The organism is Streptomyces fructofermentans (genome assembly GCF_014651055.1).
GTDB classification, from domain to species: domain Bacteria; phylum Actinomycetota; class Actinomycetes; order Streptomycetales; family Streptomycetaceae; genus Streptomyces; species Streptomyces fructofermentans.
This window is the reverse complement of sequence record NZ_BMWD01000003.1, coordinates 114,552-171,289: the sequence shown is the minus strand read 5'-3', so window position 1 is coordinate 171,289 and position 56,738 is coordinate 114,552. Positions and strand designations below refer to the sequence as shown.

Annotated in this window: 47 protein-coding genes and 1 pseudogene (2 of these 48 cut by a window edge); 26 read left to right on the top strand and 22 right to left on the bottom strand. The window is 74.3% G+C overall.

Features of this window, described 5'->3' with window-relative positions:
* Window positions 1-640, top strand: the final stretch of a protein-coding gene (locus IE265_RS05695) for an MFS transporter (protein ID WP_190034241.1). It extends 659 nt beyond the left edge of the window; only the last 640 of its 1,299 coding nucleotides appear in the window; the start codon falls outside the window, past its left edge; its stop codon occupies window positions 638-640.
* Here the strand turns inward: IE265_RS05695 and IE265_RS05690 are convergent.
* Window positions 623-1,678 carry a GlxA family transcriptional regulator gene (locus IE265_RS05690; RefSeq protein WP_190034240.1) on the bottom strand — a complete coding sequence of 352 codons (1,056 nt, stop codon included), beginning with the start codon at window positions 1,676-1,678 and terminating at the stop codon, window positions 623-625. The two genes, IE265_RS05695 and IE265_RS05690, sit on opposite strands and share 18 nt — an antisense overlap.
* A 272-nt stretch (window positions 1,679-1,950) precedes the next feature.
* Here IE265_RS05690 and IE265_RS05685 point away from each other — a divergent pair, with 272 nt between their 5' ends.
* Window positions 1,951-3,198 carry an MFS transporter gene (locus tag IE265_RS05685; RefSeq protein ID WP_190034457.1) on the top strand — a complete coding sequence of 416 codons (1,248 nt, stop codon included), beginning with the start codon at window positions 1,951-1,953 and terminating at the stop codon, window positions 3,196-3,198.
* Window positions 3,199-3,377: 179 nt separating this feature from the next.
* On the opposite strand, the gene IE265_RS05680 is transcribed toward IE265_RS05685, so the two are convergent.
* The gene (locus IE265_RS05680; RefSeq protein ID WP_190034456.1) at window positions 3,378-4,022 is read right to left on the bottom strand and encodes a flavin reductase family protein; all 645 of its coding nucleotides are present in this window, start codon (window positions 4,020-4,022) and stop codon (window positions 3,378-3,380) included.
* Between the two features lie 94 nt (window positions 4,023-4,116).
* Between IE265_RS05680 and IE265_RS05675 the strand changes: the two genes are divergently transcribed.
* Window positions 4,117-5,097 carry a hypothetical protein gene (locus tag IE265_RS05675; protein WP_190034239.1) on the top strand — a complete coding sequence of 327 codons (981 nt, stop codon included), beginning with the start codon at window positions 4,117-4,119 and terminating at the stop codon, window positions 5,095-5,097.
* Between the two features lie 27 nt (window positions 5,098-5,124).
* Here IE265_RS05675 and IE265_RS05670 read toward each other — a convergent pair whose 3' ends face one another.
* From IE265_RS05670 to IE265_RS05660, 3 genes are all read right to left on the bottom strand, one after another.
* On the bottom strand, window positions 5,125-5,844 hold the full coding sequence (locus tag IE265_RS05670; protein ID WP_229916067.1) for an enoyl-CoA hydratase/isomerase family protein: 720 nt from the start codon (window positions 5,842-5,844) through the stop codon (window positions 5,125-5,127).
* A 209-nt stretch (window positions 5,845-6,053) separates the two neighbouring features.
* Window positions 6,054-8,279, bottom strand: coding sequence for an acetate--CoA ligase family protein (locus tag IE265_RS05665; RefSeq protein ID WP_190034237.1), 2,226 nt, complete (start codon window positions 8,277-8,279; stop codon window positions 6,054-6,056).
* Window positions 8,280-8,605: 326 nt separating this feature from the next.
* Complete coding sequence (locus IE265_RS05660; protein ID WP_190034236.1) at window positions 8,606-9,820, bottom strand: flavin-containing monooxygenase; 1,215 nt, start codon at window positions 9,818-9,820, stop codon at window positions 8,606-8,608.
* A 279-nt stretch (window positions 9,821-10,099) separates the two neighbouring features.
* Here IE265_RS05660 and IE265_RS05655 point away from each other — a divergent pair, with 279 nt between their 5' ends.
* The 3 genes from IE265_RS05655 to IE265_RS05645 all read left to right on the top strand — a co-directional run bounded on the left by IE265_RS05655 (window position 10,100) and on the right by IE265_RS05645 (window position 11,839).
* Entirely contained in the window at window positions 10,100-10,549 is a 450-nt protein-coding gene (locus IE265_RS05655; protein WP_190034235.1) for a DoxX family membrane protein, read from the top strand.
* Window positions 10,549-11,091, top strand: a complete 543-nt coding sequence (locus IE265_RS05650; protein ID WP_190034234.1) for a Zn-ribbon domain-containing OB-fold protein — start codon at window positions 10,549-10,551, stop codon at window positions 11,089-11,091. Before IE265_RS05655 ends, IE265_RS05650 begins: the two co-directional genes overlap by 1 nt.
* A 139-nt stretch (window positions 11,092-11,230) precedes the next feature.
* Window positions 11,231-11,839: a GNAT family N-acetyltransferase gene (locus IE265_RS05645; RefSeq protein ID WP_229916051.1), complete on the top strand. Its 609-nt coding sequence runs from the start codon at window positions 11,231-11,233 to the stop codon at window positions 11,837-11,839.
* Between the two features lie 38 nt (window positions 11,840-11,877).
* Here the strand turns inward: IE265_RS05645 and IE265_RS05640 are convergent, their stop codons facing one another.
* Together IE265_RS05640 and IE265_RS05635 are read right to left on the bottom strand one after the other, a co-directional pair.
* Complete coding sequence (locus tag IE265_RS05640) at window positions 11,878-12,546, bottom strand: pyridoxine/pyridoxamine 5'-phosphate oxidase (RefSeq protein WP_190034232.1); 669 nt, start codon at window positions 12,544-12,546, stop codon at window positions 11,878-11,880.
* Window positions 12,547-12,600: 54 nt separating this feature from the next.
* The gene (locus tag IE265_RS05635) at window positions 12,601-13,026 is read right to left on the bottom strand and encodes a pyridoxamine 5'-phosphate oxidase family protein (protein WP_190034231.1); all 426 of its coding nucleotides are present in this window, start codon (window positions 13,024-13,026) and stop codon (window positions 12,601-12,603) included.
* Between the two features lie 314 nt (window positions 13,027-13,340).
* On the opposite strand from IE265_RS05635, the pseudogene IE265_RS05630 reads away from it, so the two are divergent.
* Together IE265_RS05630 and IE265_RS05625 are read left to right on the top strand one after the other, a co-directional pair.
* A pseudogene (locus tag IE265_RS05630) lies at window positions 13,341-13,794 on the top strand (GtrA domain-containing protein); the annotation flags it as partial.
* A 733-nt stretch (window positions 13,795-14,527) separates the two neighbouring features.
* Window positions 14,528-15,142 carry a dihydrofolate reductase family protein gene (locus IE265_RS05625; RefSeq protein WP_190034230.1) on the top strand — a complete coding sequence of 205 codons (615 nt, stop codon included), beginning with the start codon at window positions 14,528-14,530 and terminating at the stop codon, window positions 15,140-15,142.
* Window positions 15,143-15,353: 211 nt separating this feature from the next.
* On the opposite strand, the gene IE265_RS05620 is transcribed toward IE265_RS05625, so the two are convergent.
* Window positions 15,354-16,535 carry a thiolase C-terminal domain-containing protein gene (locus IE265_RS05620; RefSeq protein ID WP_190034229.1) on the bottom strand — a complete coding sequence of 394 codons (1,182 nt, stop codon included), beginning with the start codon at window positions 16,533-16,535 and terminating at the stop codon, window positions 15,354-15,356.
* Between the two features lie 133 nt (window positions 16,536-16,668).
* On the opposite strand from IE265_RS05620, the gene IE265_RS05615 reads away from it, so the two are divergent.
* Window positions 16,669-17,850: an acyl-CoA dehydrogenase family protein gene (locus IE265_RS05615; protein ID WP_190034228.1), complete on the top strand. Its 1,182-nt coding sequence runs from the start codon at window positions 16,669-16,671 to the stop codon at window positions 17,848-17,850.
* A gap of 47 nt (window positions 17,851-17,897) precedes the next feature.
* The gene (locus IE265_RS05610; protein WP_190034455.1) at window positions 17,898-18,395 is read left to right on the top strand and encodes a nitroreductase family deazaflavin-dependent oxidoreductase; all 498 of its coding nucleotides are present in this window, start codon (window positions 17,898-17,900) and stop codon (window positions 18,393-18,395) included.
* 165 nt (window positions 18,396-18,560) lie between these two features.
* On the opposite strand, the gene IE265_RS05605 is transcribed toward IE265_RS05610, so the two are convergent.
* Window positions 18,561-19,208, bottom strand: a complete 648-nt coding sequence (locus tag IE265_RS05605) for a TetR family transcriptional regulator (protein ID WP_190034227.1) — start codon at window positions 19,206-19,208, stop codon at window positions 18,561-18,563.
* A gap of 124 nt (window positions 19,209-19,332) precedes the next feature.
* Here IE265_RS05605 and kbpA point away from each other — a divergent pair, with 124 nt between their 5' ends.
* Window positions 19,333-20,085: an AfsK-binding protein KbpA gene (gene kbpA / locus IE265_RS05600; protein WP_190034226.1), complete on the top strand. Its 753-nt coding sequence runs from the start codon at window positions 19,333-19,335 to the stop codon at window positions 20,083-20,085.
* A 267-nt stretch (window positions 20,086-20,352) separates the two neighbouring features.
* The gene (gene afsK / locus IE265_RS05595; protein WP_190034225.1) at window positions 20,353-22,707 is read left to right on the top strand and encodes a protein serine/threonine kinase AfsK; all 2,355 of its coding nucleotides are present in this window, start codon (window positions 20,353-20,355) and stop codon (window positions 22,705-22,707) included.
* Window positions 22,708-23,296: 589 nt separating this feature from the next.
* On the opposite strand, the gene IE265_RS05590 is transcribed toward afsK, so the two are convergent.
* The 3 genes from IE265_RS05590 to IE265_RS05580 are packed head-to-tail and all read right to left on the bottom strand — an operon-like array spanning window position 23,297 to window position 25,692.
* The gene (locus IE265_RS05590) at window positions 23,297-24,067 is read right to left on the bottom strand and encodes an enoyl-CoA hydratase/isomerase family protein (RefSeq protein WP_190034224.1); all 771 of its coding nucleotides are present in this window, start codon (window positions 24,065-24,067) and stop codon (window positions 23,297-23,299) included.
* Complete coding sequence (locus IE265_RS05585; protein WP_190034223.1) at window positions 24,064-24,486, bottom strand: Zn-ribbon domain-containing OB-fold protein; 423 nt, start codon at window positions 24,484-24,486, stop codon at window positions 24,064-24,066. The genes IE265_RS05590 and IE265_RS05585 overlap by 4 nt, the downstream gene beginning before the upstream one ends.
* A gap of 6 nt (window positions 24,487-24,492) precedes the next feature.
* Complete coding sequence (locus tag IE265_RS05580) at window positions 24,493-25,692, bottom strand: lipid-transfer protein (protein WP_190034222.1); 1,200 nt, start codon at window positions 25,690-25,692, stop codon at window positions 24,493-24,495.
* 111 nt (window positions 25,693-25,803) lie between these two features.
* Between IE265_RS05580 and IE265_RS05575 the strand changes: the two genes are divergently transcribed.
* The gene (locus IE265_RS05575; RefSeq protein ID WP_190034221.1) at window positions 25,804-27,402 is read left to right on the top strand and encodes a FadD3 family acyl-CoA ligase; all 1,599 of its coding nucleotides are present in this window, start codon (window positions 25,804-25,806) and stop codon (window positions 27,400-27,402) included.
* 121 nt (window positions 27,403-27,523) lie between these two features.
* Here IE265_RS05575 and IE265_RS05570 read toward each other — a convergent pair whose 3' ends face one another.
* Both IE265_RS05570 and afsR read right to left on the bottom strand, forming a co-directional pair.
* A complete protein-coding gene (locus IE265_RS05570) occupies window positions 27,524-27,799 on the bottom strand; it encodes a hypothetical protein (RefSeq protein WP_229916050.1) in 276 nt (91 codons plus the stop codon).
* A gap of 324 nt (window positions 27,800-28,123) precedes the next feature.
* Window positions 28,124-31,063: an SARP-family global regulator AfsR gene (gene afsR / locus IE265_RS05565; RefSeq protein ID WP_190034220.1), complete on the bottom strand. Its 2,940-nt coding sequence runs from the start codon at window positions 31,061-31,063 to the stop codon at window positions 28,124-28,126.
* Window positions 31,064-31,288: 225 nt separating this feature from the next.
* Between afsR and IE265_RS05560 the strand changes: the two genes are divergently transcribed.
* From IE265_RS05560 to IE265_RS05535, 6 genes are all read left to right on the top strand, one after another.
* Complete coding sequence (locus tag IE265_RS05560; protein WP_190034219.1) at window positions 31,289-32,506, top strand: amidohydrolase family protein; 1,218 nt, start codon at window positions 31,289-31,291, stop codon at window positions 32,504-32,506.
* A gap of 145 nt (window positions 32,507-32,651) precedes the next feature.
* Entirely contained in the window at window positions 32,652-33,590 is a 939-nt protein-coding gene (locus IE265_RS05555; RefSeq protein WP_190034218.1) for an LLM class F420-dependent oxidoreductase, read from the top strand.
* 10 nt (window positions 33,591-33,600) lie between these two features.
* Complete coding sequence (locus IE265_RS05550; protein ID WP_190034217.1) at window positions 33,601-34,383, top strand: SDR family NAD(P)-dependent oxidoreductase; 783 nt, start codon at window positions 33,601-33,603, stop codon at window positions 34,381-34,383.
* A gap of 119 nt (window positions 34,384-34,502) precedes the next feature.
* Window positions 34,503-35,621 (top strand): LLM class flavin-dependent oxidoreductase, encoded by a 1,119-nt coding sequence (locus IE265_RS05545; RefSeq protein ID WP_190034216.1) that lies wholly within the window; start codon window positions 34,503-34,505, stop codon window positions 35,619-35,621.
* A 283-nt stretch (window positions 35,622-35,904) separates the two neighbouring features.
* The gene (locus IE265_RS05540) at window positions 35,905-37,635 is read left to right on the top strand and encodes an N-acyl-D-amino-acid deacylase family protein (RefSeq protein ID WP_308434772.1); all 1,731 of its coding nucleotides are present in this window, start codon (window positions 35,905-35,907) and stop codon (window positions 37,633-37,635) included.
* The gene (locus tag IE265_RS05535; RefSeq protein WP_190034214.1) at window positions 37,632-39,083 is read left to right on the top strand and encodes an aldehyde dehydrogenase family protein; all 1,452 of its coding nucleotides are present in this window, start codon (window positions 37,632-37,634) and stop codon (window positions 39,081-39,083) included. The genes IE265_RS05540 and IE265_RS05535 overlap by 4 nt, the downstream gene beginning before the upstream one ends.
* A 504-nt stretch (window positions 39,084-39,587) precedes the next feature.
* On the opposite strand, the gene IE265_RS05530 is transcribed toward IE265_RS05535, so the two are convergent.
* Both IE265_RS05530 and IE265_RS05525 read right to left on the bottom strand, forming a co-directional pair.
* Window positions 39,588-39,983, bottom strand: coding sequence for a nitroreductase/quinone reductase family protein (locus IE265_RS05530; RefSeq protein ID WP_190034213.1), 396 nt, complete (start codon window positions 39,981-39,983; stop codon window positions 39,588-39,590).
* A 108-nt stretch (window positions 39,984-40,091) separates the two neighbouring features.
* Entirely contained in the window at window positions 40,092-41,597 is a 1,506-nt protein-coding gene (locus tag IE265_RS05525; RefSeq protein WP_190034212.1) for a CehA/McbA family metallohydrolase, read from the bottom strand.
* 213 nt (window positions 41,598-41,810) lie between these two features.
* Between IE265_RS05525 and IE265_RS05520 the strand changes: the two genes are divergently transcribed.
* Together IE265_RS05520 and IE265_RS05515 are read left to right on the top strand one after the other, a co-directional pair.
* Window positions 41,811-44,402 carry a bifunctional FO biosynthesis protein CofGH gene (locus IE265_RS05520; protein WP_190034211.1) on the top strand — a complete coding sequence of 864 codons (2,592 nt, stop codon included), beginning with the start codon at window positions 41,811-41,813 and terminating at the stop codon, window positions 44,400-44,402.
* 144 nt (window positions 44,403-44,546) lie between these two features.
* Window positions 44,547-45,122: a hypothetical protein gene (locus tag IE265_RS05515; protein WP_190034210.1), complete on the top strand. Its 576-nt coding sequence runs from the start codon at window positions 44,547-44,549 to the stop codon at window positions 45,120-45,122.
* Window positions 45,123-45,256: 134 nt separating this feature from the next.
* On the opposite strand, the gene IE265_RS05510 is transcribed toward IE265_RS05515, so the two are convergent.
* Entirely contained in the window at window positions 45,257-46,009 is a 753-nt protein-coding gene (locus IE265_RS05510; protein ID WP_190034209.1) for an SDR family oxidoreductase, read from the bottom strand.
* Window positions 46,010-46,154: 145 nt separating this feature from the next.
* Here IE265_RS05510 and IE265_RS05505 point away from each other — a divergent pair, with 145 nt between their 5' ends.
* A complete protein-coding gene (locus IE265_RS05505) occupies window positions 46,155-46,781 on the top strand; it encodes an ankyrin repeat domain-containing protein (protein ID WP_190034208.1) in 627 nt (208 codons plus the stop codon).
* Between the two features lie 309 nt (window positions 46,782-47,090).
* On the top strand, window positions 47,091-49,907 hold the full coding sequence (locus IE265_RS05500) for a tetratricopeptide repeat protein (RefSeq protein WP_190034207.1): 2,817 nt from the start codon (window positions 47,091-47,093) through the stop codon (window positions 49,905-49,907).
* Here IE265_RS05500 and IE265_RS05495 read toward each other — a convergent pair.
* The gene (locus IE265_RS05495; RefSeq protein WP_190034206.1) at window positions 49,858-50,709 is read right to left on the bottom strand and encodes a hypothetical protein; all 852 of its coding nucleotides are present in this window, start codon (window positions 50,707-50,709) and stop codon (window positions 49,858-49,860) included. The two genes, IE265_RS05500 and IE265_RS05495, sit on opposite strands and share 50 nt — an antisense overlap.
* Window positions 50,710-50,790: 81 nt before the next feature.
* Here IE265_RS05495 and IE265_RS05490 point away from each other — a divergent pair, with 81 nt between their 5' ends.
* A complete protein-coding gene (locus IE265_RS05490; protein ID WP_190034205.1) occupies window positions 50,791-51,576 on the top strand; it encodes an SDR family oxidoreductase in 786 nt (261 codons plus the stop codon).
* A gap of 142 nt (window positions 51,577-51,718) precedes the next feature.
* Window positions 51,719-53,284, top strand: a complete 1,566-nt coding sequence (locus IE265_RS05485) for a sodium:solute symporter family protein (protein WP_190034204.1) — start codon at window positions 51,719-51,721, stop codon at window positions 53,282-53,284.
* A 121-nt stretch (window positions 53,285-53,405) separates the two neighbouring features.
* On the opposite strand, the gene IE265_RS05480 is transcribed toward IE265_RS05485, so the two are convergent.
* The 3 genes from IE265_RS05480 to IE265_RS05470 form a co-directional block, all read right to left on the bottom strand.
* The gene (locus IE265_RS05480; RefSeq protein ID WP_190034203.1) at window positions 53,406-54,560 is read right to left on the bottom strand and encodes an ADP-ribosylglycohydrolase family protein; all 1,155 of its coding nucleotides are present in this window, start codon (window positions 54,558-54,560) and stop codon (window positions 53,406-53,408) included.
* Window positions 54,561-54,836: 276 nt separating this feature from the next.
* Entirely contained in the window at window positions 54,837-55,037 is a 201-nt protein-coding gene (locus IE265_RS05475; protein ID WP_190034202.1) for a DUF397 domain-containing protein, read from the bottom strand.
* A 334-nt stretch (window positions 55,038-55,371) separates the two neighbouring features.
* Entirely contained in the window at window positions 55,372-56,229 is an 858-nt protein-coding gene (locus tag IE265_RS05470; RefSeq protein ID WP_190034201.1) for a helix-turn-helix domain-containing protein, read from the bottom strand.
* Window positions 56,230-56,383: 154 nt separating this feature from the next.
* On the opposite strand from IE265_RS05470, the gene IE265_RS38935 reads away from it, so the two are divergent.
* Window positions 56,384-56,509, top strand: coding sequence for a hypothetical protein (locus tag IE265_RS38935; protein WP_268255784.1), 126 nt, complete (start codon window positions 56,384-56,386; stop codon window positions 56,507-56,509).
* A 58-nt stretch (window positions 56,510-56,567) separates the two neighbouring features.
* Here IE265_RS38935 and IE265_RS05465 read toward each other — a convergent pair whose 3' ends face one another.
* A protein-coding gene (locus tag IE265_RS05465) for a GOLPH3/VPS74 family protein (protein ID WP_190034200.1) crosses the window boundary here: on the bottom strand, window positions 56,568-56,738 show its end. 585 nt of this gene lie beyond the right edge of the window; only the last 171 of its 756 coding nucleotides appear in the window; the start codon falls outside the window, past its right edge; the stop codon is at window positions 56,568-56,570.

The window sequence follows — 56,738 nt, the reverse complement described above, 5'->3', positions numbered from 1 at the left end:
CCTGCTCGCCCTCGCCGAACTCGTGCTGCCCGCGCTCCTGGAGCAGCGCGGCACGGGGGTCGGCTGGGCGGGGCCGCTGCTCGCCGGGTTCTCCCTGGGCTCGGTGGTCGGGGCGTTCGTCTACGGGCTGCGCACCTGGCCCGGGCGGCTGCACACGCGCGGCCTGGTGCTGATGACCGGGGTCTCGGCCTGTGTGGCCCTGGTCGCGCTGATACCCGACACCGCCTGGATGGCCGGGGCCCTGGTCGCCGCGGGTGTCCTCCAGGCCTGTGTGATGCTCACCCGGAACCTCTCTCTGCGCGAGGCCCTCCCGGCGAGCGCGCTGGCCGCGGGCTACTCGGTCATGTACGCGGCCGTGGGCGCCGGTTACGCGGTGACGGGGTCGTTCGCGGGCGCCATGCTCCAGGTCGTCGCGCCGTCCACGGCGGTCCTCGCCGGCGTCGGGCTCACGATGACGCTGGCGCTGATCGGCGCGTGGGGCGAGCGGCGACGGACCTCGCAGCGATGGGCGCCGGGGGAGCGGGTGCCGGACGAGAAGCCGTCGACCGGGGAGGCGTCGGGGGCGCGGGCGGCGGTGGAGGAGCGCTCGGCCGGGGTGCCGCGGCCGGCGGTCGAACAGGGCTCAGCGGTCGACGGCTGACCGGACGCCGTCCGCTCCGGCGCCGTCCGATCCGATGCCGTCCGATCCGATGCCGTCCGAGCGGAACGTCCGGCGGTACGCGCTCGGCGTGACCCCGAGTGCCGCCTGCAGATGCTGGCGCATCGACTGGGCCGTGCCGAAGCCCGAGTCCCGGGCGACCTGGTCGATGGAGGAGCCGGTGGACTCCAGGAGGTGGCGGGCGCGTTCGACGCGCTGCTGGGTGATCCACTGACCGGGGCTGACGCCGGCCTCCTCGCGGAAGCGCCGGGTGAAGGTGCGGACCGACATCGACTCCTGCTCGGCCATGTCCCGCAGCTGGATCGGCTCGTGCAGCCGGCCCAGTGCCCAGGCGCGGGCGGCCGTCGTGGTGGCCGCCCGGGGCTCGGGGACCGGACGGTGGATGTACTGCGCCTGGCCGCCGTCGCGGTGCGGGGGCACGACGGTGCGCCGGGCCACGTCGTTCGCGACGGCGGTGCCGTGGTCGCGCCGCACGATGTGCAGGCACAGGTCGATGCCGGCGGCGACACCGGCCGAGGTGAGGAGGTCGCCGTCGTCCACGAACAGTACGTCCGCGTCGACCCGCACCTTGGGGAAGAGCCGCTGGAAGTGCTCGGCGGAGGCCCAGTGCGTGGTGGCCGGACGGCCGTCGAGGCGACCCGCGGCGGCGAGCACGTAGCCGCCCGTGCAGATGGCGACGAGCCGGGTGCCGGGCCTGATGTGGGCGAGCGCGGCGGCCAGTTCGTCGGTGAGCACGCCCTCGTCGTGGACGGGGCCGAGTTCGTACGAGGCCGGGACGACGACCGTGTCGGCGGTCGCCAGTGCCTCCGGGCCGTTCGCGACGAGCACGGCGAAGTCGGCGTCCGTGGCCACCGGGCCCGGTGGCCGGATCGAGCAGGTGACCACCTCGTACAGCCTGCGGCCCTCGGAGTCGCGGGCCAGGCCGAAGATGCGCTGCGGGATGCCCAGCTCGAAGGGGAGGATTCCGTCCAGGGCGAGTACGACGACGCGGTGTCCGCGGGACGGTGCGTTCGAGGCCATGGCCCGATCCTAGCGAATGCTGTCCTGCTGGCCACTCGTTCCGGAGCGTCGCAGGCCGGAAGCTCTATGACGTGACACAGACAAACCACGCCGCGTCCGACGCGGGAGCCGCACAGGACCCGGGGACCGTGCCGGACGCGGAGGCTGCGGAGGCCCCGGGAGCCGTCCGGGACGCGAGCAGCGCGCGGGAGCCGCAGGACGTCCGGGAGCCGGAGGACGTCCGGGAGCCGCAGGACGTCCGGGAGCCGCAGGCCGGGCGGCGCCGTGTCCGAGTGCACCGGGCCTGGTTCGTGGCGGCCGTGACCTTCGTGACGATCGTCGGAGCCGCGGCCTTCCGCTCCCTGCCGGGTCTGCTGATCGACCCGCTGCACGAGGAGTTCGACTGGTCGCGGGGCACGATCGGCCTCGCCGTCTCGGTCAACCTCGCGCTGTACGGGCTCACGGCACCGTTCGCCGCCGCGCTGATGGACCGGTTCGGCATCCGCCGGGTCGTCGCGCTGGCCCTGGTGGTGATCTCGCTCGGCGCGGGCGCGACGGTGTGGATGACGTCCGCGTGGCAGCTCCTGCTCTGCTGGGGGCTGCTGGTCGGCCTCGGTTCCGGCTCGATGGCGCTGGCGTTCGCCGCGACCGTCACCAACCGCTGGTTCACCGAGCGGCGCGGCCTGGTCACGGGCATCCTCACGGCGGCCTCGGCCTCCGGCCAGCTCGTCTTCCTGCCCCTGCTCTCCTGGATCGTCTCCGAGCACGACTGGCGTCCGGCCGCGGTGACGGTCTCCCTCGCCGCGCTGGCCGTCGTCCCGTTCGTCTGGCTGCTGCTGCGCGACCACCCTGCGGACGTGGGCCTGAAGCCCTACGGGTCCGCCGAGTTCGTCGAGAAGCCGGCGCCCGTTCCCGGTGCCGCGCGCCGGGCGGTGAAGGTGCTGCTGTCGGCGGCCCGTACCGGCCCGTTCTGGCTGCTGGCCGGCACGTTCGCGATCTGCGGGGCCTCCACGAACGGCCTGATCCAGACCCACTTCGTGCCGGCCGCCCACGACCACGGCATGCCGATCACGGCGGCCGCCTCGCTCCTCGCGGTCATCGGGGTCTTCGACGTCGTCGGCACGATCGCCTCGGGCTGGTTCACGGACCGCTTCGAGGCGCGCCGGCTGCTCGCCGTGTACTACGCCCTGCGCGGGGTCTCGCTGCTGTTCCTGCCGATGCTGCTCGCGCCCGACGTACGCCCGCCGATGATCTTCTTCATCGTCTTCTACGGCCTCGACTGGGTGGCCACGGTCCCGCCCACGCTGGCGCTGTGCCGGGAGCAGTACGGCGAGGACAGCGCCATCGTCTTCGGCTGGGTCCTCGCCTCGCACCAGATCGGCGCGGCCCTGGTGGCCTTCCTCGGCGGCGTCGCACGCGACGCCTTCGGCTCGTACGACGTGATGTGGTACGCGTCCGGCGCGCTGTGCGCCGCGGCGGCGCTGATGGCGCTGGTGATCCGGCGGCGCCCCGTGCCGCGAAACGTGCCGACCGCGGCCTGACCCGATCCCGACGGGCGGGCCGCCCGTCGAACGGGCCCGGCCGGCAGGGGGAACCGTCGTTTCCGGGGGCGGCCCTTCCCTGGTACGGACGTGGGGTCCCGTTGATGGGGGCGGCCGGTGCCCGGCCGCTCCACGGACCGGCCGACACCCGCGCGGCCGGGTGTCCTCGCGGCCGGCGGTCAGCCCGTGAAGCGGCCGAACCGCCCCCGGTGGAACAGCAGGGGCGCGTCGTCGCCGCCGGAGGCGCCGAAGGCCTCCACCCGGCCCACCACGATCAGATGGTCGCCGCCCGTGTGGACGGCGTGGATCGCGCAGTCGATCCAGGCGGTGGCCCCCGCGAGCCGCGGTGAGCCGGAGACGGGGGACGGTTCGTGGGCGACGCCGGCGAACTTGTCCGAACCGCTGACCGCGAACCCCCGGCACAGGTCCCCCTGGTGCGCGCCCAGGACGTTCACGCAGAAGACGCCGGCGCGGGCGATGCGCGGCCAGGTGGTGGACGTACGGGCGACCATGAACGCGATCAGCGGCGGATCGAGGGACAGGGAGCAGAAGGACTGGCAGGCGAAACCCGCGGGTCCGGCGGGGAACGTGCCGCCGTCACGGGCGTTCCCGGATTCCACCGCGGGGGCCGTCACGACCGTCACGCCCGTCGCGAAGTGCCCGAGGACGCGCCGGAACTCGAGCGGGTCGACCGGGGCGCGTTCGTCGTCGCCCACCGCCCGCAGGTCCGGGCGCGGCAGCGGTTCGACGGTGCCCCCGGCTTCCGGGGCCCCGGCCGACCTCAGGTAGCGGACGGCCGCGGCGGCCATCCCTGCGTGTCCCATCACACCGCCATTGAAGCTGACGGGTCGTCAGATGGGAAGGGGTGGCCGGGACCTGCTTCGAAGGCCCCGCGGGCCCCGGAGTATGTTGCGGGCCATGGGGTGGGTGGACACGGGACCGGTGGGCACGGAGGGACGCCCGCGGGGCGGTGCCGGGTGGAGCGGGGCCGACGTCAACGCGGCCGCCGCCGTCGGAGCGGCGCAGCTGCCCGTCGTCACGTACGTCCTCCTGTCGGTGGTTTCCGACAGCGGCGACTCGTACGGGATCGGCTACGGCGGCGGGCTCGCCGCCCTCGGCTACTTGTGCGTGATGGTCTTCTCGCCCCCCGTCTTCGCCTTCCTGGGACTGGTCCAGGCCGTCGCGCACACCCTGCCCGCGGTCGGCGCGGGACACTTCCTCGCCCGGCGGTTCCGCGGGCCCGAGTGGCTGTGGCGGCTCCTGCCGGTCATGGGCCTCGGCGCGTTCTGGGCGGTTCCGGCGGCGGCGGTCACCGGTGTTCCCCACCCGGTGTGGGTGCTGCTGCTCGGGTGCTCGGCCGCCCTGGCCGCGCTCGGAGTGGTCCACGTCCGCAGGCGCGCGCCGACACCCGGGCGGGCCCTGAGCGCCTGGGGCGTCTGGTTCCGCTCGCCGCTCGTCACCCTCGCCGCGGCCGTCCTCGCGGTCCCCGTCACCTGGGCGGGGTACGCCACCGGGGTCCTCCGGATGTACGAGCCGCCCACCCTGTCCGAGCACCGGCTCACGGCCGAGTGGCGGGGCGGGGGCGGGGCCGTGCTGCGCCTGGGCGCGGACGGCCGGGCGCGGTTCGAGAACCTTCCTTCGCAGACCGGGGCGGAGTCCCCCGGGCGCGACTTCGTGCGGTGCGACGGCGAGGGGACCTGGCGCCTGGACCGCGACGGCGAGTACGACTCGTACCTGGTAGAGGGTCCCGAGGAACGGGACGGGGTCCTCCTCGAACCCGCGGGGCCGTGCGGCGACGACACGTTCTGGACGATCGGCGGCACGCGGGGGAGTCCCGAACTGTTCGTCCTGTTCGGCGACCCCGACGCGGGGGACCTGCGGACGCTGACCCGGCGCTGAGCCGGCCGGACCCGCCGGGAGCGCGGTTCAGCGGCCGTGGAATCCGGGTGCCCGGCGTTCGACGAAGGCCCGCACCCCGTCCCGCGCGTCCGCCGTCGTCATGGTGATCTCCTGCGCGGCGGCCTCGGCGGCCAGGGCGGTGGCGCGGTCGGTGTCCAGGGACGCGTTCACGAGCTGCTTGGTGAGGGCGAGGGAACGGGTCGGGCCGGCGGCGAGACGCTCGGCCCAGGAGCGGGCCGTCTTCTCCAACTCGTCGTCCGGTACGACGCGGTTGACGAGCCCCAGGCGTTCCGCGTCCGCGGCGGTCAGCGCGTCGCCGAAGAACATCAGCTCCTTCGCCCGCCGCGGACCGACCAGCCGGGGCAGCAGATAGGCGCCTCCGCCGTCCGGGACCAGCCCCCGGCGGACGAACACCTCGATGAACCTCGCCGAGTCTGCCGCGAGGACCAGGTCGCAGGCGTACGCGAGATGGGCGCCGATGCCCGCCGCCGTGCCGTTGACGGCGGCGACCACCGGCTTCTCGCAGTCGAGGACGGCGGTGATCAGGCGCTGTGCGCCGAGGCGGACGAGCCGGGCGACGTCCCCGGCGACGCGCTCGCCCGCTTCCGGGCCGCCCCGCAGGTCCGCGCCGGCGCAGAAGCCGCGTCCCGTCGCCGTGAGCACGACGGCACGCACGCCGTGGTCGGCGGAGGCCGCGTCGAAGAGTTCGATCAGGTGGTCCCGCTGGCCCGGAGTCAGCGCGTTCATGGCCTCGGGGCGGTTCAGGGTGATCCAGGAGACGTTGCCGTCCACGGTGTGGAGCACCGGGGGCTGCGGGTCCGGGGTGTCGGGCACGGGAGGGCTCCGTTTCGTGCGGTCGGCCGCGCCCTCGGGGCGCGGGAGGCGTTCGGGCCCGGGCGCCCGGAGGCGGGTCGCGCGGGTCGGACCCCGCCCCGCCGCCGGACGGCACACGCGGGTCAGCGGCACACCGCCAGGGCGTCCAGGGCGACCGCCCCCTGACCCCGGGGGAGCACCATCAGCGGGTTGATGTCCAGCTCGGCGAGTTCGCCGTCGAGTTCGAGGGCCATGCGCTGCACCCGGAGCACGACCTCCACGAGGGCGTCCAGGTCGGCCGGGGGCCGGCGGCGCACACCGTCGAGGAGGGCGCGCCCGCGCAGTTCGTCGAGCATGCCGCGCGCCTGGTCCTCGCCGAACGGGGGCACCCGTACGGCCGTGTCCCGCAGCACCTCGACGAGGACTCCGCCCAGGCCGACCGTCACGGTGGGTCCGAACAGCGCGTCGTGCGTGACGCCCACGACCATCTCGACGCCGGGCTCGACCATCTGGCACACCAGGACGCCGTCCAGCCGCACGTCCTCGTAGCGGGCGATGTCGGTCAACTCCCGGTAGGTGTCCCTGACCTGGCTGGCGGAGGTGAGGCCGACCCTCACCAGGCCGAGTTCCGTCTTGTGGGCGAGCTGCGCGCCGGAGGCCTTCATCACGACGGGGTAGCCGACGAGTCCCGCCGCGCGGACGGACGCCGCCGCGCTGGTCACCAACTGCTCGCGCGGCACCCGGATCCCGTACGCGCGCAGCAGTTGCTTCGCCGCGTGCTCGCTGAGCTGCCTGCCCGGCCGCATCAGGGCCTCGGCCTTGCGGTAGGACGGCGAGGCCGTGCGCGGCGCCTCGTCGAAGGGGGAGCGGTAGCCGGCGGTGAACCGGGCGTGGTCCAGGTGGGCGCGCACCGCCGTGATGCAGTTCGCGAAGGTGCGGAACGTGGCGACCCGCGAGGAGCCGAGCAGGGTGTCGCGGTACGCGGACTCCGTGCCGAGCGGCGACCCCCAGACCACGCACACCAGTTTGTCCGTCCGCTCCGCCGCGTCCACCAGGTCCTGCGCCAGCCGGTCGCTCATCGGCGGGAAGGGGCCCGTGATGGGGCAGATCAGCACGCCGACCGAGGGGTCCGCGAGGATCGCGTCGATGATCCTGCGCCCGCGCCAGTCGCCGACCGGGTGGCCGCCGTTGTCGACGGGGTTGGCGACGTCCAGGTACTCCGGTATCCACTGGTGCAGTTCGGCCTGCTTGGCGTCCGACAGCCGGGGCAGCCGCAGCCCGGCCTCGGTCGCGAGGTCCGAGAAGTGCGCGCCCGTGCCGCCGGAGATCGAGTAGACGACGACACCGTCCGCGGCGGGGGGCCGCGCCCGGGCCAGCAGGGCCGCCGTGTCCTGGAGTTCGTCGAGTCCGTCGACGCGGATCACGCCGTACTGCCGCATCGCCGCGTCCACGACCGCGTCGGCCCCGGTGAGCTTGCCCGTGTGGGAGGCGGCCGTCCGGGCGCCGGTCTCCGTGCGGCCGACCTTGACGGCGACGACCGGCACCCCGCGCCGGGCGGCCCGGTCCGCCGCGAGCAGGAAGGACCGGCCGTCCTTCAGCCCTTCCACGTAGCAGGCGATGGCACCGACCTCGGGCCGCTCGGCGAAGTAGGAGATGAAGTCGGCGGTCTCCAGGTCGGCCTCGTTGCCGGTGGGGGCCCAGTGCGAGAGGCGTACGCCCAGTTCCTGCATGGTGAAGACCGGCCGGCCCTGGTGGCCGGACTGGGTGATCAGGGCGATGGCCGGGCCCGGCAGGTCCTCGCGGAACTCCTCGAAGGCGTTCAGGTTCGTGTTCGGCCCCAGCAGCCGCAGCCCCGAGCGCTCCACCGCGGCGGCGAGCCGGGCCTGCGCGGCGGCCCCCCGCACCCCCGTCTCGGCGAACCCCGAGGCGAACGCCACCGCGAACCTCACCTTGGACTCGGCGAGTTCCTCGACCACGGGCAGCGGGTCGGCGACCAGCAGCACGGCCAGGTCGACCTGCTCGGGGAGGTCGGCCACGGAGGCGACGCAGGGGATGCCGAAGACGGCCTCCCTGGTCGGGTGCACCGGATGGATGCGGGCGCCCACGCGTTCGGCCCAGGCGAGCAACTGCCGGGTGATGCCGGTGTTGGGCCGTCCCTCGGCGTCCGAGGCGCCGACGACGGCCACCGATTCGGGGCGGAAGAAGCGGTCCAGATCGGGGACGGTGGCGTACAGCGGCCGCCCGCTGACGTCGAGGTCGTCGGCTTCGGCGGGCCTGCCGTGCACGGCAGGAGCCGGTTGCTCACCGCAGGCGATGACGCGGGCCCGGCGGGAGTCGGTGGTGAGGGTGCCGTGGGTTGATCCAAGCATCGGTCCGCCCGCTCCTGATTGGCTGCCAATAACTGACGCACTGTCAGATTACTGAACTGACGCCGCGTCAGGAACTGGTGTGCACGCAAAGAACTCGGGGCGGGCACAGGAGTGGTACCCGCGGCGGCGCCCAGGGGAACGCCCGGACGGGGCCGCCCGTCCACCGGCGGCCCGGTGCGCCCCGTCGCCGTACCGGGACGTGCGGTGCCGTACGGCCCGATTCTCGTGCGGGCGCGTGCCGGGGGCGTGGGGTCGGGGGCGCGCAGGGGACCGGCCGGATGTGCGCGGCCGGTCCGTCGCGCCTGTGCGTGCGGGTGCGGGTCCGGTCAGCGCGGCAGGCGGGACGGGAGCCTGCGGTCCGCGTCGCGTGCCACGGCCTTCGCTATCTTCTCGGCGTCGAGGGCCAGTTCGCGGAACATGCCGCTGATGGGGTTGGTGAAACCGGTGAAGTACAGGCCCGGGGCGTCCTTCGGGGTGCGGGCGCCGTGCACGACCGGGCGTCCGCGGCCGTCCAGGACTCCGAGGTGGCCCACGACGTCCTCCAGCGCGCGCCGGTAACCGGTCGCGGCGATCACGGCGTCGGGGTCCACGCGGTCGCCGTTCGCGAGGGCGACCTTGCCGTCCTCGAAGCCGTCGACGGCGGACACGATCTCGACCCGTCCCTTGCGGACGGCGTCGACGAGTCCGACGTCCTGCACGGGGATGGCTCCCTCGGTCACCCGCGAGTAGAGGCCGGTGGCCGGCCGGGGCAGCCCCTGGGCCGACAGGTCCGGCACGCTGATCCTGGCCAGCGGGCGGGCCATCCGGTCGACGAGCCCGACCGGCAGTCGGCGGCAGGCGATGCCGGTGAACTGCGCCGCCCAGCCGGCCGTCGAACGCCGCACGATGTGCGGAGCGGTCCGCACCGACAGCCGTACGCGCGCGGCCCCGCCCTCGACGAGGTCGACGGCGATCTCGGCGCCGGTGTTGCCGACGCCGACGACGAGGACGTCCCGGCCGACGTAGGGGGCCGGGTTGCGGTACTCGCCGGCGTGCAGCAGTTCGCCCCGGTACGCCTCGCGGCCCGGCCACTCCGGCAGGCGCGGGGTGTGGTTGTACCCCGTGGCGACGACGACCGCGCTGCCGGCCAGCTCGCGGCCGCCGGTGGCGTGCAGCAGCCAGCCGCCGCCGTCGGCCGAGCGCTCCACGCGGGAGACCTCGACACCCGTGACGATCTCCAGCTCGTGGTGCTCGGCGTACTTCTCCAGGTACCGCACCACGTTGTCGCGCGAGACCCAGCGCCCGAAGGCGCGCGGCATCGGCAGTCCGGGCAGCCCGGAGAGCCGCCGCGTGGTGTGCAGGTGCAGCCGGTCGTAGTGCCCCCGCCAGGAGGCCCCGACCCGGTCGGACTTCTCGAGGACGACGGCCCGGACCCCCCGGGCGCGCAGCGCGTACGCCGCCGCGAGGCCGCCGGGGCCGCCGCCGATGACGTACACGGGGCGGTCCTGCGGCGCGGGTGCGGGCGCGGTCGCGGAAGCTGTCGGGTCGGGAGAGTCGGCCATGAGCCCGAGCGTATGCGCGCCGTCATTTGATGGGTCTCAGTCAAGCCCGGAATCGGTTGCGAATTGATCACGCCTGCAGGGGTGTCGTGTGGGCCCCGTGTCGTAGGCCGCCCGCGCGAGGGCGGTGCGCGGGTGTTCCGGGCGCGCCGCGGGCGCGGGGCATCCGCGGCGGACGGCGCGCACTCCGGCCGGCGGCGGTACGGGCCTCTTGCGCGACCGCGCCCCGTGCGCTGAACTGACGTACCGTCAGATGTGGTGCTGCGGAGGGTGTGTGAGGCCATGGACACGATCTGGCTCACCGGGGCGGAGTGGGTCGCCGTGCTCCGCATCGGCCTCGGGCTGTGGTGGCTGGAGAGCTGGCGGCACAAGGACAGGAAGGGCTGGTTCGAGCGCGGCACCGGGATCGCCTGGGCGGCGGACGTCGCGGCGAAGCACCGGTGGAGTGCCGTGCGCCGCGGCTTCGACGCCGTCGTCGCGCCGAGGCCGAGGGCGATGGCGTACGTCGTGGTGTACGCGGAACTCGCCCTGGGCCTGGGCCTCGTTTTCGGCTTCCTGACCCCGGTGGCCCTGGCCTGCGGGCTGCTGCTCAACCTGCTGTACCTCGTGCTGATGATCCACGACTGGGCCGAGCAGGGGCAGAACGCCATGATGGCGCTGATCTCCCTGGTGGCCCTGTTCGCGATGTCGTGGCAGACATGGTCCCTCGACGGCGCCCTCGGGTGGTTCTGATGGGCGGCGCGGCACCGGGCGCCCGGGCCGACCTGCCGGAGGCGGACGCGTTCACCCGTCCGTACTGGGCCGCGGCGGCCGAGGGGCACCTGCTCCTCCGGCGGTGCGGCGACTGCGGGCGCGCCCACCACTACCCGCGGGAGTTCTGCCCGCGCTGCTGGAGCGAGGACGTGGCATGGGAGCGGGCGAGCGGCCGGGCGACCCTCTACACCTGGTCCGTCGTCCACCGGAACGACCTGCCGCCCTTCGGGTCGCGGACGCCGTACACCGCGGCCGTCGTGGACCTCGCGGAGGGCCCGCGCATGATGACCGAGGTGGTGGACTGCCCGGCGGAGGCCCTGCGGGTCGGGATGGACCTGCTGGTCGCCTTCCGCCGCGTGGACCCGGACGCCCCGGACGGCCCGCAGGGCGCGGGCACCGGGAGCGACGGGCGCGGCGGCAGCGACGAGTACGCCGGACGCGGGGCGCGCGGCGGGGGCGGTGAAGGCGGGCGGCACGGGCAGGTCCCCGCCGTCCCCGTGTTCCGGCCCGCACCCTCCTGACGGCCCCGGGCCGTTCCGCAGCTTCCCGGGACCAGCCCCGGGCGGACCGGGCCGTGCGCAGCCCGGTCCCGCCGCGCCCGGCCGCCGACCGGGGAGACCCCCTGCGGCGCGTCGCGGCGGTCCGATGTTCAATGGCCCGATGAACGACCTCCACGAGTCCCGGCCCGCGCCCTTCCCCGAACTCGAGGGGCGGGGTCTGCGCCTGCGTCCGTGGGACGCCGCGGCCGCCGCGGACCTGGACGCGTGGCTGCGCGGCTACGCCGACCCGGAGTTCCAGCGGTGGAACACCCCGCTCAAACCGGTCGACGACCTGGACGCCGCCCGGGAGTCGCTGGCGGCCCGGGTGAAGGCCGGCGAGGACGGGACTGGCTTCTCCTTCCGTGTCACCGATGCCGACAGCGGCACGACGCTCGGGCACGTCGGGGTCAACGACATCGACCACGTCGTACGCGTCGCCCGCGTCGGGTACTGGACCCTGCCCGAGGCGCGCGGACGCCATGTGGCCACGCACGCGCTCGCCTTGGCCGTCCGCTGGGCCTTCGAGGAACTAGGCCTGCATCGGGTCGAGTTGGGTCATGCCCTCGGCCACGACGCGTCGTGCCGGATCGCCGAGCGGTGCGGTTTCCCGTACGAGGGAACCCTGCGGGGCGCGATGTTCGAGGCCGGGCGGCAGGACGAGTTCCGGGACGTGCACCTGCACGCGCGCCTGGCCACGGACCCCGAACCCGCCCTCCCCGCGGGGCTCTAGACGGCCGGGTCCGCGCGCGGACCCGGCCGGGACGCCGGCTACGGCCACAGCAGCCGCCGGGTCCAGGCCTCCCCGTCCCGGCGGTAGTCGAGCCGTACGTGCCGCCGGCGGGCGTCGCCCTGGAAGAACTCGACCTCGTCCGCGTCCAGTACGTACACCGTCCACGACGGCGCGGGCGCGTCCGGTTCGCGGGCGGCCCGGTCCCACGCGGCCTCGGAGGCGCGCGCCAGCTCCGGCGTGGAGTCCAGTACCTCGCTCTGGCGGCCCACCAGGGCGGACGCGAGCGCCCCGGTGGAACGCGCGTGCAGATCGGCGTGCGCGACCTCGGGCGGCGCGGTGGACACCCGGCCGCGCACCCTGACCTGGCGTCCCTGCACGGGCCAGTAGAAGCCGAGGGCCGCGTACGGGCGTTCCGCGAGCTGCCGCCCCTTGCGGCTGCCCGCGTGCGAGGCGAAGTGCCAGCCCTGCCGGTCGGCGCCGTGCAGCATCACGGTCCGCACGTCGGGCAGGCCGTCCGCGCCGGCGGTGGCCAGGGACATCGTGTGCGGTTCGGGCTGCCCGGCGGCCACCGCCTCCGCGAACCACTGCTCGAACAGCGGCAGCGGCCCGGCGGGGGCGGTGTCCGGGGCGAACGGGGGCAGCTCGGTGTCCCAGACGCGCTGGGACCTCAGCAGCCGCTCGAATTCGGGGGAGGCGTCGGCACTCATGCCCCGATTGTCACGCGGGCCGGCAACGGCCGGCCCGCCGCCCCGCGCGACCGCTCAGAGGGAACCGAGGTCGGCCGACAACCAGTGCTCGGGGCGCATCCGGACGACGACCTGCGCGCCGTGCTCCTTCCACGCGACGTCGACGTACGCGTCGACCTTGTCGGCCGGCAGGTAGCGCGCCGAGATCTCCACCAACTGCTCGCGGGTCGCGGGAACGCTCTCCAGCACCGGCCCCTCGACGGACACGTACCGGATCGTGGGTTCGAGCCGGTCGACCATCAGGGAGAACCGGCCCGCCGCCTCGATCAGCCGGTTCTTGCGCGAGTCGCGCCCGGTCATGACCCAAACGGTCCCGTCGGCCTCGTACTGGTACCAGATCGGCACCGTCAGCGGCGCGCGTCCCGCCCCGCCGTCCACCGAGAAGGCGGCGACGTGCGGTTGTGCCAGGAACTTCTCTCGCTCATCACGGGACAGGGCCATGCGGACTCCTCCGGGGGTGCGGACGGGTGCGGGCGGTGCCTGTTCACATGTTCCGGCTTCACCGGTGTCAGCGCCTCCCGCCCCGCCGTGTATTCCGGGTCGGGTACAGCGGATTCCCGACCCGCGCCCGGGTGGTGCGGGGCCTGCGGGACGCCCCGGCGCGGACCGTGCGGGCGCGGTCCCCCGGCCGGGGGTGGGGACAGCTCCACCATCGATCCGGGTGCGGGCTCTCTCGTGGGCGCACGCGGGCGGCGGCAGGCTTGGGGCAGGTCGGACAAGGGTCCGACGACCGCCCGCCGGAAGGGAATTGCCCCATGAAGCCGCAGCCCGCGCCGGAGCCGAGGACGGAGTCCGGGCCCGTGGCGCCGGGCACGGCCGCGCCGGGGCCGCTCGCCTCCTTCGTCCGGTTCGTGGTCTGCGGCGGCGGTGTCGGGGTCCTGTCCGGCGCGGCGGTGGCACTGCTGGCCGGGCTGATGCCCTGGTCCGCGGCGAACGCCCTGGTCACCGTCGCCTCGACCGCGCTGTGCACTGAGCTGCACGCGCTCTTCACCTTCGGGACCGGACGCCGTGCCGGTTGGCGGCGCCACTGGCAGTCCGCCGGCTCGGCCACCGCCGCGTACGCGGTCACCTCCCTCGCGATGCTGGCGCTGCACCTGGTGCGGTCCTCGCCGGGCGCGCTCACGGAGCAGGCCGTCTACCTCGGCGCGGCCGGGCTCGCGGGGACCGGACGGTTCCTGGTGCTGCGGATGTTCGTGTTCGCGGGCGACCGTGACGGTGCCGCCGCGACAGGGGCACGGGACCTTGCCGCCGGGCTCCCCGGCCCCGGCACCGGGACACTCCCGCGCGTCCCCGTGCCCGCCTCCCCGCGCGTCCCCGTGCTCGCCTCCGTGTGCGCGTCGCCCTCCGTGCCGGTCGGCGCGTCCCGACCGGCCCACGGACCCGGCCGGCCGCGCGGCTCCGGCCCCGCTGCGGTCCGTACGGGGCCCCGCGCGCCGGTGTCCCGGTCGCCCCGCCCGACTTCCCTCCCGCCGTCCCGCCCTGTGCTTTTCCCACCCTCCCGCCCTGTGCTTTTCCCACCCTCCCGCCCTGCGTCCCACGGCTTGGGCGGGGGTCCGGCGTGCGGGCCCGGCGGGCGCCGGCACCCCGGCGGCGCCTCCGCCGGGCGGGCGGCTCCGGCACGGCTGACGGCCGGGACGCGGGTCGCGGGGCGCCGGACGGGCCGGTGCCGCGAGGCCGGGGCGGTCCCGGACGGGCCGCGCAGGCCGTACCGCGCCGCGGTCCGTCCGCCGCACGGCCGGGTGCCCCTCGCCCCGGTCGCCCTCGCCCCGGCACCCCTCGCGACCGCCTCCGCCGGGTAAGCGGCCCGACCCTGTTTCCGACCCCGTCCCCGACTCCGTCCGGGGGGCCGGGGCGGATCGCCGTGGCGTCGCCGATGAGTTTCGGCGGGCCCTGCCGTCCAATCCGACGACACCGGGCACCGACACCATCGCGGAGGCACATCATGAGGAAGATCATCGCCGGCCTGTTCATCTCGCTCGACGGCGTCGTCGAGGCGCCCGACCAGTGGCACTTCCCGTACTTCAACGACGAGATGGGCGCCGCCGTCGGCGCGAGTCTCGGCGAGGCCGACACGATGCTGTTCGGCCGCAGGACGTACGACAGCTTCGCGGGCGCCTGGCCTGAGCGCGAGGAGGCCGGCGGCGAGGACGCGGGCTTCGCCAAGACCCTGGGCGACGCGCGGAAGATCGTCCTGTCGCACCGCAAGCTGGAGTTCACCTGGCGCAACTCCGAGCAGCTCCAGGGCGACCTCGTCGACGCCGTCACCGCCCTGAAGGACGAGGAGGGCGGCACGATCGCCCTGAGCGGCTCGGTCTCGGTGGTCCGGCAGCTCCTCGCCGCCGGACTGCTGGACGAGCTGCACCTGCTGGTGCACCCGATCGCCGTGCGCAAGGGCATGCGGCTGTTCGACGAGGGCGAGGAGCCGGTCCCGCTGAAGCTCGTCTCCTCGGAGGCGTTCACCACCGGTGTGCTCAACCTCGTGTACGGTCCGGCCGACGCGCCCGGTGACGCGGGCTACGAGGAGGCCAGGGCCCACCTGCCCGAGTCCGGGGAGTGAGGGCGCCGGTACCGGGACGGGCGCCTCCCGCGGAGCGTCCCCTCCTCGGGGTGCCGCCTCCTCGGGGTGCCCCGGCCGCCACCGGCTCCGGGGGTACCCCGCCCGTCGGCCACCACCGGCCCCGCGGGGCACCGACCGTGGGGCACCGGCCCGACGGCCACCACCGGCCACCACCGGCCCCCGGAGGCCCGCGGCTCCCGGGGTCCGCCGCTCAGCCCCGCCCGAGCACCACCGTGCCCGAGGAGCAGAACCAGCCGCCCGTCGCGGAGGCCACCGCCAGTTCGGGCAGCCCGCCGCCGGCTCTGCGCACCTGCCGTTCACCGGCCTCCCCGCGGAGCTGCCGTACCGCCTCCACCAGGAGGAACAGCCCGCGCATGCCCGGGTGATGGGCGGACAGGCCGCCTCCGTCGGTGTTCACCGGGAGTCCGCCGCCCGCCACGGTCAGCCGGTCCTTGCCCACGAACGCGCCGCCCTCGCCCTTCGCGCAGAAGCCGAGGTCCTCCAGCGTCACCAGGGTCATGTAGGTGAAGGCGTCGTAGATCTCCGCCAGGTCCACCTCGTGCGGCCGGACCCCGGCCCGCTCGAAGGCGGTGCGGCCGCTCACCGCCGCCGGCGACACCGTGAAGTCGGGCCATTCGGACATGGTGGTGTGCGAGACGTGCTCCCCGGTGCCCAGCACCCAGACGGGCCCTGTGCGGCAGTCGCGCACGTACTCCTCCGCCGCCAGCAGGACCGCGGCCCCGCCGTCCGAGCGTATGCAGCAGTGCAGCCTGGTGAACGGGTCCGCGATCATCGGGCCCGAGAGCACGTCGTCGACGGTGATCAAATCCCGGTACATGGCGTCCGGGTTGAGCGCCGCGTTCGCCCGCGCCTGCACCGCCACCGACGCCAACTGTTCGACGGTGGTGCCGTATTCGTGCATGTGGCGGCGCGCGGCCATGGCGTACTTGGCGATCAGCGTGTGACCGTACGGGACCTCGAACTGGAGGGGGCCGCGGGCGCCGAACGACAGGTCGCCCGTGCGGCGGCCCGCCCGGATGTCGGCGCGGGCGGTGGACCCGTACACCAGCAGGACCGCGTTCGCGTGTCCCGCGGCGATGGCGTCCGCCGCGTGCGCCGCCATCACCTCCCAGGTCGAGCCGCCGACGGAGGTGGAGTCGACCCAGGTGGGGCGCAGGCCGAGGTACTCGGCGACCTCGGCGGGCGCGAGCGTGCCGAGGCCCGCCGAGCCGAATCCGTCGACCACGGACCGGTCGAGGCCCGAGTCCGCGAGGGCGCGGCGGGCCGCCTGGGCGTGCAGGGCGTACGGCGTCGCCCCGTCCACCCGGCCGCAGTCGGAGAGGGAGACGCCCACGACGGCCACCCTGCGCTTCGACGGAGTCCCTGGAGTCATGAAATCTGACGGTACATCAGATACGGAGGAGTGCGGGAGGCGTCCAACCCCTGTGCATCTGCTGGTCGCCGCCCTAACATGACGGCCCGTCAGATCCGGACCGCACGGTCGGCCCGGGGGGAGGAGCCCGCCGATGGACGCCGCCTTCACCGCGGAACAGGACGAGATCCGCCGCACGCTCCGGGAACTGCTCCTCAGGCGCTGCGGCCCCCGGGAGGTGGGTGCCGCCGTGGACAGTGCGGCCGGGCACGACCCCGCGCTCTGGGAGACCCTGTCGCGACAGCTCGGCCTGCCCGGGCTCGCCCTGCCGGAGTCCCACGGAGGCGCGGGCTGCTCGGTCACCGAGAGCGCGCTGGCGGCCGAGGAGCTGGGGCGGGCCCTGGCCCCCTCGCCGTTCCTCGCGTCGGCCGTGCTGAGCGCGCCGCTGCTGCTGGCCCTGGGCACCGGGGCGCAGCGCGCCGAACTGCTGCCCCGCATCGCCTCGGGAGAGCTGACGGCCGCTCTCGCGGTGCCGGGAGCGGCTCTCGCCACCGCCCTCGGACTGAGCGGCGACAACCGGGGGGACTGGGCGGGCGGCGGCCGCGCGGGCGGTGTGCAGGCCCGCCGGGCCGACGGCGGATGGCGGCTGTACGGCGAGGTGGACCAGGTGCTCGACGGGCACAGCGCGGGACTGCTGCTCGTGGCCGCCCACACGGGAGGGTTCGCCCGGTCGCGGACCCTGCTCTTCCTCCTGCGGGACGGCGGTACCCGGACCCGGCAGACCGCCCTCGACGCGACCCGGCCGCGCGCCCGTGTCCAAGTGCGGGACGTAGCGGCGGAACTGCTGGGCGACGACGAGTCCGCCGAGGTGGCACGGGCCCTCGCGGCCGTCGGCGACTCGGCGGCCGCGGTCCTCGCCGCCGAGGCCGTCGGCGCCGCCGACCGCGTCCTGGAGCGGACCGTCGAACACGTGGGCCGGCGCGAGCAGTTCGGCCGCGCGATCGGTTCCTTCCAGGCGGTCAAGCACCGGCTGGCCGACCGCTACGTGCAGGTCCAGGCCGCGCGGTCCGCCGCGTACTACGCGGCCTGGGCCACCGCGTCCGGCGGCGGGCGCGCCGGAGGGCTGGCCCTCGCGCAGGCGCTGGAGACGCTGCGGGCCACCGCCGCCGAGGCCGTCCAGCTGCACGGCGGGATCGGCTTCACGTGGGAGCACGAGACGCATCTGTACTTCAAGCGTGCGGCGGGCGACGAGCTGCTCTTCGGGCCGGTGCACCGGCTGAGGGCCCGGGCGGCGGACACCGCGGGGCTGTTCGACGGCGGGGAGGTGGCGGTGTGACCCCCGACCGACGGGACGGGCCCGCCGGGTCCCCGCACGTCCGCAGGATTCCCGGGGCCGGACTCGTGCAGAAGGTCTCCTCGACCCGTGCGTTCGCGAAGGTCGCGCCCCATGTGGTCCCCGCGATGGACCGCGCGGTGCACCGGCTGACCCAGGGCAGGGTCCTGCTCAGCGCGCAACTGCTGCCGGGGGTCGTCCTGACCGCGACGGGCGCGCGCAGCGGTCTGCCGCGGCGCACTCCTCTCGCCTGCATGCCGGAGACGGGCGCGGGGGGCGGTGCGGCGAAGGCGCCGCCGGAGAGCTGGCTCCTCGTCGGCTCCAACTTCGGGCGCACGGACCATCCGGCCTGGACCGCCAATCTGCTGGCCCGTCCGGACGCGGAGATCAGCTGGCGGGGCGAGGACATCCCGGTCACGGCCCGGCTGCTGGAGGGTGCGGAGCGGGCCGCGGCCTGGCAGGCGCTGCTGGGCTTCTGGCCGCCGTACGCGACGTACCAGGCCCGGGTGGAGCGGGAGATCCGGCTCTTCAGGATCGTCCGACGCTGACGGGGCGGCCCCGCCCGGCCCCACCGGGCCGCGGGCGGGCGGCTCCGGGGTGCGGGCCCTCCGGGGCCGCGGGCCCTCCGGGGGACGCGGCGGGCGGCGCACCGCGGAGGGTGTGCCGCCCGCGTGACAGGACGCGCGTCCGAACGGGAGCCAGGCGTCCGGCGGTTACTTCGTGGGCTTCCTGCCCGTCACGCCGAGGTACACCAACAGCGCGAGATTGGGCTTGAGTTCGGCCTGCTTCACACCCCAGGACTGGAAGCCCTTCTGGTGCGAGGCCACGGCCGCGAGCATCGCGACGAGGGAACCGGCCATCGCCGCCGGACTGACGTCCTTGTCCACCTTGCCCTTCGCCTGGAGCTCCTTGACCGAGTCCGTGAGGGAGTTGTTCACGGAGTTCAGGATCTTCATGCGGATCTTGTAGAAGCGCTTGTCGCCCTCGGCCGCGCCCAGGTCGACGACGCGCAGGATGGCGTCGTTCCTGCGCCAGAACTCCAGGAAACCGTCGACGAGTTCCTGCGCGGTCTGCCAGCCGGCCTTGCCCACCCAGGAGCGGCCCTCGAGGAGTTCGGTCAACCCGGCGCCCTCCGCGGCCATGTGCTCGGCGATCTCCAGGACGGCGCCCTCGACGTCCGGGAAGTACTGGTAGAAGGTCGCCGGTGAAGTGCCTGCCTTCCGCGCGACGTCGATGACTTTGACGTCGCGGTAGGGCGAGGAGCTGAGCATCTCGCTGAGGCAGTCGAGCAGCTTCTGCCGCGTCGCCTGCCCGCGCCGACCGGCCACGCGGCCGTCGACGGTACGCACTTGTCCTGTCATGCCGTCAGCTTACCGAGGGGTGATCGGAGCGCGATTCGGCCGACTGCAAATGGGGTGCCCCGCGCTGGTGGGAGGGGGTGCGGCCCGCTCTGCGGGATGTGCGGAAGGCCGTTAGCTTGGCCGCATGGCCGGATCCGATGCGTCTTCCGCTTTCGTCGAGGGTGTCCCCTGCTGGGTGGACGCCCAGCTTCCGGACGTGGAGGCGGGCAAGCGCTTCTACGGTGAACTCTTCGGCTGGACCTTCGAGCCCTTCGCGCCCACCGGGGCGGCCCAGGGCCCCTACGGGGGCTCCGTGCGGGCGGACCTCGACGGGAAGCCCGTGGCCTCCCTCGCCCCCAAGCGGGACGGCCGGATGCCCACCGTGTGGACGGTCCACTTCGCCACCCCGGACGCCGCGGCACTGGTCGGCCGCGTCAGGGAGGCGGGCGGTCAGGTGATCACGGCACCCGTTCCACTGGGCGACTACGGCACGACGGCGCTCGCCACCGACCCCGAGGGCGCGGTCTTCGGGCTGTGGCAGGGCGCCGAACTCCCCGGATTCGGCGTCCGGCACGGCCGCGGCTCCTTCTGCTGGGTGGAGTTGTACGCGCGGGACACCGCCGTCGCCGACGCCTTCTACAGCACCCTCTTCCACGACGCCCTCTTCGGGCCCGGAACCACCCGGGACTTCGGCCGGGCCCATGTCTCCGACGTCTTCTTCGCGGAGATGCCGCCGCACTTCCTCGTCCACTTCGGGGTGGAGGACTGCGAGGCCGCCCTCGGCACGGTGGTGCGCCTCGGCGGCCGGGTCCAGGCGCCGCCCTTCGACACCTCGTACGGGCATGTGGCGGTCGTCACCGACAACCAGGGGGCGTCCTTCGCCCTCTTCCAGCGCTGAAATTCGCGGCGCACCCGCGCGCAAACGCGGGTCCGGGGCTCCGAAAGCCGCAGAAAAGCACCGGGTGGCGTTGAAAACCAAGGCAGGACCATCAGTTTTGCCGGGGTATGTCGAAAGACATCCCGATTCGTCACCTGGTTCGCAACCGGGGCCCGGGCCAGGAACAATCGGGGTGCGTGCCACCGGACCGGTTCGGTGGTGAGACGCTGCGCAGTGGCTGGAGCGGTGGCTGGGTTGCGCGGCCGCGTACGGGGAGGTGGCAGGCAAGTGGTGGATCAGCTGACACAGCACGATCCGCGGCGGATCGGGCCGTTCGAGGTGCTGGGACGGCTGGGTGCCGGCGGCATGGGGCTGGTCTATCTCGCGCGTTCGGCCTCGGGCCGTCGGGTGGCGATCAAGACGGTCAGGACGGAACTCGCCGAGGACCAGCTCTTCCGGGTCCGCTTCACGCGCGAGGTCGAGGCGGCCCGGGCGGTGTCCGGCTTCTACACCGCGGCCGTCGTGGACGCCGACCCGCGGGCGGCCGTGCCCTGGCTGGCCACCGCCTACGTCCCCGCGCCTTCCCTCGAGGAAATAGTGACCGAGTGCGGGCCGCTGCCGGCCCAGGCGGTCCGCTGGCTCGCTGCGGGTGTCGCCGAGGCGCTGCAGTCGATCCACGGCGCCGGCCTCGTCCACCGCGACCTGAAGCCGTCCAACGTGCTCGTCGTCGAGGACGGACCGCGCGTCATCGACTTCGGCATCGCCTCCGGGGTTTCGAACACACGTCTGACGATGACCAACGTCGCCGTCGGCACCCCCGCCTACATGTCACCCGAGCAGGCCAAGGACTCCCGCAGCGTGACGGGCGCGAGCGACGTCTTCTCGCTCGGCTCGATGCTCGTGTTCGCGGCCACGGGACACGCGCCCTTCCACGGCGCCAACCCGGTCGAGACCGTGTTCATGCTGCTCAGGGAGGGCCCCGACCTCGAAGGGCTCCCCGACGAGCTGCGGCCGCTGATCGAGTCCTGTATGCAGATGGAGGCGCCGGCCCGTCCCAACCCCGCCGACCTCCAGGCCCAGCTCGCCCCCCACCTCTTCGGCTCCGGCTCCGACGACAGCGGCACGGCCTCGGCCTGGCTGCCCGAGCGGGCCGTGGGCCTCATCGAGACGCGCCGCGGCGGACGCCCGGCCCCCAGGCCCCCCTCCGGACGCAGCGGCGGACGCGGCGTGCCCGTGGTCCCGCCGCCGCCCCCGCACGCCCCGCCCGTGCCGGTCGGCGCGGGCGCCGGACGGCACGGCGGGGCCCCGGACGCGGGTCCCGTCCGCCTCGCGGGCGCCCAGGTCCCGATCGGGCCGGGGCCGCGCGTCGCGGACGCCCGCGCCGCCGCGGTGAAGGCTCCCCCGCCGGAGGCGGGACTCGCCGCCTCCTGGTCCCGGCCGCGCCCCGGCGTCAACGGCGCCGACGCCGCGGGACCCGTCCCGGTGCCCTCGCCCGCGCCCGGCCCGGACGCGGGCTCGTCCTGGCGCCCGTGGCGCTTCCGCATGTCGAACGACGTGTGGGGTACGCCCGCGGTGGCGGGGGACCTCGTCTACGTCACCTCGTTCGAGGTGCACGCCCTGGACGTGGCGACCGGCCGCCGGCGCTTCAAGACACGGGACGTCGCCTGGTCGATGGCGGTCTCCGACGGCCGTGTGCACGCCTCCGACGGGCCCACCCTCTTCGCCCTGGACGCCCGCGAGGGAACCGATCTGTGGCGCATCCAGACCGATGCCTGGGTGTACTCCCTCAAGGCCGACCGCGGCACCGTCGTGACGGGCACCCGCGGCGGCGGCGTACAGGCCTGGGAGGCCGCCAACGGCCGCAGGCTCTGGGAGATCACCGGCGCCCAGACCGACTTCGAGTCGCCCGAGGCGGGACCGGTCGTCCACGAGGGCACGGTCTACGTCTGGAAGGACGCCCGGCTGCGCGCCCTCGACGCCCGCACCGGCGACGAGCGCTGGTCCTACCCGATCGGCGACGCCGCGTCCTGCGGCGGCGTCCCGGTGCGGCTGACCCCGGCCGAGGACGGGTACGTGTACGTGTCCGCGGGCACCCGGGTCCTCGCCGTCGACATCGCGGGCGGGCACGTCCGCTGGCACTTCGAGGCTCCGGCCGTCTTCCTCGGCCCGCCCACGTTCGCCCCGGGCCCGGCCGTCACCGGCGGCGGGGTGTACCTCGCCGACTACCTCGGCACGGTGTACGCCCTCGACGCCACCGACGGCCGCGACCGCTGGCGCATCGCCACCGAGTCCCGCTCCTCCGTCGACCCGGTCCTCGTGTCGGCCGGGCACGTGCACGTGGGCAGCGGCAAGGGGCTCTACACGCTGGACGCCGTCACGGGCACGCCGAAGTGGCGCTTCCAGGCGGGCGGCGACATCGTCGGGGCGCCCGCCGTCGCCGACGGGCGGATCCACTTCGGCTCCACCGACCACCTGCTCTACACGCTGAAGGCCGACGACGGCCGCCTGCGCTGGAAGCTCGCCACCGGCGGCGAGATCACCGGTGCTCCGGTGGTCAAGGACGGCGTGGTGTACGCGTGCAGCAAGGACCGCTGCGTGTACGCGCTGGACGCCGAGAAGGGCACGGGCACGGCGAGGACGTGACCCCGCGGGCGCGCCCCCTGCCGGGGCGTGGAGCCCGGCCGCGGCACGTACGGGGGCGGGGCCGCGGAAAGGCGGGGGCGCCGCGGGACGGCGGCCCAGGCGTGCGCGGCGGCGGGCGGCGACGCGCAGCCGCCCCGGTCGGGCCCCGCGGTCGCCGTCAGTGGCGCGGCGGGTGCGGTGATGACCACGCCGGCCGGATCCGCCGGTGCTCGCGACCGGAACGGCGGGCCGGCCGGCGTGGTCATCACCGCACCCGCCGCGGCGGGAGAAGCCGGACGGGGGTGCAGGACGTCCGCGCACCGCTCGCGGCGACGGCCCACGGTCGTGGGGCCGACGTCCGTGACGGCCGTCGCACCAGTCACGGAAGGGCTCCGTACGGCGGCCGTCGTCCCGGCGGGAGCGGCGCCGGCCCGAGGACGCTCCGCACGGCGCGCGGGCCCGCTCTCCCCGCTCCCGCTCCCGACGCTACGCCCGGCCGGGCGGGCCCGCCACGCGGTGCACACGCTCCGCGGGAGGCGGCCGCCCGGGTGCGTCCGGCGGACGCGCGGGGCCCGGCGGCCGGCCCCGCACGGGCCTTCCGGACACCCGTTCAGCGCGTGCGGAACCCCGGACGGCGGGCGCCGAAGAGCCCCGCCTGCCGCTCGGCCGGCAGATTGCCGAGCGACACGAGGTGCGGGGCGTACGACAGGGCCGCCGTCAGCGCCGCCTCCCGTGCCGCCCACACCGCCCGCACGGTGCCCTGCACGGCCTCCGTCGGGCAGGAGGCGATGACGTCCGCGCACCGCACGGCGGCCGTGACCGCCTCGCCCGGCGGGGTGACCTCGGAGACCAGCCCGACCTCGTACGCCCGCCGTGCCGAGATCCGTTCGGCGGTGCCCATCAGCGCCATCCGCGCGACCTCGCCCGGCGGCATCCGCTGCGCCAGGTAGACCGACTCGTAGGCGCTCACCATGCCGTAGGTGGTGTGCGGGTCGAAGAAGGTGGCGCTCTCGTCGGCCACCACGAACTCGGACTCGCCGAGCAGGTAGAAGGCGCCGCCGCAGGCCATGCCGTTCACCGCGGCGATCACGGGCTTCCACAGGCCGCCCGCCTTGGGGCCGACCGCGGCGAGCGGGTCGTCCACCATGTAGGGCGAGCCGGGCTGCGGCACGTCGGCGCTCCGGTCCAGGCCCGTGCAGAACGCCCGCCCGCCGGCTCCGGTGAGGACGATCGCCCGGACGGTGTCGTCGTACCGGAACTCCTGCCAGGCGGCCTTCAGTCCGTCGGCCGTGGCGAGATCGAGGGCGTTGAGCTTCTCGGGCCGGTCCAGGGTGAGCACGGCGACTCCCGTCCCCCTGTCGACCTCCGTCCGCAGGGTCACGGGCGCTCCGGCATCCACTGCGGAAGCGCCCCGTCGGCGCCGCCGAAGACCACCTGCACCCTGGCCCCGATCCGCATGCGGTCCGGTGGCACCGAGCCCAGCCCCGCCCCCGGAGCGCCGACCAGGTATCCGACGAGCCGGATGCGGGGCGCCTCCGCCAGCTCGACCACGACGACGCCGTACGGGGCCCGCTCGGCGTAGTCGGGCAGCAGCGGCGGATGCGGGACGACGTAGGACCAGATCCGGCCCCGGCCGCTCATCCTGCGCCACTCGCCGTCGAAGGACTGGCAGCGGGGGCAGCAGGGGCGGGGCGGGAAGCGCAGCTCGCCGCAGCCGCCGCAGGCCTGCACGCGCAGTTCGCCCCGGGCGGCGTACTCCCAGAAGGGTGCCCCGTCGTCGTCCACGACCGGTGTCAGCATGTCGTCTCAACTCCTCAGCAGCAGGGCGGAGGTGGGTACACCCTCGCCGGCCGTGACCAGGCAGGTGGCCGCCCCGGGGACCTGGGCCGTGCTGGTGCCGCGCAACTGCTCCACGCCCTCGGTGATCAGGTTGAAGCCGTGCACGTACGCCTCGCTGAGCCCGCCGCCGGCGGTGTTGATCGGGAGGCGTCCGCCGATCTCCAGCGCGCCCCCCTCGGTGAACGCGCCGCCCTCGCCCCGTCCGCAGAAGCCGTAGCCCTCCAGGGAGAGCGGTATGAGCGGCGTGAACGCGTCGTAGATCTGCGCCACGTCGACGTCCTCGGGTGTGAAGTCGGCGTGCTTCCACAGGTGCCGGGCCGCGGTCCAGGCGGGCCCGGTGAGCGGGTCGTCGTTCCAGTAGTTGACCATGCCGTGGTGCTGGGCGGGCAGGCCCTGGGCCGCGGAGTGGACGTAGACGGGCCGCTGCCGGCAGTCGACCGCGCGGGCGGCGGACACCACGACGCAGGCCAGCGCGCCGTCCGTCTCCAGGCAGTTGTCGTACAGGCACAGCGGTTCGCTGATCCACCGCGAGGTCATGTACATCTCGCGGGTCAACGGCCGTTCGTACATCATCGCGGCCGGGTTCTGGTTGGCCCGGTTCCGGCAGGCGAGGGCGACGTTGAACAGGTGGTCCCGGGTCGTGCCGTACTCGTGCATGTACCGGCGGGTGAGCATGGCGATCTCGTCGACGGGCCGCAGCAGGCCGAACGGGCGGGTCCACTGGGCGGGCGTGGGCAGTTGGACGGCGGTGTTCCGCCAGGGACGCGGGCCCGAGCCGCGCTTGCGCGACCGCCAGGCGACCCCGACCGTCGCCTGCCCGGTGGCGACGGCGGCGGCGAGGTGCGCGACGGTGGCGCACGAACCGCCGCCGCCGTAGCCCACCTTGCTGAAGAAGGTGAGGTCGCCGAGGCCCACGGACTTCGCGACCTCGACCTCGTCGGTCTCCTCCATCGTGTAGGAGGCGAGGGCGTCGACCTCTCCGGGGGAGATCCCGGCGTCGTCCAGGGCGGCGAGGATCGCCCGGCAGGCCAGCTCCTTCTCGCTGCCGGGCAGTTGCTTCGCGAAGGGGGTCCGGCCGATCCCGACGACGGCGGTCGCGTCCTTGATTCCCGAGGGGATGCCCGGGGGGATGCCAGAGGCGGTTCTTCCCGGCAGGGTCCGTGCCATGTGCGCGCACCTCCGTGTGACGGCCAGGCGGCTGTGGCTGACAGGCCGTCAGGCTACAGCTAATCTGACGGGTAGTCAGCTAGTGGTGTGTCGACCGTGGGGAGGCCCGCTGTGCGCGGTGACTTGGAGTGGGGCACCATCCCCGGGCTGGTGCGGGACGCCGCCGCCCGGTACGGCGACGCCGAGGCGGTCGTCGAGGGCCGTGCGCGCGTCACCTACGCCGAGCTGGGAGCCCGGGTGGAGCGCGCGGCCGCCGCGTGCGTCGCGGCCGGCGTGGCCCCCGGCGACCGGGTGGCCGTGTGGGCGCCCAACACCGTGGACTGGATCGTGTCGGCGCTCGGCGCGGTCTCCGCGGGCGCCGTCCTCGTCCCGCTGAACACCCGCTTCAAGGGCGCGGAGGCGGCCTACGTGCTGTCCCGCAGCCGCGTCAGGCTGCTGTTCGTGACTGGTACGTTCCTGGGCACGTCGTACGTGGCGTCGCTGCGCCGGGCCGCCGGGCAGGGCGACGGGACGGGCCCCCTGCCCGGCCTCCCGGACCTGGAGCAGGTGGTCGTGCTGTCCGACGACGCGCCCGCCGACTTCCGCACCTGGAAGGACTTCCTGGCGAGCGGGGACACCGTCGACGCGGGCGAGGTGTGGCAGCGGGCCGCGGCCGTCCGCTCGGGCGACCCCTCGGACATCGTCTTCACCTCGGGCACGACCGGCCGCCCCAAGGGCGCCGTGATCACCCACGCGCAGACGCTGCGCGCCTACGAGGTGTGGAGCGACCTGGCCGGGCTGCGCCGCGACGACCGCTACCTGATCGTGAACCCCTTCTTCCACACCTTCGGCTACAAGGCCGGGGTGATCGCCTGCCTGATGCGCGGCGCGACGATGGTCCCGCAGCCGGTGTTCACCGTGGACACCGTCCTCGCCAACGTGGCCTCGGAGCGCATCTCGGTGCTCCCGGGGCCGCCGACGCTCCACCAGTCCCTGCTGGACCATCCGGCGCGGGACACGTACGACCTCTCGGCGCTGCGGCTCGTGGTGACGGGAGCGGCCGTCGTGCCGCTGCGGCTGGTGGAACGGCTGAAGTCGCAGCTCGGGATCGAGACGGTCCTCACGGCGTACGGGCTCTCCGAGGCCAGCGGCATCGTCACCATGTGCCGCCGGGGGGACGAGGCGGGCGTCATCGCCCGGACGTCGGGGCGCGCCATCCCCGGCACGGAGGTACGGGTGGCGGACGCGCGGGGGAACGCGTCGGCGCCGGGCACGCCGGGCGAGGTGCTGGTCCGCGGCTTCAACGTGATGAGCGGCTACTACGAGGACGAGGCCGCCACGGCCGAGGTGCTGGCCCCCGGCGGCTGGCTCCGCACGGGGGACGTGGGCGTCCTGGACGCCGCGGGCAACCTGCGGATCACGGACCGGATCAAGGACATGTTCATCGTCGGCGGCTTCAACGCGTACCCGGCGGAGATAGAGCAGCTCCTCGGCCTGCACCCGGACGTGGCGGACGTGGCGGTGGTCGGCGTGCCGGACGCCCGGCTCGGCGAGGTGGGCAAGGCCTACGTCGTGCGCCGCCCGGACAGCCCGCTGACCGCGGACGACCTGATCGCCTGGTCCCGCCGCGAGATGGCCAACTACAAGGTCCCGCGTGCCGTGGAGTTCGTCACCGGACTCCCGCGCAACGCGAGCGGCAAGGTGGTGAAGGGCGAGCTGCGGGGACGGTGAGCCCGTGGGCCGCCGGGCCGTCGGCGGGGCGCAGCCGGGGCGCCGGCGGGTCCGGGCACGCCTCGGCCGCGGTGGCTCCCCCTCGGTGCCACCGCGGCCGATCCCCGTCGGGACGGAAGGTCTACTTGTTGTCCAGGCCCAGCGCGGGCGGGGCCGGCATCGGGTTGTCCATCGTGGTGACGTCCTTGCCCGACGGCGGAGCCGGCATCGGGTTGTCCATGGTCGTGACGCCGTTGCCGGCCGGCGGCGCGGGCGGTGTCGGCATCGGGTTGTCCTTGGTGACGACGTCCTTGCCCGACGGCGGGGCGGGCATCGGGTTGTCGAGCGTGGTGATCTCTTCGTCCGTGACCGAGCCGTTCGGCAGCGCAGCGTCCGTGTCGTGCTTCTTGTCGCTCATGGGCTTTGACTTCCTCCGCAGTGGTGACGAGTGAAGAAACGCCCGTCCGGAAGCTCCCCCGAGGGCCGCCGGACGGGCGTTCGGAGCCGCAGACTAGTCGGTCGGGCCCCAAGTCAGACCGTCTGCCCCCCGACGCGACGGTGTGACAGGTAGAGAGTGCCGGTCGCCGATAAACGAATGCTGAACGCCGGTGCCCCCGCCGGTGGAAGGCGCGGGGGGAGGCGCCGCGGGGTCCGGCGGTGGACCCGGGGGGAGGCGCTGCGGGAGGTCCGGCCGGGAGCCCGCCGGGAGCCCGGTGGGAGGCCGGGCGCGCGGACCCTGCGCTCAGGCCGCCGTGGCCGGCGCGAGCAGCGCCCGCACCTCGTCGGCCTCCACGGCCGCGCTCTGCTCGTACAGGTTGAGCGCCTCGCGCCAGCAGGCCCTGGCCCGGTCCACCTGCCCCAGTACGGTGAGCGCCCTCCCGAGGAGCGTCAGGACGTTGCCCCGCATCCGGTCGCCGCCGATGCACCTGAGCGCGAGGGCCTGTTCGGCGTGCTGGGCGGCCTGGGCGGGCCGGCGGGCGGACAGGTGCACCTCGGCGATGCGGAAGTGGGTCGTGCCCTCCCACAGGCGCTGCCGGTGGTCCCTGAGGATGCCCAGGGCCTCGTTGTAGTGGCCGAGCGCCTCGGCGTGCCGGCCGGCCCTGTGCAGGGCCATGCCCACCGCGTAGTGGCTGTTGGCGAGGCGCACGGTCCGGCCGAACTCCGCGTGGATCGCGACCCCGTGCTGGGCGAACTCCACGGCCGTGGCGATGTTCCCCATGCCCAGGTGGGCGCGGGAGAGGTTGCACAGGCTGGTCGCCTCGAAGGGCCGGTTGCCCGCCGCCCGCAGCCCTTCGATGGCCTGGTCGAAGAACGGCTTGCCGTCCGCGTACCGCCCCTGGTGGAGGCAGATGAGCCCGCGGTTGTTGGCGACCCAGCTGATGGCGGTGGCGTCCCGGGCGGAACCGGCCAGCTCCATGGCGACCCGTGCCTCCTCGGCCGCCTGCTGGATGCGGCCCGAGACCAGCAGGACGTCGGTCAGGATCGTCCGGGCCCTGCCCTCCGCCCGCACGTCCCCCGACGCCCGGGTGGCCTCGCACATCGCCCTGGCGGTCGCCTCGTACTGGTGGGAGTCGGCACCCGACTCGGTGAGGTCCTTGGCCGCCCACAGCAGGTCGACCGCACGCCGCAGCCGCTCCGTGCCCGCGGACTGCCGTACGGAGGCCAGCAGGGGGGCCGCCTCCGTGTAGAGCCAGTCCAGCGCGGCGGACCCCTCGGCGAACGTGAGCCCCGGGTGCTCCGTGTGCTCGAGGGCGGCGACCAGGCGGTCGCCCGGACGCTCGATCGCGTACACCTCCGCAGCCGTGGCCAGGTAGAAGTCCAGCAGCCGCGACAGCGCCGCGCCCCGCTCGCTCGGCGGGTGCTCGTCCCGCTCCGCGCACGCACGCGCGTAGAGGCGGACCAGGTCGTGGTAGCGGTAGCGGCCGGGCGCGGCGGACTCCAGCAGCGAGGTGTCCACGAGGGACTCCAGCAGGTCCTCGGCCGCCGTCTCCGGGAGGTCCAGCACGGCCGACGCCGCGGCCAGCGACATGTCCGGCCCGTCGGCCAGCCCGAGCAGCCGGAACGCGCGGGCCTGCGCGGGCTCCAACTGCCCGTAGCCCAGCTCGAACGTGGCCTTCACCGCCAGGTCGCCCGCCTGGAGCTCGTCCAGGCGCCGCCGCTCGTCCGCCAGCTTCGCCGCCAGCACCGAGACCGTCCAGGTCCGCCGGGCCGCGAGCCGCGAGGCCGCGATACGGATCGCCAGCGGCAGGAAGCCGCAGGCCGCGACCACGTCGAGGGCGGCCTCCCGCTCCGACGCGACCCGCTCCCCGCCGACGATCTTCGTAAAGAGCTGGAGCGCCTCCTCCGGGGACATCACGTCGAGGTCGACGAGGTGCGCCCCGGCCAGGTCCACCATCCGGACCCGGGACGTGATCAGCGCGGCGCAGCCCTCGGTGCCGGGCAGCAGGGGCCGTACCTGGGCGGCGTCCCGCGCGTTGTCGAGCAGGACCAGCACCCGGCGGCCGTCGAGCATCGAGCGGAAGAGCGCGGCCCGCTCCTCCAGGGAGTCCGGGATCGCCGAGTCCGCGGTGCCCAGGGCGCGCAGGAAGGCGCCCAGCACGGTCTCGGGCTCAGCCGCCCGGGCTCCGGCGCCCTGGAGGTCCACGTACAACTGCCCGTCGGGGAACGCCCCGCGGGCCCGGTGCGCCACGTGCACCGCGAGCGTCGTCTTGCCCACGCCGCCGATGCCGGCCAGCGCGGAGACCGCCATGACCCGTCCGTCCGCGGAGGCGAGCACGTCGCCCAGTTCGGAGACGAAGGAGGAGCGTCCGGTGAAGTCGGGCACGGTCGCGGGGAGTTGCGCGGGCCGCACGGGCGCGGCGGCGGGCTCCGCGACGGGGGCGGACGGTTCGGCCAGCCCCGGGTCGGCCCGCAGGATCCGCTGCTGGAGCTCCTTCAGGCCGGGGCGCGGGTCCACGCCCAGCTCGTCGGCGAGCAGGCGCCGTGTGTCGGCGTACACCGCCAGGGCCTCCGCCTGCCGGCCCGAGCGGTACAGCGCGAGCATCAGCAGTTCGCGCAGCCGCTCCCGCAGGGGGTGCGCCGCGGTCAGCGCCGTCAGCTCCGAGACGGCCTCGGCGTGGCAGCCCTGTTCGAGGTCCATGTCCAGGCGCGACTCCAGCAGTTGGAGCCGCCACTCGTCGAGCCGGGCCCGCTGGGTCTCCGCGTAGGGGCCCGGGACGCTCGCCAGCGGCTCGCCGTCCCACAGGCCGAGCGCCCTGTTGAGCAGGGAACGGGCGAGACACAGGTCGCCCGAGCCCTTTGCCTTCTCGGCGTCGGCCGCCAGCTCCTGGGCCAGCGCGACGTCCAGGGCCCCCTCCCCGAGGGACCTGATCGCGTACCCGCCGGACTCGCTGACCAGGACCCCGGGGTCCAGCACCTTGCGCAGCCGCGACGCGTAGGTGCGGACCGCCGCCAGTGCCTGGGACGGCGGCTCGTCGCCCCACAGGGCGTCGATCAGCTCGGACGCCGTGGCCGTGCGGCCCTCCCGGAGCAGCAGCGCGGCCAGCAGCGCGCGCTGCTGGGGGGAGCCGGTGGGCAGGAGCTCCGCCCCGCGCCAGGCGCGCACCGGGCCGAGCACGCCGAAGCGGAGCGTCACCGACTCCTCGGCATGCCGCTGCTCCGGTACTCGCGGTACACCGTCCATCGCTGTCCCCCTGCCGAACCGTCATGACAACCAGGCCAGTTTGCCTTGTTCATGGCGGATGCGTCAGCCGTGGGAGACAGCCGTCACAGGCGGCGGTGCCAAGTCGCGCGGCCCCGCACGGAACCCGCACGGGGTCCCCACGTCCGCGGGGCCGCCCCGAAGCCCGTCCCGCGGGCCCCCGCCAGAGAGCTGACGGACCGTCAGATCAGCGCTACCGTACAACGCATGGAGACCTTCCCGCAGATCATCTCGGTGGACGACCACACGGTGGAGCCCCCCACCGTCTGGCAGGACCGGCTCCCGTCCCGGTACCGGGACCGGGGGCCGCGCATCGTCCGTGCCCCGCTCAAGGAAATGACCTTCCTGGGCGGAAAGTTCGCACCGGTCATGGGTGCCCCCGGCGACGAGGGGCCCATCGGCGACTGGTGGGTCTACGAGGACCTGCACCGGCCGCTCACCCGGCTCGACACCGCGGTCGGCTACGACCGCGACGAGATCAGGCTCGAAGTCATCACGTACGAGCAGATGCGCCCGGGGTCGTACGACGTCCCGCAGCGTCTCGCGGACATGGACGTCAACCACGTCCAGTCGGCCCTGTGCTTCCCCACCTTCCCGCGCTTCTGCGGCCAGACCTTCACCGAGGCGTCGGACCGCGAGCTGGGGCTGCTGTCGGTGCGCGCCTACAACGACTGGATGGTGGAGGAGTGGTGCGGGCCCGAGGCCCGGGGCCGGCTGATCCCGCTCACCCTCATCCCGCTGTGGGACGCGGAACTGGCGGCGCGCGAGGTGCGGCGCAACGCGGCCCGCGGGGTGCGGGCCGTGGCCTTCTCCGAGATACCTCCGCACCTCGGGCTGCCCTCCGTGCACACGGACTACTGGGACCCCTTCCTCGCCGCCTGCGACGAGACCGGCACCGTCATCGCCATGCACATCGGGTCGAGCAGCCGCATGCCCTCGACCTCGGCGGACGCACCGCCCGCGGTGGGCTCCACCATCACCTTCGCCAACTGCTGCTTCTCCATGGTCGACTGGCTGATGAGCGGCAAGTTCGAGCGCTTCCCGAACCTCAGGGTGATGTACGCGGAGGGCCAGATCGGCTGGATCCCCTACATCCTCGAACGGGCCGACGTGGTGTGGGAGGAGAACCGCGGCTGGGGCGGTGTGGCCGACAAGGTCCACCGGCCGCCCTCCGAACTCTTCACCGAGCACGTGTACGGCTGCTTCTTCGACGACGCCTTCGGTCTGCGGAACCTGGACGCCATCGGCGCGGGGAACGTGCTCTACGAGACGGACTACCCGCACTCCGACTCGACCTGGCCCAAGTCGCGCGAGGTCGGCGAGGCGCAGATGGGCCACCTCGACCCGGACGTGGTGGACCGGATCGTGCGGCGCAACGCCATCGAACTGCTGGGGCTCACCGAGGACGGGCTCTGGGCCCCCTGAGGCCCCGGCCCGGTCGCCGGACGCGCACGCCTCCCGCCCGGTCGCCGGACGCGCGTACACGCACCCCTTGTACGACGGTGCGTCGGTCAGCACGATGGGTGCCCGCTCACGAATATGACGGATCGTCAGACAAGGGGAGCCGCTGATGCAGGTCCTGCCGGAAGGGCGACTGGAGTACGGGATGCAGCTCCCCGTCCAGTCCCAGAGCACCCTGTACACCGAGGAGTGGGAGGCGGACGCGGGCCCGGGCGACCTCGCCGCGATCGCCGGGGCCGCCGACCGCCTCGGCTTCGCCTACCTCGCGAGCTGCGACCACGTGGGCATCCCGCGGCGGCTCGCCCCGGCCATGAGCACCGTCTGGTACGACCCGGTCGCCACCCTCGCCTTCCTCGCCGGGATCACCGAGCGGGTGCGGCTGCTCAGCCATGTCGCGGTCGTCGGTCTGCGGCATCCGCTCCTCACGGCCAAGCAGTACGCGACGCTGGACCACCTCAGCGGCGGCCGGCTCGTCCTCGGCGTCGGCGCGGGCCACGTGCGGGAGGAGTTCGAGGCGCTGGGTGTCGACTTCGAGCGGCGGGGAGCGGTCCTCGACGAGTGCGTCGACGCGCTGCGCGCCGCGCTGGGCCCCGACGAGTACCCCGTCCACCACGGGAAGCTGTACGACTTCGAGGGACTCGGGCAGCGGCCCAGGCCCGCGCAGGAACGGGTGCCGGTCTGGGTCGGCGGGTCCTCGCCCGCGGCCGTCCGCAGGGCCGCCGTGAAGGGGGACGGATGGCTGCCGCAGGGCGACCCCCGCGAGCGGCTGCCCGAGCAGATAGCCACCGTCCGCCGGCTCAGGGAGGAGGCCGGCGTCGGCGACCCGCTGACCGTCGGCGCGATCACCGAGCCGCTCTACGTGGGGCGCCCGCAGTGGTCCGTGGGACGCCGCACGCTCAGCGGGGGCCCGGACGAACTGGCCGAGTCCCTGCGGGAGTACGGCGCGATGGGCGTGCACCAGATCCAGGTGCGGTTCCGGTCCCGGAGCCGCGGCGAACTCATCGACCAGATGACGGCGTTCGGCACCGACGTGGCGCCGCACCTCTAGGGAGAGCCGTATGGGCAAGCTGGACGGACGTGTCGTCCTCATCACCGGCGCGGCGCGCGGGCAGGGCGAGCAGGAGGCGCGGCTCTTCGTCGAGGAGGGCGCCGAGGTCGTCCTGGGCGACGTGCTCGACGACCAGGGCGAGGCGCTGGCCAAGGAGCTGGGCCCCCGGGCCCGGTACGTCCACCTGGACGTACGGAGCGAGGACGACTGGGCGGCCGCCGTCGCCGCCGCCGAGGAGGCGTACGGGAGGATCGACGGCCTGGTCAACAACGCGGGCATCCTGCGGTTCAACGCCCTCGTCGACACCCCTCTCGACGAGTTCATGCAGGTCGTGCAGGTGAACCAGGTCGGCTGCTTCCTCGGGATCAGGGCAGCCGGGCCGCGCATCGCGGAGGCCGGCGGCGGGACGGTCGTCAACACCGCCTCGTACACGGGCCTGACCGGCATGGCGGCCGTCGGCGCGTACGCGGCGACCAAGCACGCCGTGCTGGGGCTGACCCGGGTGGCGGCCCTGGAGCTGGCGGACCGGGGGGTGCGGGTCAACGCGGTGTGCCCGGGCGCCATCGACACCGCCATGTCCAACCCGGCGCTCCTGGACCCCTCGGTGGACGCCGAGCGCGGCTCCAGGGCCCTGGACGCCTTCTACCGCAAGCTCGTGCCGCTCGGCCGGATCGGCAGGCCCGAGGAGGTCGCGCGGCTCGTGCTCTTCCTCAGCTGCGACGACTCCTCGTACATCACCGGGCAGCCGTTCGTGATCGACGGAGGGTGGCTGGCGGGGGTCGCCGTGCTCTGAAACCGGGACCGTCATCTGACTGCTCGTCAGCTATTGACGCTCCCGGCGGGCGGTGGAACAGTCGGCTCAATGAATCTGACGGTACGTCAGATATCGATTCGTGGGGACGGTGAACCTCCGTGGAATTCGGGCTCTTCGTACAGGGATACGTGGGCAAGCGCGCCGAGACCGACCCGCTCGCCGAGCACAAGGCGCTGATGGAGGAGACCGAGTACGTCATCCAGGCGGACGCCTCGGGCTTCAAGTACGCCTGGGCGTCCGAGCACCACTTCCTGGACGAGTACTCGCACCTCTCCGCCAACGACGTCTTCCTCGGGTACCTCGCGCACGCCACCGAGCGGATCCACCTCGGCTCCGGCATCTTCAACCCGCTGGCCCAGGTCAACCATCCGGTGAAGGTCGCCGAGAAGGTCGCGATGCTCGACCACCTCTCCGAGGGCCGCTTCGAGTTCGGCAGCGGGCGCGGGGCCGGCTCGCACGAGATCCTCGGCTTCCTGCCGGGCATCACGGACATGAACCACACGAAGGAGATCTGGGAGGAGACCATCGCCGAGTTCCCGAAGATGTGGCTCCAGGAGGAGTACGTCGGGTTCCAGGGCAAGCACTGGCAGCTCCCGCCGCGCAAGGTCCTGCCCAAGCCGTACGGGAAGGCCCACCCGGCGATGTGGTACGCCGCCGGGTCGCCGCCCTCGTACGCGATGGCGGCCCGCAAGGGGCTCGGGGTGCTCGGCTTCAGCGTGCAGAAGGTCTCCGACATGGAGTGGGTCCTGGAGCAGTACAAGACGGCCGTCGTCGAGGCGGAGCCGGTCGGCGCCTTCGTCAACGACAACGTGATGGTGACCACGACCGCCATCTGCGCGCCGACGCACGAGGAGGCGGTACGGATCGCGGTCGGGGGCAGCCTGCATTACCTGCCCTCCCTCGTCTTCCGCTACCACGACACCTTCCCGCGGCCCGAGGGCTTCCCCGTGTGGCCCGAGACGCTGCCCGAGTACAACGAGGAGTTCATCGAACTCCTCATCGCCGAGGAGCTGTTGATCTGCGGCGACCCGGGCGAGGTGCTCACCCAGTGCAAGCGGTGGGAGCAGGCCGGGGCGGACCAGCTGAGCTTCGGGCTGCCGGTCGGCGTCCCGAAGGAGGAGACGCTCCAGACGATCCGGCTCATCGGCGAGCACGTGATCCCGAAGATCGACACGGACCCGGTCCACCGCACCACCCGCTTCCGCCGGACGGGCTGAGCCCCGGCGGGGTGCGGGGGGCCGGCGGCCCGCGGCCCGGCTCGGAGTGACGCGGGGGAGCGGCCCCCGGCGGGACGCGGACCCGGGGCCGGGCGGAGGGACGCTCTCCCGGTGGCCCGGTGGCCCGGTGGCCCGGTGGCCCGGTGGCCCGGTGGCCCGGTGGTCCGGTGGTCCGGTGGTCCGGTGGTCCGGTGGCCCGGCAGTCGGGCGGTTCGGTGGTCCGGCAGTCGGGCGGTTCGGCAGGACAAGAGGCTCTGCGAGACATACGAGAGAGGGTGTCGTCGTGCTCGACCATCTGATCAGAGGGGCGACCGTCGTGGACGGGACCGGCGGCCCCTCCCGCACCGCCGACGTGGGGATACGGGACGGGCGCATCGCCGTGATCGGGTCCGTCACCGAGGCCGCGCGCACGAGCGAGGACGCGGCCGGGCTCGTGCTCGCCCCCGGCTTCGTCGACCCCCACACGCACTACGACGCCCAGCTCTTCTGGGACCCGTACGCGACGCCGTCGCTCAACCACGGCGTGACGACGGTCGCGGGCGGCAACTGCGGCTTCACCCTCGCGCCCCTGAACCCGGAGCGGCCCGAGGACGCCGACTACACGCGGCGGATGATGTCCAAGGTCGAGGGGATGTCGCTCGTCGCGCTGGAGGAGGGGGCGCCCTGGAGCTGGCACTCGTTCGGGGAGTACCTGGACGCGCTGGAGGGCCGCATCGCCGTCAACGCGGGCTTCATGGTGGGCCATTGCGCACTGCGGCGGTACGTGATGGGCCCGGACGCGGTCGGCGGGCAGCCGTCGCCCGCGCAACTCGACAGGATGCTGGAGCTGTTCCACGAGGCGATGGAGGCGGGTGCCTGGGGCTTCTCCACCACCCAGTCGTCCACGCACTCCGACGGCGACGGCAGGCCGGTCGCCTCGCGGCACGCGCGCCCCGCCGAACTGCTCGCGCTCTCGCAGGCGGTGGGGGAGCACGAGGGGACCCAGATCGAGGCCATCGTGGCCGGCTGCCTCGACCAGTTCAGCGACGACGAGATCGACCTGTTCGTGGAGATGAGCGCGGCGGCGGGACGCCCGCTGAACTGGAACGTCCTGACCATCGACGCGGCCGTCCCGGAGCGTGTGCCCCGCCAGCTGGCGGCCAGTGAGCGGGCCCGCGCCGCCGGCGGCCGCGTCGTCGCCCTGACCATGCCGATCCTCACGCCGATGAACATGTCCCTGGGCACCTTCTGCGCCCTGAACCTCATCCCCGGCTGGGGCGAGGTGCTGGGCCTTCCCGTGCCCGAGCGCATGGCGAGGCTCCAGGACCCCGAGGTGCGGTCCGAGATGCTGCGGCGCGCCGGCTCCAAGGAGGCGGGCGTCTTCCGGCGGCTGGCCGACTTCGGCCGCTACGTCATCGGGGACACGTACAGCCCGGAGAACGAGGGGCTGACCGGACGGGTCGTACGGGACATCGCGGCCGAGCGCGGCCAGGAGCCCTTCGCCTGCCTGGTGGACATCTGCGTCAACGACCGCCTGCGGACCGTCCTGTGGCCCATGCCCACGGACAACGACCCCGGCTCCTGGGCCCTGCGGCAGGAGACGTGGCGGCACGAGGACGTACTGCTCGGCGGTTCCGACGCCGGCGCGCATCTGGACCGGATGTGCGGGGCGCCCTACACGACCCGGTTCCTCGGCGACTGCCTGCGCGGCAGGAAGCTGGTGCCGCTGGAGCAGGCCGTGCGGATGCTGACGGACGACCCGGCCCGGCTCTTCGGGCTGCGCGGCCGCGGACGGGTGGCGGAGGGATTCCACGCGGACCTGGTGCTCTTCGACCCGGAGCGGATCGACGCGGACAAGGCCGTCCTGGTGCACGACCTGCCCGGGGACAGCCCGCGGCTCGACTCGAAGGCGATCGGCGTCACGGCCGTGTGGGTCAACGGCGTCGAGGTCATCCGGGGCGACGTGGTGACCGGGGCGGTGCCCGGGACGGTCCTGCGCTCGGGCCGTGACACGCGCACGGTGAGCACGAAATGACGGACGGGCGTCGGCTGTTCATCGGCGGCTCGTGGGTGGAGCCGGACGGCGGGCACTACGACGTGGTCGACCCGGCCACCGAGGAGGTCGTCGGACCGGCTCCCGAGGCCTCGCGGGCCCAGGTGCACGAGGCGGCCGCGGCGGCCCGGGCGGCCTTCCCGGGCTGGTCCCGCACGGCCCCCGAGGAACGCGCCGGCATCCTGCGCCGGGCCGCCGGGCTGATCCTGCGCGACCTCGTGCCGCACGCCGAGCTGGCCCGGGCCGAGAGCGGGGCCACCACGGCGACCGCCCGCGGGATGCAGGTGGGCGTGGCGGCCGCGCGGTTCCGCCGCTACGCGCGCGTGGAGCCCGTCGAGCAGGCGCTGCCCCCGCAGATCAACGAGGCGGGCCCGTTCGGGGGCGCGGCCGTGATGGGCGCGCTGGCCTTGCGCCAGCCGGTGGGCGTGGTCTCGTGCATCACGTCGTACAACAACCCGTGGGCCAATCCGGCCGGGAAGATCGCTCCCGCGCTCGCGATGGGCAACACGGTCGTGGTGAAGCCGGCCCCGCAGGATCCGCTGTCCGTGTACCGGATGGCCCGGGCCCTGGAGGAGGCGGGCGTGCCGCCCGGCGTGGTGAACGTCGTCAGCGGTTCCCGGGCCGAGGTCGGCGAGGCCGCCGTCGACTCGGACGACGTGGACATGGTCAGCTTCACGGGTTCGACCGCCGTGGGACGGCGGATCGCGGAGGTCTGCGGGCGCGGGATGAAACGCCAGCTCATGGAGTTGGGCGGCAAGGGCGCGGCGGTCGTCTTCGAGGACGCGGACCTGGGGTCGGCGGTCCGGGGGATCGGTACGACGTTCTCGTTCTACAGCGGGCAGATCTGCACCGCTCCGACCCGGGTGCTCGTGCAACGGGCGGTCCACGACCCGCTCGTGGCACGACTCGCCGACTACATGGGGCACCTGACCGTGGGCGACCCGCGGGCCGAGGACACCGTCGTCGGCCCGGTGATCTCGGCGGCGCACCGGGACCGGATCGAGGCGTACGTGGAGCTGGGCCGCAAGGAGGGCGCCCGGGTGGTCGCGGGCGGCGGGCGTCCGCCGCTCGACCGCGGCTTCTACGTGGCCCCCACCCTCCTCGCCGACTGCACCCCCGACATGCGGGTGGTCCGGGAGGAGATCTTCGGTCCGGTCGTCGTGGTCCTGCCCTTCGACGACGAGGAGGAGGCGGTCGCGCTGGCCAACGACAGCGACTACGGGCTCATCGACTACGTCTGGTCCGCCGACGTGGCCCGCGCCTTCAGGGTGGCCCGGCGGCTGCGGGCGGGCGGGGTCGGCGTCAACACGGTCGGCCGCAACATGGAGGCCCCGTTCGGCGGCTTCAAGCAGAGCGGGGTGGGCCGGGACGTGGGCTCGTACGCCCTGCACGCGTACTCGGAGCTCCAGTCGATCGTGTGGCCGGGCTGACGCGCACCCGGGAGAGCGGGGCGGAGGGGCTCCTGTCGGCGGTCGTCGACCACGGCTGGGACGAGTACTCGCGACCGAGCGGGACCGGCCCTCCGGCACCGACCCGGTACGGGACCTCCGCGAGGGCTGGGAGACCCACGTCGAGTTCGCCCTGCGGAACCCGAACCTGTACCACCTGATGAACTCCCCCGCGATGCGCGCGCCCCCGGCCGCCGCGCTGGAGTCCCACCGCATCCTCACCGCGGACCCGCAGTGGGCCGCCGGACAGGGCAGGGTGCGGAAGCCGGGGGTCCGGCGGGCTCTGGACGGGACTCCGCGGGAACGGACACCGCGGTTACGGACACCGCCGGCGCCGGCGGGGACGGGACGCGCGTCCCGGCCACCGCGGCCCGGCTCGACGCCCTGCTGCGGCAGTCCCCCTCGCCCGTCCTCACCCGTGCCGAGGACGCCCTGCTCGCCGAGGCCGGACCGCCCCTCGAACGCGCCGCGCGACTGACGCCCGGCTCAGTCGGTCAGATCGACCCGTACGGTCAGCAGCCGCGTCCCGAACAGCCGCACGGCCGAGCTGTTCAGCCGGGGCAGCGACCCGAGCCGGGCCCGCGCGTCGTCCTCGGGCAGCGGATGGGCGGTCCCGTGGTGCCAGCGCCCGCCGATCCGCACGCGCACCGCCGGGTCGGCCAGGATGTTGCGCACGTACTGCGACTTGTCGCCGTACTCGGAGACCAGCCAGAACGTGCCGCCGACGCGCCGCCCGCCGACCGGGGTGCGCCGGGCGAGGCCCGACGTCCGGCCGGTGGTCTCCAGCAGGGTCTGCCACGGCAGCCGCCGGACCAGCGGATTGAGCACCCGCCGCTGGAACGACGTGACGGCACGGAACTTGGCCTCGTGGTGACGCGGCATCCCGCCGACCCCCTCCTCCGCCTCCTCCGCCCGGGCGGGCCGTGGAGTCCGGCAGCCACCGTATCCGCGGCCCGCCCGGGGGAGGAGGGCCCCGCGCGCGGTCATGTCCTAGGCGCCCAGGAAGACCGGGTTGGTGAGCGCGACCGCGGCGCCCGGCAGCGGCCCGGCCGCCGCCCGGTGCCGCACCTCGGCCCGTACGTACGCCGCGTGACGGGCCGTCGTACGCCACTCCACCGTCCCCGAGCCGGACCCGGGGAGCCCGGCGGTGTGCAGCACGCCCTGGTCGGTGACCAGTCGGACCGTGCAGCGGGGCGCGCCCGAGACCTCCAGACGGACCGTCACCGGGGCGTCCTCCGCCACCCGCAACCGGCCCCCGACGAACGCGCGTTCACCCCTGGGCCCGGTCGCGGTGAACGACAGCACCACGGCCGCGGACTCCGCGATGTACGAGCGGCCCGCGCGGACGCCCTCCAGGATCGCCCGGCGGGTCAGGTCGTCGGCGAGGACGACGGTCTGCGGGGTGCCGACGGGGTCGGGGTCGCGATGGGCGTCGCTGCCGCCGATCGCCGGTGTCCAGCCCCGGCCGTCCCGTACGGAGGCGGCGAGCGCGCTGTCCCAGTCGGCGAGCGCCATCTCGTCGTCGGGCCCGAACGAGCCGTTCCACACCTCGATCGCGTCCGCCTCCGCGAACCCGAACTTCCAGTTGCAGCCGACGCAGGTGGCGTACGGGTGGGCGGGGACCACGAGACCCCCGGCCCGGCGGATCTGCCGCGCGAACCGGCCGAAGCGGTTGTCGCGGGCCCGGTAACGCCAGTCCACGAACGTGCCGGGGTCCGTGCCCAGGGCCACCACGTGCCCGTTGCGCGTGGTGACCTCCTCGCCCAGCAGGATCAGCAGGTCGTCGCCAGCCTCCGCCGCCCAGTGCGCGTGCGCCGCGTGGGTGTTGTGCTCCGAACTGTTGATGAAGTCCAGGCCCGCGGCCCGTGCGAGGGCGGCGATCTCGGCCGGGGTGCGGCGCCCGTCGGAGTGCCAGGAGTGCAGATGGCAGTCGCCCCGGTACCAGTCCCGGCCGCGGCCCCTCGCCCGCTCGGGCGGATACACGGGCCGCACGGGCGTGCCCGGCTCCCCGTAGGCCAGCGTCACGGTGACCTCGTACGCGAGCCCCTGCGGAGCCACCGTGAAAGGGCCGAGCGCGATGTGCCAGGTGCCCTCGCCGACCGGCCCCGCCAGGTAGCCGGGCGTCGCGTCGTCCGCGCGGACGAAGAACTCCGACCGCGCCCCGCCCGACCAGCCCCGGAAGCCCCTGCCGCCGAGCGCGGTGCCGCGCTGGTCGAAGAGGCCGATGTCCAGCGCGTTGCCCGCGGTGCCCGCCGGGACGGACGGCCGCTCGTACGTGTACGCGACCCTGATCTCCCGTACCCCGGCGGGGACGTCGACCGGCAGGTACACGAAGTCCGGCGAACCGGGCGGCAGGGTGCCGCGCACGATACGGCTCTCGGATCCGGCGGGCGCGTCCGCGCCGCTCGTGAAGCTCACGCCTCCCAAGGTAGGCGCGGCGCCCGCCCCGGTCACGGACGGGACACGTCCGCCGCTGCCGTGGCCGCCCTCGCGCATGTGTGCTGCTCCCGGCGCGCGGCGGCGGGTCGGCGGCAGGTCGCAACCCTGTGGTGCGTCGTGAACCGCGTTCCACGGGAAGGGAATCGGCGTCCCGCGGCGGACCGTCGCGGGTCCGCCCGGGGGGCCCGCGGCCCGCCGCGCGGCCCGCCGGACTGTGGCCCCCGACACACTCTCCGGCGGGCCCCGCCGCGCCGTACGTATTCTCGACGGATGACGAGCAGCGCCGACAACGCACGCCCCGGGACACCCACCGCCAACGCGATGCGCCGCGCCCTCAAACGAGCCCGTGACGGTGTGGCCCTCGACGTCACCGAGGCCGCCGTCCTCCTCCAGGCGCGGGGCGACGACCTGGGCGACCTGGCCGCCTCCGCCGCCCGCGTGCGCGACGCGGGCCTGGCCGCCGCGGGACGGCCGGGCGTGATCACGTACTCGAAGAGCGTCTTCATCCCCCTCACCCGGCTGTGCCGGGACAAGTGCCACTACTGCACCTTCGTCACGGTCCCCGGCAAACTGCGCCGGGCCGGCCACGGGATGTTCATGTCCCCCGACGAAGTCCTCGACATCGCGCGCAAGGGCGCCGCCCTGGGCTGCAAGGAAGCCCTCATCACCCTCGGCGACAAGCCCGAGGAGCGCTGGCCCGAGGCCCGCGAATGGCTCGACGCGCACGGCTACGACGACACGATCGCGTACGTACGGGCCGTCTCCGTCCGCATCCTGGAGGAGACCGGCCTGCTGCCCCATCTCAACCCGGGCGTGATGTCCTGGACCGACTTCCAGCGGCTCAAGCCCGTCGCGCCGAGCATGGGCATGATGCTGGAGACCACCGCCCGCCGCCTCTGGTCGGAGCCGGGCGGCCCCCACCACGGCTCCCCGGACAAGGAGCCCGCCGTGCGGCTGCGGGTCCTGGAGGACGCCGGGCGCTCCTCGGTGCCCTTCACCAGCGGCATCCTCATCGGCATCGGCGAGACGTACGAGGAGCGCGCCGACTCGCTGTTCGCGCTGCGCCGGATCTCCCGGGCCTACCACGGCATCCAGGAACTGATCATCCAGAACTTCCGCGCCAAGCCCGACACCGCGATGCGCGCGATGCCGGACGCGGAGCTGGACGAGCTGGTCGCGACGGTCGCCGTCGCCCGGCACATCATGGGCCCGTCCGCCTGCCTCCAGGCGCCGCCCAACCTCGTGGACTCGGAGTACGGGCGGCTGATCGGCGCCGGTGTCGACGACTGGGGCGGGGTGTCGCCGCTGACCATCGACCACGTCAACCCCGAGCGGCCCTGGCCGCAGATCGAGCTGCTGCGCGAGCAGTCGGCCCAGGCCGGCTTCGAACTGCGTGAACGCCTGTGCACCTACCCGGAGTTCGTGCAGCGGGGCGAGCCGTGGCTGGACCCCCGGCTGCTGCCGCACGTGCGGGCGCTGGCCGACCCGGAGACGGGCCTCGCGCGGGCCGACGCCGTCGTGGAGGGGCACCCGTGGCAGGAGCCCGAGGAGGCGTTCACCTCCTCGGGGCGCACGGACCTGCACGCCTCGATCGACACCGAGGGCCGCACCGGGGACCGGCGCGGCGACTACGACCACGTCTACGGCGACTGGGACGCGCTGCGGGAGGCCGCGGCCCCCGGCATGGTGCCCTCGCGGATCGACACCGACGTGCGGGCCGCGCTCGCGACCGCCGCCGACGACCCGACGAGGCTGACCGACGACGAGGCGCTCGCGCTGCTGCACGCGGACGGCCCGGCGCTGGACGCGCTGTGCGGCATCGCCGACGACGTCCGCCGTGCCGCCGTGGGCGACGACGTCACGTACATCGTCACGCGGAACATCAACTTCACCAACGTCTGCTACACCGGCTGCCGTTTCTGCGCCTTCGCGCAGCGCCGCACCGACGCGGACGCCTACACGCTCTCCCTCGACCAGGTCGCCGACCGCGCCGAACAGGCCTGGCAGCTCGGGGCGGTCGAGGTGTGCATGCAGGGCGGCATCCACCCCGACCTGCCCGGCACCGCCTACTTCGACATCGCGAAGGCGGTCAAGGAGCGCGTCCCCGGCATGCACGTGCACGCCTTCTCGCCGATGGAGGTCGTCAACGGCGCGACCCGCACGGGCCTGTCGATCCGGGAGTGGCTGACCGCCGCCAAGGAGGCGGGCCTCGACTCCATCCCCGGCACCGCCGCCGAGATCCTCGACGACGAGGTCCGCTGGGTGCTGACCAAGGGCAAGCTGCCCGCCGCCACCTGGATCGAGGTCGTGACGACCGCGCACGAGCTGGGCCTGCGGTCCTCGTCCACGATGATGTACGGGCACGTGGACCAGCCCCGGCACTGGCTCGGCCATCTGCGGACGCTGTCCGGCATCCAGCAGCGCACCGGCGGCTTCACCGAGTTCGTCACCCTGCCGTTCATCCACACCAACGCGCCGGTCTACCTCGCGGGCATCGCCCGGCCGGGCCCCACGATCCGCGACAACCGGGCGGTCACCGCGATGGCCCGCCTCCTGCTGCACCCGCACATCCCCAACATCCAGACGAGCTGGGTGAAGCTGGGCACGGAGGGTGCCGCGGAGATGCTGCGCTCCGGCGCCAACGACGTCGGCGGCACGCTGATGGAGGAGACCATCTCCCGGATGGCCGGGTCGGGCTACGGCTCCTACAAGTCGGTCAAGGACCTCATCGCGGTGGCCGGGGCGGCGGGCCGTCCGGCGCGGCCCCGGACCACCCTGTACGGGGAGGTGCCGCAGGAGCGGCAGCGGGCGGCGGCGGCTTCGGACGGGCATCTGCCGGCGCTTCTCCCCGTGCTGGAGTGACGCCCGCGCGGGGCGGCCGGCCGCGGCCGCGGACCGCGGCGGCCGTGACGCGAGGGCCGGGAGTGGCCGGGGGGACGGCCGTGGGACCCGTCGGAGTAGGATGATCCGACCCTCCGACGGGGTGAATCAGAGCTGAGGAGTTGCGTGCCCGTGCCTGCCCGACGGCTTCCCTCGTGGGCCTGGGTCACCGGTCTGACCGTGGCGGCTCTGGTGGTGGTGGCCGTGCTGGCCGGCCGGGCCACGGACGGACCGCGGCCGACCGCCTCCCCCGACCCGGAACCCTCCGCCTCGGCGAGTGCCAAGCCCTCCGCCGAGCCCCGCGAGCCGCGGCCCGCCGCGGTCCCAGACGGCTCCGGCACCGGGCGGCGGATCGTCTACTCCCTGGCGCAGCGACGCGTGTGGCTGGTCGACGCGAGCGACGCGACCCGGCGCACCTTCGCGGTGTGGCCGGGAACGGTGAGCCCGCAGCCCGGCACCTACAAGGTGTCCACCCGCAACGGCGCGGTGGTCGAGGGCAGCGACGGCGTGAAGATCGAGCACATCGTCTACTTCACCGTCGTCTCCGGCGTGAACATCGCCTTCTCCAACGCCGTGGACGGCTCCTCCCCGCCGCCGCCCGCCGACGGCGTGCGGACCGGCGGTGTCCGGATGAAGGTGGCGGACGGCGACGCCGTCTGGAAGTTCGGCACGGCGGGGACACCGGTCACGGTCGTCAAGTAGGCCCGCGCGCTGCCGCGCTGCCGCGCTGCCGCGTGGTGCTGCCGTCTGCCGTCTGCCGTACGCCGTACGCCGTACGCCGTCTGCCGTCTGCCGTCTGCCGTCTGCCGTACGCCGGGCGGCACGGGCACCGGCGGTCATGCCCCGCGCACGACGTTCTCGGCGAGCCACGCGTCGAAGGTCTGATCGCCGCGCGGCCCGGACTCCAGCGGCAGCAGGCCGTCGCCGCGCATGGCCCGCCCCGCGGCGCCGGGCAGCGTCAGCGGCACCAGCAGCCGCCGGCTGCCCCGTGCCCGCAGCAGGTCCCGCGCCAGGTCGACGAGCTGCTCCTCGCGGGGCCCGGCGAGCTCCGGCGCCCTGCCGCGCGGCGGCGCGACGACGAGTTCCACCAGGTGCCGCGCCACCTCGCGGGCCGCGATCGGCCGGGTGCGCGTGCGCGGCACCACCGCGAGCGGGCCGGGCACCTGGTCGACGGTCTGCCCCACGAACTCGTGGAACTGCGTGGCCCGCAGGACGGTCCAGGGGGTCGGCCCGGCCGCCAGCAGCTCCTCCTGGCGCAGCTTCCCCCGGTAGTAGCCCAGCCCCACGCGGTCGACCCCCACGATCGACAGGGCCACGTGGTGCCGTACGCCCGCCCGGGCGCCCGCGTCCAGCAGGTTGCGGCCGGCGCTCCCGAAGAACGACACGGACTTCTTGGCGCCGACGGTCGTCACGTTGCTGACGTCGACGACGGCGTCCGCGCCGGCCAGGGCCGCGTCGAGCCCCGACCCCGTCACCAGGTCCACACCCCTCGACCGGGACAGCACCACGGGTTCGTGACCCGCCGTCGCCAGCTCCCGTACGACGTGCCGGCCGACGAGACCGGTCCCGCCGGCCACCGCGATCCTCACGACGGTCCACCCTCTTCCTGTCCTGCCGGTCCGATGTGCGGCCATCATCCGTTCCCGGGCGGCCGGGACGGCACAGCCACGCGCGGGAGTCGCGGCCCCGCCTCCCGCGACCCGGGCGCGCACGGGACGGTGGCATGATCGCCGGATGGACGCGGGGGAGCGACTGGTACGGGCGGCGGAGAGCGGCGACGCGTTCCTCGTGGCCCGGCTCCTGGCCCGGGGCGCGCGACCGGACGTGCCGGACGCCGAGGGGCGGACGCCGCTCGAGTCCGCCGTGCGGAAGGACCGCGCCGATGTCGTCCGCCTGCTCGTCGGCGCGGGCGCCGACACGGCGCGGCGCGTGGGCGAGTACGGCGAGACGTCCCCGCTGTGCCTCGCGGCGATGCTCGGCCGCACCGGGGTGGTCGGCGCCCTGCTCGACGCGGGGGTCCACCCCGACACCCCGGACCGGATGGGTCAACCCGCCCTGGTCCTGGCGGCGACCGCCACCCCGGAGGGCCACCCCGCGACGGTGGACCTGCTGCTGGACCGTGGGGCCGCCCCGGAGATCACCCTGAGGGGCCGGACGGCTCTGGGGTGGGCGGCCTGCTTCGGCCGGCCCGGCACGGTCCGCCACCTCCTGGCCCGGGGCGCGGCCCCGACGCGCCAGGCCCTGGCCTGCGCGCGCGACCACGCGTCGAGCCGACCCGGGGGCCGTGCGGTCCACGAGGAGGTCATCGGGCTGCTGCGTGCCGCCCGGGGCCCGCGGACCGCTCCGCCGCAGGGCCGCTGAGGCGCGACCTCTCCGCCGGAGTCCGGTCGAGGCGCGGGACCGTTCCGCCGGAAGGCGCGGCCGAGGCGCGGGACCGCCCCGCCCGCCTTGTGCGCGGCGCCCGCCCGGCGCCCGGCACGCGGCGCTCCGCGTGCCCCGCCCGGTCGCCGTGCCGGGTGCGCGGCGGCCACCGGCACCCGCGGCCGCCCCGCCCCGAAACCCCATACGGAGAAGGCGTGTTGCCCGGCCCGGGGACACCCGGACGCGAACGGCGCGCCTGCGTCAGAATGGTGCGGGCGTGGCCGGGGAGCGAGGGAGGGCGGAGCACGCATGGGTCGTGACGAACCGTTGCCGTCGATGGCCGACCTGATCCGTCGGCGCACCCGGGCGGGCTTCGTCGGCCGCGGAGCCGAACGCGCCGCGTTCCGGCACAACCTCGGCCTGTCGCCCCGCGACGAACGCCACCGGTTCCTGTTCCACGTCCACGGCAACGCGGGCGTCGGCAAGACCTTCCTCGTACGGGAGCTGGAGCAGGTCGCCCAGGAGTGCGGCGCCCACACGGTCTACGTCGACGAGGCCGCCGGCAGCGTCCCGGAGGCGATGGCGGTGATCAGCGCCCACCTCGGCCGGCAGGGCCACCGCTTCAGGGACCTGGACCGGATGCTGGTCACGCACCGGGAGCGCCGCCACGAGGCCGAGGCGGCGTCCGTCGCCACCCAGGAGCCGGACCAGGACGGCCCGTCGACGGCGAGCGTGCTGGCGGCCCGGGCCGGACTCGCCGGCATCGGGCTCCTGCCGGGCGCCGGAGCCCTCACCCAGATCGTCGACCCCGAGCGGCTCGCCGAGGGCGCGGACCGGGTGCGGGCGGGCCTCAGCGCGCGGCTGCGCAGCCAGGACGACGTGCAGCTGGTGCTCTCACCGGAGAGCGTGCTCACGCCCGTGCTGCTGCGCGAACTCGCCGAGGCCGCCGCGACCGTGCCGTGGATCGTGCTGTTCCTCGACACGTACGAGCGGACGGGCGCCTTCCTCGACGCGTGGCTGCGCCAGGTGACGACCGGGGACCGCTACGGCGGCGCGCTGCCCGGCAACGTCGTCGTGGTGACCGCGGGGCAGCACCCCGCCGACCCGGGCCGCTGGGGCGGCCTCGCGGACTTCGTGGTGGACATGCCGCTGGGCCCCTTCACGGAGACGGAGGCGCGCGGACTGCTCGCCGACCGGGGTGTCGTCGCGGAGCCCGTGGTGGACGAGGTGCTCCGGCTCAGCGGCGGCCTCCCGGTGCTCGTCTCGACCCTGGCCGAGAGCCGCCCCGCCGACCCGGCCGACGTCGGCGACCCCAGCTCCACCGCCGTCGAACGCTTCCTGAAGTGGGAGCCCGACCCCGTGCGCAGGGCGACGGCACTCGCCTGCGCGCTGCCCCGGCGGCTGGACGCGGACGTGTTCAGGGCGGTCGTCGACTGCGGGGAGGAGGAGGCGGCCGGCCTCTTCGCCTGGCTGCGGGGGCTGCCCTTCGTGAGCGACCGCGGGGACCGCGTCCAGTACCACGACGTCGTACGGGCGCCCATGCTCAGGCTCCAGCGGCACCACTCACCACGCGGCTGGGCGCGGCGGCACAGCCGCCTCGCGGCGGAGTTCGGCCGGTGGCGCGAGGAGGCGGAGGCGGCCGCGGGGGCCGACGGGACGTGGGCCGACGAGGCGTGGCGGGCCCTGCGGCTGGCCGAGTCCTACCACCTGCTGTGCGCCGCGCCCCGGTCCGCGCTGCCCGTCGTCCTGCGGGACCTCGTCGACGCCTGCGGCCGGGGCGACATGCCCGCCCTGCGCTGGGCCCAGGTCCTGGCCGACGCGGGACAGGACACGGACGCGCCGGCGGTGGCGGACTGGGGGCGCGAACTGCTGGCCGCCCTCGCGGACGGCGGGGTGGTCGAGGTCCTCGGACGCCTGCTGAGCCGTGCCGAACTCGACGCATCCGGCCGGGCCGCAGCCCGGACGGTCCGCGGCGACGCGCTGCGGGACGGCGGCGCGTACGAGCGGGCGCTGGCGGAACTCGACCAGGCCGTCGCGCTCGACCCCGGGCTCGCGCGTGCCCGCTGTGCCAGGGCGCTGGCCCACGCCGAGTCCGGCGACCACACGGCCGCGGTCCGCGATCTGGACCGGGCGCACGAACTCGCGCCGGACGACGCGCGGACGATCTCCCTGCGCGGCGAGTACCACCGGATCCTCGGCCACCACGCGCAGGCCGTCGCCGACCTGGACCGGGGGATCGAGCTCGATCCTGCCCGGGACTTCGCCTGGGCGTCCCGGGGCGCCACGTACAGCCGCCTCGGACGGTACGAGGAGGCGCTCGCCGACCTGAACCGGGCGCTGGAGATCAACCCCGACTACGCCTGGGCCCTGGCCCGCCGGGCCCGGGTGCGGCGGGCCCTCGGCCAGCCCCGGCTGCAACTCGCGGACCTGGACCGGGCCGTCGCGCTGAAGCCCGAGTCGGCCTGGATGGCCTGCGAGCGGGGTGACGCCCTGCGGGGAGCGGGCCGCCACGAGGACGCCGTCGCGGACTACGACCACGCGGTCGGCCTGGACGCCGGGTACGCCTCGGCGTACGCGAGCCGCGGGGTCTCCCACCGGGAGCTGGGCCGTCCCGGCCCGGCCCTCGCCGACCTCGACCGGGCGCTGGCCCTCAACCCCGGCTACCCGTGGGCGCTGTGCCAGCGATCGGACCTGCACAGCCGCCTGGGCGACCCCGCGCGGGCGCTGGCCGACGCGAGCCGGGCCGTGGAGCTGCGCCCCGGTGACGCCGGCATCCGCACCCTGCGCGGCCGGGCGCTGTGCGGCCTGGGCCGGTACGCCGACGCCCGCCGGGAGCTGGACCTGGCCCTCGAACTGGACCCCCGCTCGCCGGAGGCGCTCTGCGTGCGGGCGCGGGCCCTGTTCGAACTGGGGCTGCCGGACGAGGCGCTGGCGGACGTCGGGCGGGCCGCCGGTCCGGACGGGCCGGCCGCCGCCTCGGCAGGGGCCCTCGTCCGGCTGGCGGACGTGGTCGACGAGCTGGCCCCGTGGCGCTCCGGCCGGGCGGGCGGGGCGCTGGCCCCGCTGCTCTCCCGGCTCAGCGCAGCCGGTCGACGTACCGGTCCGTCCCCGGCACCGTCGGAATGAACGGGGCCACCAACTCGACCCGGCCCAGGCCCGTTTCGGCCACCGCGGTGTCCAGGGCGGTGAACCCGGGGTCCCAGCACCCGCGCGGGTCGGCCTCCAGGAACCACAGCAGGGTCAGCCGGGTGTCGACGCCCTCGACCTGCTTCACGTACGTCATGCGGTCGCCGGGGAGCGGGGTCGGACGGAACACCGTGACCATGGCCGCGGACGAGCCGGACAGCAGCCGGGGCAGGTGACGCGAGCGCAGCCACTCCAGCAGTTCGTCGCGCGCGGACGGGGACTCGGCGTCGACGACCTCGACCACGAGGCCCGCGTACGGATGGTCGAGCGCGTGGAAGTCGCGCGGACCGGCGGCGCCGTCCCGGTAGACCGTCGCCTCGTGGTCCTGGAACGCCGTGAAGACGTGCGTGCGGTCCTGGTAGACCCTGCCGTCCCTGTTCAGGCGCCTGTTGATGCCCACGGTCCACTTCATGTGCTCGTCGTAGCGGCCGTCGGTGACCCAGTAGGTGGACAGGTAGCAGCCGGCGGTGACGGGCTGGGCGACGGCCGACTTCTCCGGGTAGCGCAGGAGTTGGAGGTCCCGGGTCGCGACCCAGCGGCGGCCCGCGAACATCCACGGCATCGCCATCGCCCCGGCGTAGTAGTGGTCGTCCTCGTACCAGCGGTTGTACGCGTACTCGTGGCCCGGATGCGGCTCCACCATGGTGATCAGGGCGTGGCCCGGGCGGACTCCGTACGGGCCGACCGCGGCCAGCCGCGCGTACTCCTCGGCGCGGGTGCCGTCTCGCGTGTCCTCGGACATGGCTCTTCCCTTCCTTCCTCCGCCGGTCGCCCATACTCTGACGCCCCGTCAGACAATGCGCCAGATCCGGGGAGGCCCCTCATGTCACTGCTCCAGGGCAAGACCGTCGTCGTCTCGGGGGTCGGCGCCGGCCTCGGCCACCGGGTCGCGGCGGCGGTCGTGAGCGACGGGGGGAACGCCGTGCTCGGCGCGCGCACCGAGGCGAACCTCGCGAAGTCGGCCGGGGAGATCGACCCGGAAGGCGCGCACACCGCCTACCGCGCCACGGACATCACCGACGAGGGCCAGTGCGAGGCGCTGGCCGCGCTGGCCGGGGAGCGCTTCGGGCGGATCGACGCCGTGGTCCACGTGGCCGCCTGGGACAGCGTCTTCGGCGGCCTGGAGGACGCGGACTTCGCCACCTGGCAGGCGGTGCTGGACGTGAACCTGCTGGGCACCCTGCGGATGACGCGGGCCTGCCTGCCGGCCCTCAAGGAGCGCGGCGGCTCGGTGGTGATCATCGGTACGCAGTCCTCGGTGGCCGCGCCGAGCCAGGTCCGGCAGGCGGCCTACGCGGCCTCGAAGGGCGCGCTCACCAGCGCGATGTACTCACTGGCGCGGGAGCTGGGACCGCATCGCGTCCGGGTCAACACCGTGCTGCCGGGCTGGATGTGGGGGCCGCCGGTGGAGGCGTTCGTGCAGTTCACCGCGCACACGGAGGGCGTGCCGGAGGCCGAGGTGCTGGAGCGGCTGACGAGCCGGATGGCCCTGCCGGAGCTGGCCACGGACGGAGACGTGGCGGACGCCGCGGTGTTCCTCGCCTCGGACCGCGCGCGGGCGATCACCGGACAGTCCTTGCTGGTCAACGCGGGTGAGCTGATGCGATAGCCGATTCTGCGTGCGTTCAGGGACGTGAACCGAGGTCAGTAAGCAGAACTATTTTACCTCCTCTTGACCAACACGGCTGTTGTCGCGGCCATGCCGTCGAACCCACGATGAGCGGGCGCTTCACGACCCTGGGAGGGGGCACATGAACGGTCTCGACTGGGCCGTGCTCATCGGCTACTTCGGTGTGATGGTCGCGATCGGTGTCTGGTCCCACAAACGCGTGGGCGACGTCAGCGACTTCTTCACGGCAGGCGGAAAGATGCCGTGGTGGCTGTCGGGCATCTCGCACCACATGTCCGGCTACAGCGCGGTGATGTTCACGGGCTACGCAGCCATCGCCTACACGTACGGGGTGACGTCCTACGTCACCTGGTCCTTCCCGATCGCGATCGGCATCGCGATCGGCGCCCGACTCTTCGCGCCCCGGCTGAACCGGGTCCGCTCACGACTCCACGTGGCCTCGCCGCTGGAGTACCTGAAGAACCGCTACAACCTGCCCACCCAGCAGGCACTCGCCTGGTCGGGCGTCCTGCTGAAGATCGTGGACGTGGGCGCCAAGTGGGCCGCCATCGCCACCCTGCTGTCCGTCTTCACGGGCGTCTCGCTCAACATGGGCATCCTGATCACCGGCGCCGTCACCGCCGTCTACTGCACGGTGGGCGGCCTCTGGGCGGACGCGCTGACCGAACTCGGCCAGTTCATCATCCAGTTCGTCGCCGGCATCGCGATGCTGGTCGCCGTGATGGCCGAACTGAACGGCTTCAGCACCCTGTGGAGCGTCTGGGACGAGCCCGCGCTGGAGGGCCACACCAAACCGCTGGCCGGCCCGTACATGATGGTCTTCCTGATCGCGTACCTGTTCATCAAGACCTTCGAGTACAACGGCGGCATGTGGAACCAGGCCCAGCGCTACATGGCCACGGACTCCGCGAAGTCCGCCACCCGCTCGGGCGCCCTGTCCGCCTCGCTGTGGCTCGTCTGGCCGCTGGTGCTGTTCTTCCCCATGTGGGTCGCCCCGCTCATCGTCAAGACGGACGTGCCGGCCGACTCGTACGCGCTGATGGCCGAACACCTGCTGCCGCACGGGCTGCTGGGCCTGGTCATCGTCGGGTTCTTCTCCCACACGATGGCGATGTGCTCGTCCGACGCCAACGCCATCGCGGCGGTCGTGACCCGCGACATCATGCCCGCCGTCTCACGCAAGGCCCGCGAATGGGACACCCGGATGGGTCTGCTGGCCGCCCGCTGGGCCACGCTGCTCTTCCTCGGCCTGTCGATGGCCATCGCGACGCAGGTCAACTCCGACTTCTTCGGCGACATCATCACCGTCGTCATCAAGTGGGTCGCCGGCCTGATGGGTCCGATCGCGATCCCGCTGATGCTCGGCCTGCTGCCCTGGTTCCGCAAGAGCGGTCCCACGGCCGCGCTGATCAGCTGGGGCGTCGGCCTGCTGACCTTCTGGCTGGTCAACTACCCGATCAGCTGGAACGTCGACGGCGGGGTCCCGCTCCAGTACCAGGTGTCGATCCCGCTCGCGGTCTCCCTCGTCCTGTACGTCCTCATCGGGTACGTCAGGCCGGAGGACACCCCGGAACGGGACGCGCTCATCGCGACGATCAACTCGGACGACGGGGGCTCCGCCTCGGCGGCCGTCCCGGCTCCGGCCGGCCCCGCGGACGACGTCGTCGGAGCACCGGCCAAGGACTGAACCCCGGGACGAGGGCCGGACCCCGCACCGGGGTGCCGACACCGAACGGCGACGAGGGCGGCCGCTCCCCACGAGCGGCCGCCCCCGTCGTGCGCGCGGGAACCGCCGCGCCCCGCCGAGCTCAGAGGGCGGGGACCGGCGCCCCGCCCGGCAGCGCGGCGTAGCCCCGCGGATAGCGGGCCAGCCACCCCGGCGAGGAACCCGCCGGGCCGTGCAGGGCCGGGCCCTGCGTCATCTCCATCGCGAAGTCGTCCGCGAGCACCAGCATGGTCGGGCGGCCCTCCAGCTCGGCGAGCCACGACGGCGGGAGCGCCGTCTCGCCGTGCAGGGCCCCGAGCAGCGCGCCCGTCAGGGCGCCGGTGACGGCCGAGTCCCCGCCGTGGTTCACCGACAGGCGCAGCCCGTGCCGGGTGTCCTCGCCGACCAAGGCGCAGTACACGGCCACCGAGAGCAGCCCGTCCGCCGTCCCGGCGCCGGCCAGGTCCTCCACCCGCGCCGGTGACGGCAGACCCTGCCGTACGGCTCCCAGGGCCCGCTGCAGCGCCTCGGCGACGGGCTGCTGCCCCGGGCGGGGGGCCAGGAGCTGCAGGGCCCGCTGGACCGCCGTGTCCAGGCTCTCGCCGCGCGCCAGGCCGTGCACGACGACCGCGTGGGCGCCCGCGGAGAGGCACGCCGTGGGATGGCCGTGGGTCTGTGCCGCGCACTCGACGGCGAGCTGCATGACCAGTTCGGGCTCCCAGCCGACCAGCAGCCCGAAGGGCGCGGACCGGGCCGCCGCCTCGGCTCCCGGGTCGTCGGGGTTCTTGGGCGCCTCCGGAGTGCCCATCGTCTCGTCGCCGAGGCCGGTCAGGCAGGAGCGGGCGGGGTCGCGGCGCGCGTACAGCCACTCCTCGCGAGCCAGCCAGCCGTCCTCCTTGCGGCGCTCGTCGGGCCCCCAGTCGCGCTGGGTCGAGGCCCAGCGCAGATACGCCCGGTGCAGGTCCGTCGGCGGGTGCCAGGCGCCCGTGTCCCGGCGGACCTGGGCCCTGATCAGCCCGTCCAGGGAGAACAGCGTGAGCTGCGTGAGGTGCGAGACGGCTCCGCGCCTGCCGTGCCCGAAGGCCGGCTCGCCGATGCCCTCCGCCCCGTGCGCCGCACGGATCTGCTCCATGCCGAGGCCGCGCACGGGCGAGCCGAGCGCGTCTCCGACGGCCGCGCCGAGCAGGGTGCCGCGCACCCGGCTGCGGAAGTCCTGCTGCTCGGCACGGCCCCAGACGGCACCGGTCGTCGCACCCACCGTGGCCTCCAGAGCTCCGGTTCCGAATCCGTTCGAACGGATGACAGCTCAGCACTGTAATCGAACGGGAACGGTCGGTTGAGGGCCGGAACGGAATGTGAACAGTGAGGCGGCCGGCCACCCTTTGGAGTCACTCGTCGGGCATGTCCGGGCGGCGGGAACGCGCCGAGCCCCCTCGGCCGGGACGGCGGGCCAGTCGAGAGGGCTCATACATGGTGCTTGTGAAGTTGTGGACAGCGGTTGTCGACGCTCTTACTGCCCGAGGCATCCGTGGGGTCAGACGGTGCCCCGGCTCACCTCTGACACGAAGGCGTTCCACGACTCCGCCGGGAAGGCGAGCGTGGGGCCCTCGTGGACCTTGGAGTCGCGGACGGCGATCGCCGTCAGGACGGGGGACTTGACCTCGACGCATGCGCCGTTTCCTTGGGAGTACGAGGACTTGGTCCACGCATCCGTGGCGCCCTGCTTGATTGCCATGTTCGCTCCGGTAGCCAGTTGCTGAGTTGCTGTCACCGCGTTGCGGGTTCCTTCCGGAACCCACAGTTCGGTTTGCGCCAAGCTTGTTTCGTCTTGGCGTGATCGACGCTACTCGCCAACATCGGTTCGCGAAGCGACTATTCACCCGACTGGATGGCATATACCGGTGGAGTCTTCCGCCGGAAGGTGGCGAGGGTGTATGGTTCCGCATTCCCTCGCCGGGGCAGTCGAATTCGGCCTGTCGTGCCCCTCCGGCTCCTCCGGCCCCTCGCGCTCCCCTTGCTCCCCTGGCTCCCCGATCGTCCCGGGGTGCCGGCGACCCGGGACGGGCTCCTCAGCGCGCGTAGTCCTTCGCGACGTCCGCGATGAACTCCCGGGACTGGTCCGCGTTCAGTGCCTGCGCCCGCAGGTGCTCGTACATGACGCTGTACTTCTGGACGTCGTTCGCCTTCTCCAGGTACAGGTCGCTGGTGACGCCCTCGATGTAGACCACGCTGGAGTCGGCGGCGTCGGGGAACTTAAGGATCGCGTACTGGCCGCTGACGCCCGGGTGGGCGCCCATCGAGAACGGGATCACCTGGACCGTCACGTGCGGCACGTGCGACATCTCGACGAGATGCTCCAACTGCTCGATCATCACCTGCTTGTTGCCCACGGTCCGGCGCAGCGCGGCCTCGTCCAGGACGGCCCACAGCCGCAGCGGGTTCTCCGGGTCGGAGATACGTTCCTGTCGGCGCAGGCGCACCTGGACGCGCTTGTCGATGTCGACGGCCGCCGCCTCGGGCAGCGCGCCCGCGATCAGGGACTCCGCGTACGGCCGGGTCTGCAGCAGGCCCGGGACGACCAGGGGGTCGTACACGCGCAGGCTCGCCGCGTCCGTCTCCAGACCGATGTAGACGCTGTACGGGATGTCGCCGAAGGAGTGCCACCAGCCCTGCTGACGCGAGTCCTTGGCCATCTGCATCAGCGAGTCGACGATACGGACGTCCTCGACCTCGTACACCCCGCACAGGTCCCGGACGTCACGCTGGCTGATGCTGCGGCGCCCGTTCTCCAGACGGCTGATCTTCGACTGCGAGACGAGCAGGCGCTCCGCCACCTCTTCGGCCGTCATGCCCTTGAGCTCGCGGAGCCGGCGCAGCTCCTGGCCCAGCCGGCGCCGCCTGACGGTGGGATTGACACTGGACGCCACGGGACGTGCACCTCCGGCTGCGTGCTGCCTGTACTTTGCGTATCTGCTGTTGAGCAGATTGCCACCAAGGTGCTCGCCACCGCTGGGAAACAGCGGATGTGACGTGCGCGCACGCCGGGTGACACCACCTCACGCCACCTGGTGCGGAGCTCCCGTGAGAGCCCACGACGACGTGGCGGCGCGGGGCGGCGGGCCGCGTCGTCGTCCGGACGTACGGCCCGCCGCCCCGCGCGCCCAGCGGCTCCCGGACCGGGTCGTGGGACTGGCGGTACGGCGCTGACGTGCTTGGTGCCGGTGCTGCTGCGGTCGTGCTGGTGCGAATGCCGTGGACCGGCCGCTCAGTGGGCCACGGCGCGCGCCATCGAACCGCGGCGCGGTTGCATCGGAACGCCCCTGGCGGGCTCCGGTGCCGGCCTGGCTCCGGGGGCGGCCTGACGGCCGACCGGTGCCGGGCTGCGGCGCGGCTGCGCGGCCACGCCGTTCTGGACGTCCATCACGGCGTGCGCCAC

Excerpts from the sequence above, each read along its gene's own strand:
- IE265_RS05690 (WP_190034240.1), bottom strand. The coding sequence starts at position 1,678 with ATGGCCTCGAACGCACCGTCCCGCGGACACCGCGTCGTCGTACTCGCC.
- IE265_RS05680 (WP_190034456.1), bottom strand. The coding sequence starts at position 4,022 with ATGGGACACGCAGGGATGGCCGCCGCGGCCGTCCGCTACCTGAGGTCG.
- IE265_RS05675 (WP_190034239.1), top strand. The coding sequence starts at position 4,117 with ATGGGGTGGGTGGACACGGGACCGGTGGGCACGGAGGGACGCCCGCGG.
- IE265_RS05670 (WP_229916067.1), bottom strand. The coding sequence starts at position 5,844 with ATGAACGCGCTGACTCCGGGCCAGCGGGACCACCTGATCGAACTCTTC.
- IE265_RS05665 (WP_190034237.1), bottom strand. The coding sequence starts at position 8,279 with ATGCTTGGATCAACCCACGGCACCCTCACCACCGACTCCCGCCGGGCC.
- IE265_RS05660 (WP_190034236.1), bottom strand. The coding sequence starts at position 9,820 with ATGGCCGACTCTCCCGACCCGACAGCTTCCGCGACCGCGCCCGCACCC.
- IE265_RS05655 (WP_190034235.1), top strand. The coding sequence starts at position 10,100 with ATGGACACGATCTGGCTCACCGGGGCGGAGTGGGTCGCCGTGCTCCGC.
- IE265_RS05650 (WP_190034234.1), top strand. The coding sequence starts at position 10,549 with ATGGGCGGCGCGGCACCGGGCGCCCGGGCCGACCTGCCGGAGGCGGAC.
- IE265_RS05645 (WP_229916051.1), top strand. The coding sequence starts at position 11,231 with ATGAACGACCTCCACGAGTCCCGGCCCGCGCCCTTCCCCGAACTCGAG.
- IE265_RS05640 (WP_190034232.1), bottom strand. The coding sequence starts at position 12,546 with ATGAGTGCCGACGCCTCCCCCGAATTCGAGCGGCTGCTGAGGTCCCAG.
- IE265_RS05635 (WP_190034231.1), bottom strand. The coding sequence starts at position 13,026 with ATGGCCCTGTCCCGTGATGAGCGAGAGAAGTTCCTGGCACAACCGCAC.
- IE265_RS05625 (WP_190034230.1), top strand. The coding sequence starts at position 14,528 with ATGAGGAAGATCATCGCCGGCCTGTTCATCTCGCTCGACGGCGTCGTC.
- IE265_RS05620 (WP_190034229.1), bottom strand. The coding sequence starts at position 16,535 with ATGACTCCAGGGACTCCGTCGAAGCGCAGGGTGGCCGTCGTGGGCGTC.
- IE265_RS05615 (WP_190034228.1), top strand. The coding sequence starts at position 16,669 with ATGGACGCCGCCTTCACCGCGGAACAGGACGAGATCCGCCGCACGCTC.
- IE265_RS05605 (WP_190034227.1), bottom strand. The coding sequence starts at position 19,208 with ATGACAGGACAAGTGCGTACCGTCGACGGCCGCGTGGCCGGTCGGCGC.
- kbpA (WP_190034226.1), top strand. The coding sequence starts at position 19,333 with ATGGCCGGATCCGATGCGTCTTCCGCTTTCGTCGAGGGTGTCCCCTGC.
- IE265_RS05585 (WP_190034223.1), bottom strand. The coding sequence starts at position 24,486 with ATGCTGACACCGGTCGTGGACGACGACGGGGCACCCTTCTGGGAGTAC.
- IE265_RS05580 (WP_190034222.1), bottom strand. The coding sequence starts at position 25,692 with ATGGCACGGACCCTGCCGGGAAGAACCGCCTCTGGCATCCCCCCGGGC.
- IE265_RS05570 (WP_229916050.1), bottom strand. The coding sequence starts at position 27,799 with ATGAGCGACAAGAAGCACGACACGGACGCTGCGCTGCCGAACGGCTCG.
- afsR (WP_190034220.1), bottom strand. The coding sequence starts at position 31,063 with ATGGACGGTGTACCGCGAGTACCGGAGCAGCGGCATGCCGAGGAGTCG.
- IE265_RS05560 (WP_190034219.1), top strand. The coding sequence starts at position 31,289 with ATGGAGACCTTCCCGCAGATCATCTCGGTGGACGACCACACGGTGGAG.
- IE265_RS05555 (WP_190034218.1), top strand. The coding sequence starts at position 32,652 with ATGCAGGTCCTGCCGGAAGGGCGACTGGAGTACGGGATGCAGCTCCCC.
- IE265_RS05550 (WP_190034217.1), top strand. The coding sequence starts at position 33,601 with ATGGGCAAGCTGGACGGACGTGTCGTCCTCATCACCGGCGCGGCGCGC.
- IE265_RS05535 (WP_190034214.1), top strand. The coding sequence starts at position 37,632 with ATGACGGACGGGCGTCGGCTGTTCATCGGCGGCTCGTGGGTGGAGCCG.
- IE265_RS05530 (WP_190034213.1), bottom strand. The coding sequence starts at position 39,983 with ATGCCGCGTCACCACGAGGCCAAGTTCCGTGCCGTCACGTCGTTCCAG.
- IE265_RS05525 (WP_190034212.1), bottom strand. The coding sequence starts at position 41,597 with ATGCGCGAGGGCGGCCACGGCAGCGGCGGACGTGTCCCGTCCGTGACC.
- IE265_RS05520 (WP_190034211.1), top strand. The coding sequence starts at position 41,811 with ATGACGAGCAGCGCCGACAACGCACGCCCCGGGACACCCACCGCCAAC.
- IE265_RS05505 (WP_190034208.1), top strand. The coding sequence starts at position 46,155 with ATGGACGCGGGGGAGCGACTGGTACGGGCGGCGGAGAGCGGCGACGCG.
- IE265_RS05500 (WP_190034207.1), top strand. The coding sequence starts at position 47,091 with ATGGGTCGTGACGAACCGTTGCCGTCGATGGCCGACCTGATCCGTCGG.
- IE265_RS05495 (WP_190034206.1), bottom strand. The coding sequence starts at position 50,709 with ATGTCCGAGGACACGCGAGACGGCACCCGCGCCGAGGAGTACGCGCGG.
- IE265_RS05490 (WP_190034205.1), top strand. The coding sequence starts at position 50,791 with ATGTCACTGCTCCAGGGCAAGACCGTCGTCGTCTCGGGGGTCGGCGCC.
- IE265_RS05485 (WP_190034204.1), top strand. The coding sequence starts at position 51,719 with ATGAACGGTCTCGACTGGGCCGTGCTCATCGGCTACTTCGGTGTGATG.
- IE265_RS05475 (WP_190034202.1), bottom strand. The coding sequence starts at position 55,037 with ATGGCAATCAAGCAGGGCGCCACGGATGCGTGGACCAAGTCCTCGTAC.